The 57,671-nt window shown below is 67.3% G+C and carries 41 protein-coding genes (1 of these 41 only partly in view); 22 read left to right on the plus strand and 19 right to left on the minus strand.

Translation table 11 applies throughout. The annotated features are described in order from the left end of the window. Nucleotides 1-82 precede the first annotated feature (82 nt). Both atpC and DL240_RS17885 read left to right on the plus strand, forming a co-directional pair. The gene (atpC, locus tag DL240_RS17880; protein ID WP_111731269.1) at nucleotides 83-523 is read left to right on the plus strand and encodes an ATP synthase F1 subunit epsilon; all 441 of its coding nucleotides are present in this window, start codon (nucleotides 83-85) and stop codon (nucleotides 521-523) included. Nucleotides 524-1,284: 761 nt separating this feature from the next. After that, nucleotides 1,285-2,097, plus strand: a complete 813-nt coding sequence (locus DL240_RS17885) for a hypothetical protein (protein WP_111731270.1) — start codon at nucleotides 1,285-1,287, stop codon at nucleotides 2,095-2,097. A gap of 60 nt (nucleotides 2,098-2,157) precedes the next feature. On the opposite strand, the gene DL240_RS17890 is transcribed toward DL240_RS17885, so the two are convergent. Together DL240_RS17890 and DL240_RS17895 are read right to left on the minus strand one after the other, a co-directional pair. Continuing rightward, complete coding sequence (locus DL240_RS17890; protein ID WP_111731271.1) at nucleotides 2,158-3,180, minus strand: hypothetical protein; 1,023 nt, start codon at nucleotides 3,178-3,180, stop codon at nucleotides 2,158-2,160. 128 nt (nucleotides 3,181-3,308) lie between these two features. Beyond that, nucleotides 3,309-4,577, minus strand: coding sequence for an endonuclease/exonuclease/phosphatase family protein (locus DL240_RS17895; protein WP_111731272.1), 1,269 nt, complete (start codon nucleotides 4,575-4,577; stop codon nucleotides 3,309-3,311). Nucleotides 4,578-4,854: 277 nt separating this feature from the next. On the opposite strand from DL240_RS17895, the gene DL240_RS17900 reads away from it, so the two are divergent. From DL240_RS17900 to DL240_RS17925, 6 genes are all read left to right on the plus strand, one after another. Beyond that, the gene (locus tag DL240_RS17900) at nucleotides 4,855-5,775 is read left to right on the plus strand and encodes a hypothetical protein (protein ID WP_146618396.1); all 921 of its coding nucleotides are present in this window, start codon (nucleotides 4,855-4,857) and stop codon (nucleotides 5,773-5,775) included. A gap of 88 nt (nucleotides 5,776-5,863) precedes the next feature. Next, entirely contained in the window at nucleotides 5,864-6,235 is a 372-nt protein-coding gene (locus tag DL240_RS17905; RefSeq protein WP_111731274.1) for an MmcQ/YjbR family DNA-binding protein, read from the plus strand. Between the two features lie 46 nt (nucleotides 6,236-6,281). Beyond that, nucleotides 6,282-7,247, plus strand: a complete 966-nt coding sequence (locus DL240_RS17910) for a hypothetical protein (protein WP_146618397.1) — start codon at nucleotides 6,282-6,284, stop codon at nucleotides 7,245-7,247. Between the two features lie 99 nt (nucleotides 7,248-7,346). Next, the gene (locus DL240_RS17915) at nucleotides 7,347-7,772 is read left to right on the plus strand and encodes a hypothetical protein (protein WP_111731276.1); all 426 of its coding nucleotides are present in this window, start codon (nucleotides 7,347-7,349) and stop codon (nucleotides 7,770-7,772) included. Beyond that, nucleotides 7,769-8,809: a hypothetical protein gene (locus DL240_RS17920; protein WP_111731277.1), complete on the plus strand. Its 1,041-nt coding sequence runs from the start codon at nucleotides 7,769-7,771 to the stop codon at nucleotides 8,807-8,809. The genes DL240_RS17915 and DL240_RS17920 overlap by 4 nt, the downstream gene beginning before the upstream one ends. Nucleotides 8,810-9,026: 217 nt before the next feature. Further along, complete coding sequence (locus DL240_RS17925) at nucleotides 9,027-10,013, plus strand: hypothetical protein (protein ID WP_111731278.1); 987 nt, start codon at nucleotides 9,027-9,029, stop codon at nucleotides 10,011-10,013. Nucleotides 10,014-10,087: 74 nt separating this feature from the next. Here DL240_RS17925 and DL240_RS17930 read toward each other — a convergent pair whose 3' ends face one another. Both DL240_RS17930 and DL240_RS17935 read right to left on the minus strand, forming a co-directional pair. Next, on the minus strand, nucleotides 10,088-13,219 hold the full coding sequence (locus DL240_RS17930) for a penicillin acylase family protein (protein ID WP_111731279.1): 3,132 nt from the start codon (nucleotides 13,217-13,219) through the stop codon (nucleotides 10,088-10,090). 233 nt (nucleotides 13,220-13,452) lie between these two features. Beyond that, entirely contained in the window at nucleotides 13,453-14,424 is a 972-nt protein-coding gene (locus tag DL240_RS17935) for a sigma-70 family RNA polymerase sigma factor (protein ID WP_111731280.1), read from the minus strand. A gap of 457 nt (nucleotides 14,425-14,881) precedes the next feature. Here DL240_RS17935 and DL240_RS17940 point away from each other — a divergent pair, with 457 nt between their 5' ends. Beyond that, the gene (locus tag DL240_RS17940) at nucleotides 14,882-15,400 is read left to right on the plus strand and encodes a hypothetical protein (protein WP_111731281.1); all 519 of its coding nucleotides are present in this window, start codon (nucleotides 14,882-14,884) and stop codon (nucleotides 15,398-15,400) included. Nucleotides 15,401-15,410: 10 nt separating this feature from the next. On the opposite strand, the gene DL240_RS17945 is transcribed toward DL240_RS17940, so the two are convergent. The 6 genes from DL240_RS17945 to DL240_RS17970 form a co-directional block, all read right to left on the minus strand. Beyond that, complete coding sequence (locus DL240_RS17945) at nucleotides 15,411-17,702, minus strand: FdhF/YdeP family oxidoreductase (protein ID WP_111731282.1); 2,292 nt, start codon at nucleotides 17,700-17,702, stop codon at nucleotides 15,411-15,413. Next, nucleotides 17,686-18,549 carry a formate dehydrogenase accessory sulfurtransferase FdhD gene (gene fdhD, locus DL240_RS17950; RefSeq protein ID WP_111731283.1) on the minus strand — a complete coding sequence of 288 codons (864 nt, stop codon included), beginning with the start codon at nucleotides 18,547-18,549 and terminating at the stop codon, nucleotides 17,686-17,688. The genes DL240_RS17945 and fdhD overlap by 17 nt, the downstream gene beginning before the upstream one ends. 36 nt (nucleotides 18,550-18,585) lie before the next feature. Continuing rightward, nucleotides 18,586-19,560, minus strand: coding sequence for a hypothetical protein (locus DL240_RS17955; protein WP_111731284.1), 975 nt, complete (start codon nucleotides 19,558-19,560; stop codon nucleotides 18,586-18,588). Between the two features lie 96 nt (nucleotides 19,561-19,656). After that, nucleotides 19,657-20,604: a GGDEF domain-containing protein gene (locus DL240_RS17960; RefSeq protein WP_111731285.1), complete on the minus strand. Its 948-nt coding sequence runs from the start codon at nucleotides 20,602-20,604 to the stop codon at nucleotides 19,657-19,659. Nucleotides 20,605-20,840: 236 nt separating this feature from the next. Continuing rightward, the gene (locus tag DL240_RS17965; RefSeq protein ID WP_158542733.1) at nucleotides 20,841-21,515 is read right to left on the minus strand and encodes a HEAT repeat domain-containing protein; all 675 of its coding nucleotides are present in this window, start codon (nucleotides 21,513-21,515) and stop codon (nucleotides 20,841-20,843) included. Nucleotides 21,516-21,649: 134 nt separating this feature from the next. Further along, nucleotides 21,650-23,662 (minus strand): zinc-dependent metalloprotease family protein, encoded by a 2,013-nt coding sequence (locus DL240_RS17970; protein WP_158542735.1) that lies wholly within the window; start codon nucleotides 23,660-23,662, stop codon nucleotides 21,650-21,652. Nucleotides 23,663-23,923: 261 nt separating this feature from the next. Here DL240_RS17970 and DL240_RS17975 point away from each other — a divergent pair, with 261 nt between their 5' ends. From DL240_RS17975 to DL240_RS17990, 4 genes are all read left to right on the plus strand, one after another. Then, on the plus strand, nucleotides 23,924-28,363 hold the full coding sequence (locus DL240_RS17975; RefSeq protein ID WP_158542737.1) for a hypothetical protein: 4,440 nt from the start codon (nucleotides 23,924-23,926) through the stop codon (nucleotides 28,361-28,363). A gap of 8 nt (nucleotides 28,364-28,371) precedes the next feature. Further along, on the plus strand, nucleotides 28,372-29,046 hold the full coding sequence (locus tag DL240_RS17980) for a hypothetical protein (RefSeq protein WP_158542738.1): 675 nt from the start codon (nucleotides 28,372-28,374) through the stop codon (nucleotides 29,044-29,046). 117 nt (nucleotides 29,047-29,163) lie between these two features. Further along, the gene (locus DL240_RS17985) at nucleotides 29,164-32,847 is read left to right on the plus strand and encodes a transglutaminase family protein (RefSeq protein WP_146618400.1); all 3,684 of its coding nucleotides are present in this window, start codon (nucleotides 29,164-29,166) and stop codon (nucleotides 32,845-32,847) included. Continuing rightward, entirely contained in the window at nucleotides 32,844-36,653 is a 3,810-nt protein-coding gene (locus DL240_RS17990) for a DUF3858 domain-containing protein (RefSeq protein WP_146618401.1), read from the plus strand. The genes DL240_RS17985 and DL240_RS17990 overlap by 4 nt, the downstream gene beginning before the upstream one ends. Nucleotides 36,654-36,865: 212 nt before the next feature. Here the strand turns inward: DL240_RS17990 and DL240_RS17995 are convergent, their stop codons facing one another. Together DL240_RS17995 and DL240_RS18000 are read right to left on the minus strand one after the other, a co-directional pair. After that, the gene (locus DL240_RS17995; protein WP_111731291.1) at nucleotides 36,866-38,044 is read right to left on the minus strand and encodes a vWA domain-containing protein; all 1,179 of its coding nucleotides are present in this window, start codon (nucleotides 38,042-38,044) and stop codon (nucleotides 36,866-36,868) included. A 25-nt stretch (nucleotides 38,045-38,069) separates the two neighbouring features. Continuing rightward, on the minus strand, nucleotides 38,070-38,879 hold the full coding sequence (locus DL240_RS18000) for an AAA family ATPase (protein ID WP_111731292.1): 810 nt from the start codon (nucleotides 38,877-38,879) through the stop codon (nucleotides 38,070-38,072). A gap of 205 nt (nucleotides 38,880-39,084) precedes the next feature. Between DL240_RS18000 and DL240_RS18005 the strand changes: the two genes are divergently transcribed. Next, nucleotides 39,085-40,020: a hypothetical protein gene (locus DL240_RS18005; RefSeq protein WP_146618402.1), complete on the plus strand. Its 936-nt coding sequence runs from the start codon at nucleotides 39,085-39,087 to the stop codon at nucleotides 40,018-40,020. Nucleotides 40,021-40,115: 95 nt separating this feature from the next. Here DL240_RS18005 and DL240_RS18010 read toward each other — a convergent pair whose 3' ends face one another. Next, nucleotides 40,116-41,450 carry an ABC1 kinase family protein gene (locus tag DL240_RS18010; protein ID WP_111731294.1) on the minus strand — a complete coding sequence of 445 codons (1,335 nt, stop codon included), beginning with the start codon at nucleotides 41,448-41,450 and terminating at the stop codon, nucleotides 40,116-40,118. Nucleotides 41,451-41,534: 84 nt separating this feature from the next. Continuing rightward, a complete protein-coding gene (locus DL240_RS18015) occupies nucleotides 41,535-42,092 on the minus strand; it encodes a tetratricopeptide repeat protein (RefSeq protein ID WP_111731295.1) in 558 nt (185 codons plus the stop codon). Nucleotides 42,093-42,282: 190 nt separating this feature from the next. On the opposite strand from DL240_RS18015, the gene DL240_RS18020 reads away from it, so the two are divergent. From DL240_RS18020 to DL240_RS18055, 8 genes are all read left to right on the plus strand, one after another. Continuing rightward, entirely contained in the window at nucleotides 42,283-43,446 is a 1,164-nt protein-coding gene (locus DL240_RS18020; RefSeq protein ID WP_111731296.1) for an ATP-binding cassette domain-containing protein, read from the plus strand. Continuing rightward, the gene (locus DL240_RS18025) at nucleotides 43,439-44,149 is read left to right on the plus strand and encodes an ABC transporter permease (RefSeq protein ID WP_111731297.1); all 711 of its coding nucleotides are present in this window, start codon (nucleotides 43,439-43,441) and stop codon (nucleotides 44,147-44,149) included. Before DL240_RS18020 ends, DL240_RS18025 begins: the two co-directional genes overlap by 8 nt. A gap of 37 nt (nucleotides 44,150-44,186) precedes the next feature. After that, nucleotides 44,187-45,920 carry a GldG family protein gene (locus tag DL240_RS18030; protein WP_111731298.1) on the plus strand — a complete coding sequence of 578 codons (1,734 nt, stop codon included), beginning with the start codon at nucleotides 44,187-44,189 and terminating at the stop codon, nucleotides 45,918-45,920. A 233-nt stretch (nucleotides 45,921-46,153) separates the two neighbouring features. Beyond that, a complete protein-coding gene (gene gshB / locus DL240_RS18035; RefSeq protein ID WP_111731299.1) occupies nucleotides 46,154-47,095 on the plus strand; it encodes a glutathione synthase in 942 nt (313 codons plus the stop codon). A 116-nt stretch (nucleotides 47,096-47,211) separates the two neighbouring features. Beyond that, complete coding sequence (locus tag DL240_RS18040; protein ID WP_158542740.1) at nucleotides 47,212-47,859, plus strand: superoxide dismutase family protein; 648 nt, start codon at nucleotides 47,212-47,214, stop codon at nucleotides 47,857-47,859. Between the two features lie 319 nt (nucleotides 47,860-48,178). Then, nucleotides 48,179-48,592, plus strand: coding sequence for a Bor/Iss family lipoprotein (locus DL240_RS18045; protein WP_158542742.1), 414 nt, complete (start codon nucleotides 48,179-48,181; stop codon nucleotides 48,590-48,592). Between the two features lie 23 nt (nucleotides 48,593-48,615). Continuing rightward, a complete protein-coding gene (locus tag DL240_RS18050) occupies nucleotides 48,616-48,948 on the plus strand; it encodes a hypothetical protein (protein ID WP_111731302.1) in 333 nt (110 codons plus the stop codon). A 104-nt stretch (nucleotides 48,949-49,052) separates the two neighbouring features. Then, complete coding sequence (locus tag DL240_RS18055; protein ID WP_111731303.1) at nucleotides 49,053-49,877, plus strand: DUF3108 domain-containing protein; 825 nt, start codon at nucleotides 49,053-49,055, stop codon at nucleotides 49,875-49,877. A gap of 15 nt (nucleotides 49,878-49,892) precedes the next feature. Here the strand turns inward: DL240_RS18055 and DL240_RS18060 are convergent, their stop codons facing one another. The 5 genes from DL240_RS18060 to DL240_RS18080 form a co-directional block, all read right to left on the minus strand. Then, a complete protein-coding gene (locus DL240_RS18060; protein WP_111731304.1) occupies nucleotides 49,893-51,425 on the minus strand; it encodes a radical SAM protein in 1,533 nt (510 codons plus the stop codon). Further along, nucleotides 51,425-52,243, minus strand: coding sequence for a hypothetical protein (locus tag DL240_RS18065; RefSeq protein ID WP_111731305.1), 819 nt, complete (start codon nucleotides 52,241-52,243; stop codon nucleotides 51,425-51,427). Before DL240_RS18065 ends, DL240_RS18060 begins: the two co-directional genes overlap by 1 nt. A 95-nt stretch (nucleotides 52,244-52,338) precedes the next feature. Continuing rightward, nucleotides 52,339-56,121, minus strand: a complete 3,783-nt coding sequence (locus DL240_RS18070) for a serine/threonine-protein kinase (RefSeq protein WP_111731306.1) — start codon at nucleotides 56,119-56,121, stop codon at nucleotides 52,339-52,341. Nucleotides 56,122-56,291: 170 nt separating this feature from the next. Further along, on the minus strand, nucleotides 56,292-56,636 hold the full coding sequence (locus DL240_RS18075) for a hypothetical protein (RefSeq protein ID WP_111731307.1): 345 nt from the start codon (nucleotides 56,634-56,636) through the stop codon (nucleotides 56,292-56,294). A 59-nt stretch (nucleotides 56,637-56,695) separates the two neighbouring features. After that, on the minus strand, nucleotides 56,696-57,671 hold the end of the coding sequence (locus DL240_RS18080) for a ribonuclease catalytic domain-containing protein (protein ID WP_111731308.1). 1,136 nt of this gene lie beyond the right edge of the window; only the last 976 of its 2,112 coding nucleotides appear in the window; its start codon lies beyond the right edge, outside the window — the gene reads right to left on this strand; the stop codon is at nucleotides 56,696-56,698.

The raw sequence follows: 57,671 nt of genomic DNA on the forward strand, positions 1-57,671 counted from the left end.
AGCTCGCGCGGCGTAGAGTCTGGCGAGATGAAGGGTCGCCGCCTTGAGGCGGCGACCCGCTCGCAATGGAAAGGAAGAAGAGATGGCCGAGACGCTGCATTTGGAAGTTGTGACGCCCGAGAAGGCGGTCTTCAGCGAGCCCGTCGATGACGTGGTTCTGCCCGGATTTTTGGGCCAGATGGACATTCTGCCGGGCCACCTGCCGATGCTCTCGGTGCTGGCGGTCGGCGAGATGATCGTGACCCGGGAAGGAACCTCCCGCCACTTCTTTGTGGAGAAGGGGTATGTGGAGATCTTCGATGATCGGGTGACCGTGCTCACCGAAGGGTGCAGTGGCGTGAACGAGATCGACGTGGAGCATGCCCGTCGGGATCTGGAGCGCTACGAGACCCGGATGGCCGAGCTGGAAGAGCGCTCCAAGACCGAGCTGATCAGCGAAGATGTGTTCGAACAGCATCGCCAGGCGCTCAAGCGTGAGCGCATGAAGCTGGCCTTTGCCAAAGAAGGCAAGATCGTCGAGTAAGGCGAGCTGCACAGCTGTGGTCCCGGGCTTTGATCCGGTTAAGAGAGCCGATTTCCGTGAGGGAGTCGGCTTTTTTGATGCTCGAAGGCTTACAAAGCGGTGCTGAGTGGTGGATCTGGGTGACCAGAGTCGCAGGTAAGGGGTCTGAGCTGTGGATCTGGGAGGCAAAGCAGGGGAGGTAAGGGGTCTGAGCTGTGGATCTGGGTGGCGAGAGTCGCAGGTAAGGGGTCTGAGTCGTGGATCTGGGAGGCAAAGCAGGGGAGGTAAGGGGGCTGAGTGGTGGATCTGGGAGGCAAAGCCGGGGAGGTAAGGGGTCTGAGTGGTGGATCTGGGTGGCGAGAGTCGCAGGTAAGGGGTCTGAGCTGTGGATCTGGGTGGCGAGAGTCGCAGGTAAGGGGTCTGAGTTGTGGATCTGGGTGGCAAAGCCGGGGAGGTAAGGGGTCTGAGTTGTGGATCTGGGTGGCAAAGCAGGGGAGGTAAGGGGCCTGAGTGGCAGAGCTGTTCTGTGAAGCGTGGGAGGTCGTTGGGCGAAATCGTGGATTCTTTAGGTTGAGAAAGGATGCCTGGTGAGCGGAGCTCTTGAGCAAAGGAGACCTGGTCGCTACGGTAGGTCATCCTTTGAGTGTATCTGCGGTTTACCCCGTTGTAGGGATTCGGGGCGAGGCGGTCGAAGGCCCGGGTTGATGATAGGTGCCGGGGTTTTGTCGGCGTTTGGTGGTCTGAGAGGGCGTTGTGGACGCCCGGAGCTTGAGGAGGGTTCAATGGGGTTTGACCTGTGGAAACGTGAATTTTTGCATGTCTGGCGGGCGAGCCGCACGACGGTGATACTGCATCACGCCGTAGCATCGATTCCCATATTTCTGGTGCTAGTGCTCTTGAAGCTGTCGCCGCTGGCGGGGGTCTTGGTGCTGCTTCCCCTGTGTTTTGGGGCGGTGATCTGGTGGGCCCATGTGCAGGTGGCCGCGTACATGCTGGCGGGAGGCGTGGCGGAGGAGTCGGTAGGGGTGCGCGGCCCGCTGGAGCTGATGAAGGGGCGCTGGGGCGCGGTGTTTCTGGGGTACTTGCTCTACGTGGCGCTCTACATGGTGGGCAGCACCTTTGTGTTGCCGGGGCTGGCGATCGCGGTTGTGCTGGCGCCTTACCTGCTCTTTATTGTGCTGGAGAAGCAGGGGCCGGTGGAGGCGCTGGAGACCAATGTGCGTCTGGCCGGTCCTCATCTCGGGGGGCTGGCGCTGTTTTGGCTGGCGCTCTTCGGGGTGATGCTGGTCGGTACGATGGTGGTCGGGTTGCTTGCGGGGGGGCTGATCGTGATGGCCGCCGCGATGGAGAGCGAGATGGTTGTCCCGCTGCTGATCGGCGTCGCGGCGTTTGGTTTGCTGATCATGATGCTTGTCTCGATGTCGGTGCATGTGGCTGCGGCGGTGGCCAGCTACCGGGTGCTTCGTGGCGAGACGTTGGACGCGGCCGCGGGAGCGGGGAGCGGCGGGGAAGCCTGGGCCGCGGGTATTGAGAGCCCGGCGGTGCCGGGCGCCCCCGAGGCCGGCCCCGGTCAGGATACGCCGACGAGTTGGTAAGAGGCGCGTAGGCACAAAAAAAGCCGGCCCCTCAGGGGCCGGCTTTTTTGTGCGCGGGGCTTAGTCGCCGCCGCAGTAGAAGAGCTGCCCCTGGCAGCCTTCGAGGGTGAGGCAGATCGGGTAGCCCGAGCAGCGTTCTTGAGGCATCTCGGTGGTGCCCTCGGGGCATTGAGGTGTCTCGGTGCAACGCTCGGTGAGCTGGCAGGCCAGGATTTCCCCGCAGACGTCGATGTCGTGGCAGTCGGGGATCTCGGGGGTGCAGGCGTCGAGGCGCTCGTAGCCCTCGGGGCAGCTGGCCGGGGTGGTGCAGCCCTGACGCGGGGCGCAGCTTATGGTCTCGTTGCAGAGCTCAAGGGTCTGGCATTCGGGATGCTCGGTGGTGCAGGCGTCGAGCTCTTCGTAGCCTTCGGGGCAGACGAGCTCTTCGTCACAGGGCTCCTCTTCGGGGATGGGGGCGCAGCTGAGGTACCCCTCGCAGGTGAGCACCTGGTCGCAGGGGCGTTCCTCGCCGCAGAGTTCGGGATCGATGGCCTCGTAGTCCGGGGGGCAGGCGGTGGGCAGGCCCTCGCAGCGTCGGCAGCGGAAGGTTTCGTCGCAGTGGCGGACTTCGGCGCAGTCCGGATCGAAGTCGCTGCAGCTGGCGTCGCCGACCTGGCCCTCGGGGCAGGCGGGAGGCGTGTCGCATTGAGCCAGGGGGTCGAGGCAGAGCTGGCTGTGACCACAGACGGTGACCCGGGTGCAGAAACGCTCCTCGGGGCAGGTGCTGATCTCCTCGGAGGAGGGCGGGCAGGAGGGGAGTTCCTCGCAGACGTCGGAGTCGCTGTCGAATTCTCCGGCGTCGGGTTCGCTCAGGATGGGGACGCAGGCCAGGATGCTGCCGTCGCAGCTCTCCACGTACTGGCACTCGGGCTGGTCCTGGCACTCCGTGACCAGGTAGGAGCCCCGTGGGCAGGCGGGCTCACAGACGGTGAAGCCGCCTTGGTAGCTGTCGTCAGCGGAACAGCTCGCCAGCAGTAGCACGCTGAAGAGCGCGCCGAGCAGGGGAAGGAGCAGGCGACGATGTGCGGGGGAGGGGAGGATCATGGTGGGCTCCGGGGAGCGGCGCGCGGAGTTGCGCGGCGAGCACCTTGTATGCCTAGCAAAAGCCAGAGGGGCCTTCAATGAAGGGGGGGCTCGCCAGCGTGTTCGGGGCGCTGGCGAGCCCGGGGGGGTTAGTTGGCGTCGCCCGGGAAGGTGACGTCGACCCAGACCAGGTGGTGATCGCTGACGTGGATCAGATCGGAGTAGTCTTCGGTGGAGGCCGGCCAGAACACGCCGGCGCCTTCGACCTGGAGGGTGGACGAGGGCAGGGCGTAATCCAGGCGCAGGTTGCCCACGTTGGGGTTGAAGCGCGCGGTATCAAAGCGGTGCTCGCCCTGGTGTTCATTGTTGGCGCCCTGGCGGGCTTCGGCCGAGGCGACGGCGCCGGTGCTTTCGGGCTGGGGGTCGTGGGTGAGCTCGTCGGCCAGGAGGAGATCGACGGCGTCGAGGCCGCTTCCGTCGACGGGGTCGTCGTTGAGGTCGCCCACGATCACAAAGTGCGCGCCGGTGGGGAGTCCGCCGGTGGTGCCCTGGTCATCGTAGATGTAGTCGGCGTGCTGCGGGCGGATGTAGTCGTGCCAGAAGCGGATCTCGTCGGCGTTGCGGCGCTTGTTGCGTCCCTCCGGGCCGTCGAAGGCCGGGGGCGTGGGGTGGCTGGCCAGCAGGTGCAGGGTGTGGCCTTCGACCTCGATGGGCAGGTCGATGTGGTTTTTGGAGGAGAGGCGCATCACGGCCAGGGCGTCTTCGCCGTAGAAGTCTTGGGGGATGCGGTTCTCGGGCATGTCGGCCCACAGGAAGGTCTGGAAGGAGCGCATGTTTTCCAGATCCAGGGGGTATTTGGAGAGCACCGCAAAGGCGTACTGGCCGGGGAAGGTGCCAAAGCCAAAGGCGTCGTTGCCCCAGGCCTGGGTGCCCGGGGTGTCGGCGATCTGGCCGTTGCCATCGAGGTCGACGCCGGAGGCCAGGCCGGTGTTGGAGACGACCTGGTAGCGGTAGGGGTAGCTGATGGCCTGGCCGTCGTTGGCCTGGTCGACTTCCAGGAAGTTTTCGACGAAGAGATCGATGGCGCGCTGCTCCTCGTCGTAGTCGAATTCGTTGAGGAGGAGCACGTCGGGGCGCACCAGCTGGATGACGTTGGCGATGTTCTGGGGGTGTTCGTCGTCGGGGTCCTGCAGGGTTTCGATGAGCCCGCCGGCTTGGCTGCGGAAGAGAGAGGTGTTGAAGGTGGCCACGCGCAGGCTCAGGGTGGGCTCGTCGGCGTCGGGCTGAGCGTCGACATCGGCGTTGACGTCGGCGTCGCTGCCGGTGTCGCTGAGGTGGTCGGTGTCCGGGGAGGTCGATGGCGAGCTGCAGGCGCAAAGGGCCATGGCAAGCGCCGGAACAAGGTGGCGAGGGGACATGGAGGGCTCCGATGGGAGGGGGGGGAGGGGATGTGTCGCGACGCTCCTAACACAGCCTGCAGGCAAAGTCAGGCCAGGAGGAACGAGGCCGGTGTTTTGGCGGGCGTGGGGCCAGGGGGGAAGTGTCGTAGAGAGGGGGAGGGGGCGTGGCGAGCCGCCGGATTGAGCCGGGTACGGGCGCGTGCTAGGGTGCGCGGCATGATGTGGAGCCTGCGTCAGGAAGCGCCAGGTGGCGCGCAAATCAGATGATGATGATGGGAAGGGTTTAAGGAGATCTATGCGAGCGATGCGATGGTGTGTGGTGGTGATGTTGGCGCTGGGGACGGTGGCCTGTAAGAAGTCGCAGCCGGAGACGGAGGTCGAAGCCGAGGGTGAAGCCGCTGAAGCGAGCACAGAGACGCCAGCCGAAGCGACGGCGGATGGCGAGGCGAGCCCGGAGGCCTCGGAGGAGAGTGCCGCCCCGGCGGAAGTGGCGCCTCCGGAGAATCTCAAGGCGGCCGGTGAGCGTCTGGAGGGCGGTCATGACCCGGATGTGCCGGTGAGCGCCGAGGAGTTTCAGCCGAAGCTCATCAGCTCGATCTGCCTGGCGTACGACTCCTGCGGGAACATGGAGCTGAAGAGCGCGGTGGCCGGCACCTTCTTTATGGCGGGGATGGGGATGGCGTCTCAGGATCCGGAAGCGCTCCAGCGTTTTCAGGGGTTGATGGCGCGCATTGAGGAGGAGAATCTCGCGATGCCCGCGCGTCGTGACTGCGAGGAGCTATTCGAGATTGTGACGGCGTCGACCGGGGTGGATGGCGAGTCGCTGAGCGCCTCGATCAAGGCCGGGCGGGTGAGCTACGACGCCGAGGTGGCCGGTGTGTGCATGGGGCGGCTGGGGACGCAGTCGGAGATCTGCGGGGAGTACGTCCCGATGGGCGAGGAGCCCGATATGCAGCGGCTTCAGGCGATGATGATGACGGCCGGTCCGGTGCTGCAGACGCTCTACGAGCCTTGCCAGAAGATGTTCACCGGCAAGGTTGAGAACGGGGGCACGTGTGAGCACGATTACGAGTGCGCGGAGGAGCGCATGGTGTGCATGGGTGAACCTGGCAAGCAGACCTGTCAGCCGGTGCCGCAGATGCAGCCGGGGATGATGCCCGGTGGGGCTCCGGCGCCCGGTGGGGCTCCGGCGCCGCAGGCGCCGCAGGCGCCCTGAGCCTGGCCGAGGGCGCCCGTGATGCGGGCGCCCTTTTTAGTGGGGCAAACGACGTGTTGGCAGGCCTGTTTCACCCGAGGAGGATGTGATGGACACCTTTGATGTTCGCGATATGGCGCTCGCGCTGCCCGAAGTCAGCGAGGATTTCCCCTTTGACGCCACGACGCTGGCGATGCGGGTGATGGGCAAGATCTTTTTGCTGATGGACCTGGAGAAGGTGCCGGCCAGCGTCAACCTCAAGTGTGAGCCGGAGCGGGCCCTGGAGTTGCGCGCGCGTTTTGAGGCGGTGACGCCCGGCTACCATATGAATAAGCGTCACTGGAACACGATCATGCTCGCCGGCGACGTGCGCCCGGAGCTGATGCGGGAGCTGGTGGAGCACTCCTATGATCGGGTGGTCGCCGGGCTAAAGAAGGCGGAGCGTGAGCATATTGCCCGGTTGCGCCAGGCGCAGGGGTGAGATGGTGGGGAGTAGGCAAGGCGGCGTCGCGGTGGGCAGGGCGGGCGTGAGGCGAAGCGTCTGGCGAATGGGGTGGGCGCTGGCGGCGCTGCTGGTGCTGAGCGTCGGGATGCCTGAGGCGCAGGCGCAGGGGGCGCCGGCGGTGAGTGTGCCCGGGGAGTTTGGTCGGGTCGACGGGGATCAGCAGGCGGTGATGCGGGGCGGGTTCGAGGTGGCGCCCTACGTGGGGAGCTACGATGCCCGGGGGCATTTTGTGACCCTGGGAGACACCCGGGCGGCGGACCTGGTGTTGCGCCTGGGCGGGGGCCTTAGGGTGGGCGTGGAGGCGCTGCAGGTGCACGCCGAGGCCGCGCTACCGCTGGCGTATCGCGCGTTGGCCGGGGAGCAGGTGGCCCCGTGGGTCGGGCCGATCGAGGGGCTTGTGGGGGTGCGCTGGACCCTGCTCGACGATCTGCGGCTGGGGCTGGACTCCGCGTTGCGCGCCAGCTGGGTGCCCACGGTGGAGCTCTACGCCCGGCTGGGCGTGCCGGTGTGGCGTGGGCAGCGGGGAGTTGCGGTGGGCGGGGGCGCGGCGCTCCTGGAAGCCGGAGCGTGGGAGCCCGGCGGGGGCGCGCGTCTGGCCAAGTACATCAGCTATCGCGATGTGGTCTCGTGGAGCCTGGAGGGGGCGTTTGCGCTGGCGCGCAGCACCGAGGGCGGGGCGGGCGTGCGGGGCGGGGCGTCGCTGAGGAGCGTGGTTACGTGGACCCGGGTACATTCGATGACGCTCTCTTACGGTGCGCTCGGGGAGGTGGCGCTGCGCGGGGCGGTCTACCAGGATGAGCAAACGCAGGCAGCGACAGGCCCGGCCCTGGCGGTGAGGGTGGGGGGCTTTGTGAGCTACGCGTTGGCCTACCCTTACTGGGAGATCTCCGCGCAGCTGAGCAGTGATTGGGTGGGGCCGCGCGGGGCCTACAACCTGCCCTATGTGGGGCCGCGGGTGGGCGTGAGCCTGCAACGCGCCTTTTTTTGAGGGTGGGGGGCCGCGCGGGGGGCTGACGTTGGCGATGTTAGCGTGGGTGATCAGCTTTGCAGCGTAAAGAACTCCGAACCCGACGCGGGAGGTCCTGGGATGCGTTCATCCACCGAACATCTTGTCGGCCAACTTCGCCAGGCGCTGCCGAGCACCTTTGAGCTGCAAGCGCTGGATGATGTGATCGCCGTTGATTACGTGCACGCGCGCGGTAGGTTAGCGGCGGTTGTGGCAAGTGACCTGAAGCTTGAGCTGACGTTGAGCGTGGAGTTCCCCGAGCATCCCGGGCTGGCGGGGGAGGCGCTGCGGGAGGCCGGTCGCGCCGCGCTGCGGGAGGAGTTGGATCGCTACGGTGAGCGCGGCTACCGCCAGGTGGACTCCGAGCAGCTGCCCTCCCGATCGATGCGGCCTGGTACCGAAGAGGTTCCGGTCTACGTGACTAGCGTCGAGCGTGGTGTGGCCTCGGTCGACGCGCTGGTGGAGGAGTTAGAGTGGTTGGCTCAAGAGCGTTCGCAGCGACAATGAAGACGCGCTTTTGCGTGGTGGTTGGGGGGCTGGCGCTCGGGCTGAGTGGCTGTACCGCGCCGGAGCGCGGGGCGCCGGAGGAGGTCGGGTCCATTGCGGATCTGCCCGCGGAGCCGGCCCATCGCGCGTCGAGCGACTTCTGGGCGCACTGGGGTGATGGTCATGGCGAGATCTCGACCTACCGGGGGACCCTGGCGCGCTATGGAGAGCTGCGCGATGCGCGGGCCACGCTGATTTTTGTGACGGAGCCTCACGATAAGCGCACGTGGATCAAAAGTCCGGGAGTGGATGCGCCGCACCGCGTCGAGGTGCTCAAGCTCAACCATCTGGTCACCTTTCAGACCGGAGTCTATCCCTACCACGTGATGAGGAGCGTTTTTGCTCCGGTGGATCGCTGGGACGGGGAGCGGACGGGGTTCTCGCCAGTCAAGATCGCGTTGAGTGTGCAGGAGTGGTGCGGTCAGGTCAGCCACATCCTGTGGCCGGGAGCCGGGGAGTATTTAAGTCGGCTCTCGTCGTATTTTGAGTCCGAGGGGGACGTGGAGGAGCGTGTGGAGGTGGAGGCCGGCACGCTCTACGCCGACGCGTTGCCCATTCAGGTGCGGGAGCTCGATGGCCCCTTTCTGGAGGGGGCCGAGCGCTGGACCGGGCCGCTGATCCCCACGTTGTGGCAGGCGCGGGTGGAGCATCAGCCCCTGCAGGTGGCGTTGGCCACGATCACCCGTTCCACGGTGGAGCGTCAGGGGCTGCCCTACACGCGATTTGATGTCAGCTGGCCCGGGGGGGCGCATTACTTCGAGGTTGAGCAGCACTATCCCCGGCGCATCCAGCGTTTTGGCTCGAGTGAAGGCACGGCGTTTGAGCGGGTGGCCACCGAGCGGCTGCCTTACTGGCAGCTCAACAGCCTGCCGGACAAAGCGCATCGCGAGACGCTGCAACTTCCCCTGGACGTGGTCTCGCCAGTTCGGGTGCCCGCCCCGCCGGCGGTGCCCGCTCCTCCCGAGACGCCGCCTACGGGCACACCTCCGGCTTTTTAGCCCCGACCTGCCTAAAAATGTTGCGTTGGTCCCAATGTTGCAAGACGTTGGGGCCGTCATGGCGAGCTGGACGCCGGCGCCCGGGATCTGGTGCGGGTCGGTGGCGTGCTTGCCGGGATCGAATGCTCGAGTGGAGTGTTTTTTGACCGCGGCCGGAGTAGCCCTGGGGGTTTCTCTCGTAGCTGAGCCGCATGGTCGTTTTGCTGAAGAGGATGTGATGACGACGCTTATCAAACATGGAACCTGGATCTGTGGACTGGCCCTTGCGGGCACGCTTGGCACCGGCTGTGGCGTGACCATCGATGGTGAAGAGGGCAATCTGAGCTTTGAGTACGCCAACAGCGCGCTTTCCGGGGCGTTCAGCAAAGACATCGCCGTGGGGGCGATGGTGGACATTGAGGTGACCGAGCCCGATGGCGAGGCGCTCCTGCCGATTGAGGAGGTGGCGAGCTCGGCCGAAGACGTACTTTCGGTGGCTGAGGTCGGCACCTCGCTCTTCACCCTGCTTGCGGAAAGCGAGGGGGTGGCGCGGATCAGCGTGACGGCCACCGGCCCCGAGGGCAGTCTGAGCGATGCGGTGGAACTCTACGCCGCAGAGCTTGCGCGCCTGGAGATTGATGGCACCTGCGGGGCAGATTCGGTGTATGCGATCAACAGCCCGATCGAGCTCAACTACCGGATGTTGGACGCCAATGGCAAAGGACTCAATGGCTATGGCCTGTACCCGGTGGCGGTGGAGCCGGCCGAGGGCGGTGTGGTCAATGAGGCGTTCACCCGCCTGGGCAAGATTCAGATCCATACCGGCGATGTGGCCGGCAGCTATCAGCTGACCTCCGAGCTTCTCGACGAGCCCTATGCGCTGACGCTGATCGCGCCGGAGGATATTGCCGAGCTTGATGTGAGCCATCAGGTCGATGACGAGAACATCATGGTGGTTCTCGCTGGCGAGCAGCAGGACGTGGCGATCTTCGCCATGGCCGACGGGGCCGGAGCTGTGGTGTGTGGTCCGGCCAACGGAGCCTTTGAGATGGTGTCTCAGACTCCGGAAATCTGTGAGGCGCATTACGGCTATGTGATGGGTTTGCACTATGTGAAGGTGGAGGGCCTTGGCGTCGGGGAGTGTGAGATCAGCCTGAGTGTGCCGGGGACGGAGTTGAGCGAGACGATTCAGGTGCAGATTGCGGAGTCCCACGTGGCTGAGTGAGCGTGTGTGGCGATGTGATGGCTGGTGAATGAAAAAGGCGCCCCTTTTGGGGCGCCTTTTTTTATCGGCCTGGTTCAGGGCTGGAAGAGTTCGCGTCCGAGGGCGCCTGCGACCACGGCGTCGACCTCAAAGCGCAGGGGCAGTGCCTGGTCGCCGAGCCAGAGTCTGGCCTGATCGTCGAAGTACTCGGAGTCTTTCAGGCCGGACTGACCGCCGGGGATGATCGTGCGGCCTTCGACGCGGTCGCCACCCAGGGAGACGACCAGGCGGTTGACCGGTCCGGAGCCGTAGGTGAAGCGGGTGCCGGAGATGCCCGGGTTGGCGGCGTCGACGTTGTACTGATCGCCATCGCGGGGGAACCAGGGCAGGGTGAGACGCACGTCGCCTTCGGGCAGATCGTCGAGGAGGCGGAGGCGTCGCGGGGTGATGGAGAACTGGGCGGCCAGGGGGGCAAAGGCCGGTTGGTCGCGCAAAAAGTCGGCCAGCAGGCTCTCGAATTTCACCTGGTGGCGAAGTCCCCAGAGGTACGCATCAAAGTCTTCGGTGCCGAAGCCGCCGACGCCCGGGGATTCGGGCTCGGAGGCCAGAAAGTCGAGGGCGTCGGCCAGCGAGGCGATCAGGAGTTCGTCGCTGCGCTCCAGTTCGGCGGTGGTGCGCACGTCGAAGAAGATCGATTCCCGGGTCTCGTCGTGGAAGCTGGCCAGGCCGGCGGGGTTGTCCGGCCCCCGGCCCTCCAGCATGCGGGCCAGCAGGCGCAGGCGTCCGCCGGTGCCGCCGCTCTGCCAGAGCCCGGGGAGGTTCTCGTCGTCGAAGACCGCGCGCTGAAAGTGGCCGAACCACACGTTAAAGAGCGTGGTGGCGACCGCGTCGCGGCGGTCGTCGTCGGTGGGGGTGTTGTAGAAGGTTTCCACGCCGCTGCGGGCCCAGAAGCCGCGTTGTGCCCAGGTCTCCTGGCGAGCTTTCAGGTCGAGGGCGCGCTCGCGGATGGGCTCGTAGCGGGAGAGCGCCCGGGTCTCCCAGTCTTCGAGTTCGCCCGGGGGGAGCTCCCGCAGCGTCTCCATCCGCTCAATGGAGGCCAGCATCGCGGGTGAGAAGAGCTCGCCGAGGGGAGACTGGGTGTTGGCCTGGAGTTGGGCCATGGCGTCGATGTCGGCGGCATCCTCGGCGATGAAGCGGGTCAGCTCGCGGCTGATGCGGTCGGCGCGGAACCCCACATCCCAGGGACCGCCGATGTAGCGCGGGCCGTTGAAGAGGTTGGCGTCCAGGGAGACGCCGACCGGATCGTTGTTGGCGGTGTAGACAAAGCCTTCGGGGGGGTTGGCCTGTGCCGGGCTCTCGTCCAGGGGGATCACGCAGCGGTAGGGGTCGTCCTGGTGGGAGCTGTCGATGACGCCATCGAGCAGCGGGATCTGGAAGTTACCGTAGGTCGTGCCATCGAGGAGCATGGCCGGGTGGGCTCCCGGGCCCCACTGGCCATCGGCGGAGCGCGGCAGGTAGTCGCGGCAGGGCACGGCCTGGTGGCCGGAGAAGAGCACGCTGCCCTGGCTGTCGCTGACCACGAAGTTAAGGGAGGTGGCGATCATGCCGCGGGTGGCCTGGCGGAAGTCTTCGATGTCGCCGGCCCGGGCCATGGTGTCGAAGGTGCCGATGATGTCGCCGATTTGGAGGCCGACGTAGGCAAAGCTGATGGCCTGGATGACGCCGTCGTCGTTGGTGTCGCCCGGGATCACCCAGCCGGAGTGGGTGCGCACCAGGGCCTGCCCGGAAGAGACTTCGGTGTCTTCGCCGGCCGGGGTGCCCTCGATGTCCAGGATCCAGCGTCCGTCAAAGGTCTGGTAGCGGGTCAGGGTTTCAGTGCGTCCTTGGCTGCCGAGGGTGGGGACGTTGGCGATCTCGTAGACTTCGTCAAAGCTCTCCACGGGGTGCCATTCTCCCTCAAAGCGGGTTGCTTCGGGGAGGCCTTGCTCGTTGAGGCGAAGTTCTTCGGTGTACCAGTCGGTGATGTCGCCGGAGAGCTGGGTGAAGCTCCAGGCGACGTTGCCGTTGGTGCCCACCGGGACGACGGGCATCCCGGGGATGGCCAGGCCGAACTGGTGGGGGCGGTCGGTGTCACCGAAGACGGCGGTGTCCAGGCCCACGTGATAGAGGATCGAGGGGATGCCCAGCGAGAGGTGGCCATCGGCGGCAAAGAGGCTGGTGCCGGTGGCCGAGGCGTCGGCGCTGACGGCCCAGGCGTTGGAGCCGAAGCCTTTTTCGTGGCTGCGCAGGCCCATGCGTTCCTGGAAGGCGTCCAGGCTCAAGGTGAGGCGTTGCATCAGGCCGGGCTCCACGCGGGGCGTGGTGCCGGGGGAGCCGGGGAGCTCCAGGCCGGTGGATGGCGAGGTGTCGGGCGGGCCCCAGGTGCCCGAGGCCAGGGGTTTGATCGGGGCGGCGTCGCGCCAGATGTCCAGGTGGGCGCCGGCGCGGCGCAGCTCTTGATAGGCGTCGCCTTCAAAGAGGGTTTCCAGGCGGGCGAAGGCCGAGGCACGGCTCATGTCGCCGGTTTCGTAGCTTGATTCGTAGATGAAAGTTGCGAAGAGCCCGGCCACGTCGAGGGCTTCAAAGGGGCGCATCGCGTCGGTGCGGGAGGGGCGTCCGAGGAGCTGCCAGACCATGCTGGTTTCGCTGGGGGCCGGGAGGTTGCCGGCGTCGACTTCGGCGATGTAGGCGTTGACGCCCTGGGCGTAGGCCTCCATGACGGCGCGGATCTCGGGCCTGGCCTGGGCGAGGATGCGCTCGGCAACGTGACGGGAGCCGCTCATGCGCGTTTCGACGTCGATGTCCAGGGCGGCGTCGCCCATCAGTTCGCTGACTTCTCCCAGACCCAGCCGGCGAGTCAGGTCCATCATAAAGTAGCGGTCGCGAGCGGTGATGAAGCCCTGCACGCGGGCGGCGTCGACATCGTTGGCCGCGTAGATGTGCGGGATGTTGCCCTCGGTGCGGATGACGTGCACCGGTTCTAAAAGCCCGGGGAGTTCGAAGCGCTCGCGTTCTTCGACGCTCAGCAGGGCTTGTTGCTCGGGGCTGCGGGCGTCGGCATCGCTATCGTTGGGGACATCGCCGCCGGTGTCGGGCGGAGTGGCGGGGTCGTCATCCTGGCAGGCCAGGGGGCCGGTGAGCGCGAGGCTCAACAGGAGCGCGAGCGCAGGGGGGCGAAAGGTTGGCATAACTACTCCCGAAGAGAGGTCGACAGCTGGAAGTCGCGGTGAGACTCGGGAGCATAGCGTGTTGGCTGGCGAGTTAGAAGCCTCGGTGGGGTGAGGTAGTGAGGCAGCCCCCAGGCCCGGGGCCGCGCCTCCCTGGTTTAGAGGGAGGGCGGCGCGGTCAGGGGGATTAGGGCTGGGGGGAGAACCGCCCCCGAAGACGGGGGGCGGACCGGTGTCGGGCGGGATAGCGGTGGTCAGATGGCTTCGAGGAACTCCAGCTCGACCTGTTCACCGAGGCTTTCGAAGAGGAAATTGCGGAACTCTTCGCGGATCTGGACTTCGACCTGGCGGATGCGTTCCTTGGAGACGTCCCACTCTCCGCCCAGGGTCACCAGAGTTTTGGGGTCTTCGGCGATCATGCGCTCAAACCAGATGGCGCGCTTGCGCTCGGTGCTGATCTGGCGTCCGAAGGCGTCGATGGCTCCGCGCAGGCGCGTGGCCAGGTCGCGGTCGCTGGCGAGTTCTTCGGGGGTGGCGGTGCCCGATTCCATGCGTTCGCCGATGGTGGTCGCTTCAAAGCCGGGGGCTTCGGCGTCCAGGCGTACCGGGGGGGCGTCGAGCTGGGCGGCCACGCGGACGACTTCGCTTTCGTCGACGTCGAGGTACTCGGCGATCAGGGCCGGGGAGGGTTTTTCGTGGCCGTCTTTGATCAGGGCGCGGCGCGCCTTTTTGAGGTTGTAGAAGAGCTTTCGGCCGGCACGGGAGCTGCCGATTTTGACGGGATGGACGTGGTTCATCAGGTAGTTGAGGATCATCGCGCGGATCCAGTACTGGGCGTAGCTGGTGAACTTGACGCCGCGGTAGGGGTCATAACGTTTGAGGGCCTCAGCCAGGCCGACGTTCCCCTCCTGGATCAGGTCGAGGAGGTTGGACCAGCGCCGGGAGTATTCCCGGGCGAGTTTCACGACCAGGCGCAGGTTGGTCAGGATCAGCATGCGGCCGGCTTCGCCGTCGTCCTCGTTGACGTAGCGTTCGGCGAGGAGTTGCTGTTCGTCGGCGGGGAGGGGCTCGATGTAGTTAAGGCGCATCAGATAAGCGCTGGTCGCGTCGGTATCGGCGCTGATGTTGAGCTTGCTCTCCGAGAGCATCGGCAGGCTCAGGTCCCCCGAGAGGTGTGCCAGGTTCGAGGAGTGGTGACGGTCAGTGACGTTTGGTTCGATGCTCATATGCAAGTTCCCTTCGTTCAACAGTGGAGAAGTGGGGTGTTAAAACGTCGTGGTCACTGCGTTTACGTCATCATGGTGGGGTCCGGGGGTGGGGAAGTGCGCGTTTTGAAGTTGTTATGAACAGGGTTTATCAGCGATTGCCTGTTCAGAACATAGGCAAAATGGGCGCATATTCCCAGCGAAGATCAAAAGGATCCCCGGATCCGGAGTCGGTTCTGGAGCGTGGTTCCCCCTTAAGGGCCCGATTTCGGGCGGTTTTTCGATGTGAATTGAAACTTAGACACAGCGCGTCAAACACCAAACAATTTTCCGAACCGGCGATCGTCCCGGGTGTTCAACGACGCCCCGGCGAGCCTCATCAGGGGGTTGAACAGGGCCCGGAAGGTCGATGCTCCGGTTAATTTCGGGGATGAACAGGGGGAAGGGTGTTTGAACAGGTCTTGCACGAGGAGGAGAAATGGAGCGAGCCGCAGCCATGATCGCGCTCCTGTGGATGGCGGGGGGGCTGGGCGGATGTGTGAGCGCGCCGGAGCGTTATGCCCGCGATGTGCGGGATCAGACCTACCGGGCTCGGCTGGAGCATGAGGTGCGTGCCCATGTCTATCCCACCGCCTGCGCCTCGCTCTTGCCCTGGGCGGAGCAGCATTTTTGGGAGCAGGGGTTTGAGCGGGTCTCGATCCAGCTGGATTCGCTGGAGGTGACCACGGGGTGGCGTCCCCGGGGGGACTCGCTGCAGGAGCGCTACGTGGTCTACGGCCGGGCGGCCGGGCCGCAGGCCTGCGCCTGGCAGTTTTTGCGTACCGAGCGCGCGGGGCCGGCTGAGCAGGAGCTTCGCGATGTGGATATGGAGATGGTGCTGCTGGAGCGCATCGCGCCTGCCAAAGCCCGGGAGGTGCGGCTCAAGGCTCAGCGCGACGCCGATCGGGCCTACGATGAGACGCGTCAGCTCATTCGCGAGGCGCAGCAGGCCGAGTAGCCCCCGGAGTTCAGGCGGCGTCGGCGGGCCGGGAGGGGACCAGCGAGATGATCACCGATTTCGAGGCCGGGGTGCGGCTCTTGCGGTCGATCTGCTGGAGGGGCACCAGGGGGTTGGCCTCGGGGAAGTAGGTCGCCGCGCAGCCGGCCGGGATATCGTAGGCCACCACCTCGAAGGCGTCGGCGCGGCGCTCCTGGCCCTCAAAGTGGCTGATCAGGTCGACGAGATCGCCCGGTGCCAGGCCGCGCGCGGCCAGGTCGGCGGGGTTGAGCAGGACGACCCGGCGTTTGTTGTGGATGCCGCGGTAGCGATCGTGGAGGCCGTAGACCGTGGTGTTGTACTGGTCGTGGGAGCGGATGGTCATCATCACCAGCTGGCCTTCGGCGAGGGGCAGGGGCTGGATGGGGCTGACGATGAAGTTGGCGAACCCGGAGGTGGTGTGGAAGTCGCGCTCGCGCGCGCCGTTGGGGAGCACAAAGCCGGTGGGGTTCTGGCGAATCCGCTGATTAAACGCATCAAACCCGGGGATCACCGCCGCGATGGCGTCGCGGATGGGATCGTAGGGGCCCTCAAAGCGGGTCCAGTCGATCGGGGAGTCGGCGGGATCAAAGGTGGCCCGGGCGATTTGCTGCACGATGCGGGGCTCGCTCATCAGCTGGTCGCTAGCCGGGGGGAGGTGGCCGCGGGAGGCCTGCACCACGCTCATGGAGTCTTCGACGGTCACAAACTGGGGGCGTCCGGCCTGCAGGTCGCGCTCGGTGCGGCCCAGGCAGGGCAGGATCAGGGCGTGCTGGCCGGTGACCAGGTGGGAGTGGTTGAGCTTGGTGGAGATCTGCACGGTGAGCTCGCAGCGCTCCAGGGCCTCGGCGGTGCGTTCGGTGTCGGGGGCGGCCATCAGGAAGTTGCCGCCCATGGCGATGAAGACGCGGGCCTTGCCCTGGTGCATGGCTTCGATCGCGCCGACGGTGTCCAGGCCGTGTTCGCGGGGGGGCTCAAAGCCGAAGTGGGCGCCCAGGCGGTCGAGGAAGGCGTCGGTGGGTTTTTCCCAGATGCCCATGGTGCGGTCGCCCTGCACGTTGGAGTGCCCGCGCACCGGGCAGGCACCGGAGCCGGGGCGCCCCATAAAGCCGCGCATCAGCAGGAAGTTGATGACCTGCTGAATGTTGGCCACCCCGTGGCTGTGCTGGGTCAGGCCCATGGCCCAGCAGGCGATCAGGCTGCGGGCGTCGATGGCCACCCGGGCTGCGGCTTCGATCTGCTCGCGGCTCAGGCCGGTCTCCTGGACGATGGTCTCCCAGGAGGTCTGGTGTAGATCTTCGAGATGCGCCTCAACGCCCCGGGTGTGGGTGGCGATGAAGTCGTGATCGAGGACCTGGCCGGGGCGCTCGGCTTCGGCGGCCACGAAACACTTCATCAGGCCCTTGAGCAGCGCGATGTCGCTGCCGATGCGCAGCTGCAGGTAGATGTCGGCCAGGTCGGTGGGGCGGCGGTAGAGCTCTTTGGGGTGCTGAAAGGCCACCAGCCCGGGCTCTTTCAGCGGGTTAATCGCCACAATCGTCGTTCCTCGTCGGCGGGCGGCCTGCAGGGCGCTGAGCATGCGGGGGTGGTTGGTGCCCGGGTTCTGGCCGAAGATGAAGATGGCGTCGGTCTGCTCAAAGTCGTCGAGCGAGACGGTGCCCTTGCCCACGCCGATGGCCTCGTTCATGCCGGTGCCGCTGGATTCGTGGCACATGTTCGAGCAGTCGGGCAGGTTGTTGGTGCCGAGCTGGCGGGCCAGCAGCTGGTAGAGAAACGCGGCCTCGTTGGAGGTGCGTCCCGAGGTGTAAAAGAGGGCTTGATCGGGGTGATCGAGGGCGTTGAGATGCTGGCCGATCAGGGAAAAGGCCTCCTCCCAGCTCAGGGGCTCGTAGTGGTCGGAGCCGGGGCGACGCCGCATGGGGTGGGTGAGTCGGCCTTGTTTGTTGAGCCAGTGGCCGGAGCGCTCTCGGAGCTCGCTGATGGGGTGGTTTTCAAAAAAGGCCGGGTCGACCTTAAAGCGGGTGGCCTCGTCGGCCACGGCCTTGGCGCCGTTTTCGCAGAATTCAAAGGCGGAGCGGTGGTCGGGGTCGGGCCAGGCGCAGCCCGGGCAGTCAAAGCCCTCGGTCTGGTTGACGTTGGCCAGCGCGCGCACCCCCCGAATCAGTCCGGGTTGCTCCAGAACGTTGCGGGCCGTGGAGATCAGCGCGTCGAGGCCGCCGGCCGCCTTGTCGTAGGAGGTGGGCTCGGGGAGTTTGACCGGGAGGTTTTTACCGTTGTCGCTCATCGGGGCACCGAAGTCGCTGAGGGTGGGTGTAGAGGTTGAGGCGTTGATCGCGCAGAAAGCCGACCAGGGTCTGAGCGTAGGTCTGGGAGAGATCCAGGGCAAGCGAGGATGGGGCGCCCACCGCGGCGACGATCGGGATGCCGGCGACCAGCGACTTCTGGATGAGCTCAAAGCTGGCGCGGCCGCTCAAGAGGAGGATGTGTTCGGAGAGGGGCAAGAGCCCCTGGCGCAGGGCCCGGCCCAGGAGCTTGTCGAGGGCGTTGTGGCGACCGACGTCTTCGGCCAGATCGAGCAGTTGGCCCCCTGGCGAGAAGAGGGCGCAGGCGTGCAACCCGCCGGTGCGATCGAAGGTGGCCTGCGCGGCGCGCAGGCGATCGGGGAGTTCAAAGAGAAGATCGGCGTTGATCACCGGTCCCGCGGTCACGGGCATCACCCCCTGGTGGTGGAGCGCGTCGAGGGAGGCCTTTCCGCAGACGCCGCAGCTGGAGGTGCTGTAGAAGTGGCGCTGGAGGCGTCCCGGATCGAAGTTGCAGCCCGGGGCCAGGGTGGCGCGCCAGATGTTGGGGCTGGCTTCGTCGCCGCCGTCGCTGCAGCGTTGCAGATCGAGGAGGTCGGCTTCCTTTGAGATGATGCCTTCGGTGAGCAGAAAGCCCCGGGCCAGGTGGGGGTCGTCGCCCGGGGTGCGCATGGTGATGGCGAGGCTGCGCTGGGCGCGGTGGCCGGCCAGTTCAAAGTCGATGCGCAGCTCCATGGGCTCCTCGATCACGAGTTCGTCGTCGAGGGAGTCCTGGTGGTCGCGGTACACGCGGGTGATGGCGTAGGCGCGGGTGGAGGCATCCGAGGACATGGGCGTTGCTCCCGGAGAGAGGTTGGCCGGGGGGGCTCAGAGGGGGCCGACGTTGACGCCGGGCAGGCAGAGCATAAAGGCGATGATCAGCCCGGCGAAGAGGGGGCGTTCCACGGCGCGATCGTCGGTGGCCAGGGCCAGGTGCACGGCGGTGGGCAGGGCCCAGGCGAAGGTTACCGCGGCAAAGGAGGCCGGGACCTGGAAAAAGGGCCAGACCAGCGCGGGCAGCGCCGCTACCAGATACCAGGTGGCATGGCGCGAGGCGTAGCGCAGGGCCAGGAGCGCGGCGCCGACCGCGGCGGTTAACAGGAGGAGTTCGGGAGCCGGGGGCAGGGTGAGCGCGCTGAAGTCACGCCAGGCCGCGTCGCCGTGCAGGTGGCGCAGCTGTCCGCTATGCCAGGCCACCATCATCCAGCCGGCAAAGGCCACCGGCGGCACCACCGCGCCGAGCCAGGGGGTGTCCTTCGGGTCTTTGCCCGGGCGCCAGGCCCGGTAGCCGGCGAGCATCATGGCCGGCCACATCACAATGAACTCCAGGCGCAGGCCCATGGCGACCAGGGCGGCCAGCGCGCCGGTGCGTGGTCGGTAGGTCACCAGCGAGGCCAGCGCGCCGGCTCCCAGCGCGGCGGCCATCGAGGTGGTCCAGTCGGTGGCGTTGAGGGCCAGCAGGGGGTTGAAGCACCAGAGCCAGGCGGCGCGCTCGGCGACCTGGGGCAGCTCGGTGTTGCGGGCGAAGCGGTACACGTTGAGCGTGGCCCAGAGGGTGGCCAGCTCCACCAGCACCCAGGGGGCGAGCGTGAGCGCGGCGGTCATGGGGCCGGCCGGCGCGGTCTGCAACGCCACCTGGAAGACGTGGCTCAACACCCCGGAGAGGGGCGCCGACTCCGAGATGCGCAGCGACTCCCAGGTGCCGGTGTGCAGGAGCGCGGCCCACAGGGCCGCGCGGCTGGTCAGCCAGGCCAGAAGCGCGGTGCGCAGGGCGGGGTGAATATGTGCGAGGAGAGGATGCATGGCCGGGCCAGCCTACGCGCTGGTGGGAGAAGCGCAAAAAAAAGCCCGGACATCATCGTCCGGGCTTCTCTTTAAAGATCGCGTAGGAGAGGCGCTTTAAAAAGGCGCCACGCCCACCCGGTTTCTCCCGCCGTGTTTGGCGTCGTAGAGCGCCTGGTCGGCCAGTCCGATGAGCTCCTCCGGGGTGCGCGCGCTGTGGTGGGGCAGGCCGGCCACGCCCAGGCTGATCGTGATCGGGATGGGCGTGCCCTCGTACACGAAGCTGGTGCGTTCAATGACCATGCGCACCCGGTCGGCCAGGGCCTGGGCCTGATCGATGGGGGTGCCCCGGCAGACGATGGTGAATTCTTCGCCGCCGTAGCGCGCGAAGACGTCTTCGTTGCGCAGCGTGGCGCTGGTGACTTCTGCCAGGCGGCGCAGGATCATATCGCCGGCCAGGTGTCCGTAGGTGTCGTTGACCGGTTTGAAGTGGTCGACGTCGAACATCACCACGCTCAAATAGGTGCCGTGGCGCAGGGCAAAGGCCAGCTCGGTGGAGAGGTGGTTGAGCAGGTAATTCTTGTTGTAGATGCCGGTGAGCCCGTCGTTGAGGGCGGCGTCGAGCATCTGCTTCTGGAAGTTTTCCTCGAGTTCATCGTGGTAGGTGAACTTGAGGATGGTGGTCGAGCCCAGGGTGATCTTGTCGCCGTCTTTGAGCTGTTGGCGACGCAGCAGGCGGTCCCCGTTGAGGTAGGTGCCGTTGGCGCTCTCCAGGTCTTCGACAAAGACGTCGTCGCCGTAGGCGATGACGCGGGCGTGGTTGCGAGAGATGCCCACGTCGTTGACGCGGATGTCGGCGCGGGAGGAGCGCCCCAGGGTGGCCTGAGCCTTGTCGACCTTAAACATCTTCCCGGTGTGCGGGCCGGAGATGACGATGAGGTAGGCCTGGTCGCGCTCCTGCTTATGCTGAGCGCGGGCCTGGCGCAGGGTGTTCGCGTCGACGATCAGGGTGGCCTCGGAGCTCTCCGAGAGATCGTCGTGGTCGAAGGGATGATCGTCGGTCATCTTAACGCCGTCAGCAGCGGGTTGGGGGATGAAGTGCGAGTGGCCGGGGAGCCGGTCGGCCGGGTCAGCGCGCGGGCCTGACCATCAAAGGTGTGGGGGGTGTAGACGGGGGTGAGGATACTGAACTTAACCTTTGCAGGCAACCCGGAGGGAAGGGTGGTCCCCGGGGAGGGTTTTTGAAGGGTCGGTCTTTAAAAAGCGCGTGAGAACAGGGGGTTGCGTGGGGTGCGCGGGCGTCAGGGGATGGGGCGTGAGGGGGCGTTGTCGGCTCCCCCGATCGGGCGAAGCAGGGCGCGCTGGACGGCGGGGCGAGTGTCGGTGGCGGCGAGTTTTTCGAGGTGGGGCCGGGCGCGCTCGGGGGCGTGGCGGCGCAGCAGGGTGATGGCGGTGAGGCGAACCTGGAGGTCGTCTTGGCCCAGGGCGTCGCGCCAGATCTCGAAGGCTTCGGGGTGGTCGGCGCGGGCCAGCGCGGTGAGCGCGCGATGGCGAGCCTGTTGGCGCGTGCGGGCCGGGGCGTCCAGGGGGAAGTCGTCGCGGCGGTGATCGGCGGCAGCCAGGCGTCCCAGGGGGAGATGGGCGTCGGGATGCGCGTAGAGGCTGAGGGCGTCGATGGCGCGCAGGCGCAGGAGGGGGCGTTGGTCGGGATCAAAGAGCAGGTTCTGGAGCCCGGCGATCATCTCGGCGGGGGGCGCCAGACGGTCGAGTTCTTTGCGATCGGGGAAGTGCTCAAAGCCCGCGAGCACGAAGGGCAGGCGCGCGACCCCCTGCGGCTCTCCGGCATCTGTCGAGCTGTCCCCGGCGTCGGGATCGGGGCGCCCCGGCGTGCCCGGCACCTCGGGGGCGCTTGTCAGGGGGGCGGACTGGGCCCGGGCCGGCGCGGCCGCCAGCATCGGCGCAGATAACAGGAGCATGGCGAGGGTCAGGGAGCGAAGGCGCATGGTCGGGCCTTTTAAAGGTCAGGGAGCAGCGTGAGCAAGAGCGCGGGCTTTGGGGGCGCGCACCAGGGTCAGACGTCGGGCGCGTGCCCGGGATTCACAGGCGGCTTTCAGGGGCGCACCAGGGGGTTGCGCCGCAGCACAAAGGATTGCCCCGCGGTGGTCTGGCGCTGATCGGGGCCCAGGGAGAAGGGGAACATGAAGTTTTTGGCGTCGCTGCAGAAGTAACCCAGGTCGGGGAAGAGGCAGCTCGGGGTGTCGGTGATCGGGTCCTGGGCGCTGCCCAGGTGCTCGGTGGTGTGGCGCAGCCCCAAATAGTGGCCGATCTCGTGGGCCATGATCTGGCCCACGGTGGCGTTGTCCTGTCCGAGCCCGGCGGTCGAGAAGACCAGGCCGGAGGAGGGGCTGCCGTGGAGCCCGGCCGCCCCCGGGAGCCCCGCGGAGATGCCCAGCAGGCCCGGGGCGTCTTCTACTGCGAAGTCGTCGATCAGAAAGACGTTGACCACCAGGTTCTCGTCGAGTGAGGCCCCCGGGGCCTGGGAGAGGCTCACCAGCTCGAAGGCGTCATCGAGGTCGCGGATGATGCTGTAGGAGTCGCTCAACTCCAGGGAGAGTTCGGTGTAGTGGGCGACCTCCACGGCGATGTTCATCGTGCTGTAGATCGCGCGCATGGTGGAGATGGCCGCCTGCAGGTCGGAGTGGGCGGCGGCGGTCGCCGCGCTCAGGCCCGGCACGCCGATCAGGTAGAAGCGCAGGTGCAGGGTGGTGCCCGGCGCGGGTTGCGCGATGACGTAGTGGCAGGTCTCGGCGGCGTCGGAGGCCACGTTGAGGGTGTAGGTGCCCGCGCCAAAGGTGCGGGCTAACGAGGTGTCATCGGAGGCCGGGAAGAGCATCGGGGCCATCGAGGTCAAGATCGCCGGGTTGATGGCGTGGAAGGCGTAGTCGCGCGGGATGTTGAGCGTGGAGCCGTCGGGGCGTTGCAACGAGCGGGGCTCCAGGGCGGTGCCGCCCGGGTTAAAGGGGGTGAGCAGGAAGCTCTGCGCGCCGGTGGCCACCTCCACCGGGTAGGTGGTGCGGGAGCCGCAGGAGATCTCCAGGGCCTGGGCGCCGGTGACGTCGATGGCCGGCGGGGCGGCGATGGAGTCGCAGAAGGCGCGCCCCTCCCGTCCGCTGCGGCAGGTGTAGCCCTGGCGGCAGTCATCGTCGGTGGTGCAGGCGGCCATGCAGCCGGGGGTGGTGTTCTGGACCACGCAGATGCCGCCGTTGCAGTCGCCATCGTCGGCGCAGTAGCGCGTGGTGCAGTAGCCGTTGGGGAAGGAGCGTTGGCCATCGTCTTTTTCGAGCTCCCGGATGCAGGCCGCGCCCTTGCAGCTCAGGTTCGAGGCGCAGCGCTCCCCGTCGTCGGCCCCCTGGGGGTTGCGGGGGCCCTCCTGGGCTTCTGTTTCCTGGCAGTAGGCCGGCTCCTCGGCGCTGCCGGGGCGGCATTCATACCCGAAGCGGCAGTCCTGGTCCTGCTGGCAGGCGGCCATGCAGGCCAGGACCTGGTCTTCGGCTGGCGCCTGTGGGTTCAGGGTGACGCAGCGGGCTCCGTCCTGACAGCCGTCGTCCGAATCGCAGTTCAGGCGCGTGCAGTAGCCGCCGTAGAGGTTGGTCAGGCAGGTCAGGCCCTCCTGGCAGGCCACGTCGCTGGTGCAGGGGGCGCCGGGTTTGCCGGGCTCCTGCCCCACGTTGAGCCCCTCGGGCAGGCAGATGGCGGTGTCGTCGACCAGCGTACAGACGTAGCCCTCCCCCATCCGGTCACAGGAGTTGTCGAGGGCGCAGCGCTCAAAGCAGGCGGACTCTCCGGTGAGGCCGGCCACCGGCAGGATCAGGCACTCCGAGGAGAAGCCCAGGCAGCCCTCCTGCTCACAGCCGAGCTCCGAGCAGTAGCCGCCGCCAAAGCCCTGGTCTTCGCCAAAGCAGGTGCCGCCCAGGCAGTCAAAGCCGCTCTCGCAGGGGGCGCCGGTGCTGATGGAGTCGACAAACTCCGCGACCTGTTGGAGCTGCTCGCAGGCGCTCAGGCCCAGGAGGGCGATCAGGGCCAAAAGAAGGGGAAGCAGCGCGCGGGGAGGGGAGCAGAGCATGGTCGATCTCAAGCAGAAGGCGGTCAGGGGAGACTTAAGGGTGCACGAGCCCGGGATAAGGTGGCAGGTGAGCGGAGTCATTGAACCCCGGTGCGGCCGGCGTGTCCAGCGATGCCGGTAAGTCCCTTCAGTGGCGCCGCTCTTTTCAGCGTGGGGGCGATGGCGTAGTGTTTCGAGGTTCCCACGGCCGCATCGCGCGGCGCGTCGCCCCCCCGGCCGGGCTGGCGGTCGAATCTTCGCAGCAGAGGGTAGAGGGATATGGTGCAGCGCCCGTTGTTCGCCCATGACGCAGGGTCGCGTCTCTTCGCCATGGCGGTGGGGAGCGCGCCGATAGAGATCTGGAAGCTCGATGAGGGGACCCTGGCTGGCGCCGGGGAGCCGGAGGCGCTTGCTCCTGTGGGAGAGCTGCGTCTGGAGGGGGTCGGTCAGGTGGTGGGGCTGGCGATCGACAAGACGGTGCTCATCACCGCGCTGAGCAGCGGTCAGGTGGTGGGCTGGGATCTGACGTCGGTGGTGGAGTCCGGGGAGCAAGGCGTCGGGCTGCGCACCCTGTGGAAGGTGGTGCTGGATCTGCGCCTGGTCACCGCGACGAGTCATCGGGAGGCGGAGGGAGGGCGTCACCGGCTGGCGGCCGGAGCTGAGACTGGCGAGGTGGTCCTGCTGGAGCTCCTCGGGGCGGACGCTCCGCGGGTGGCCCGGGCCCGGGCCCACGGGGATACGATCGAGGTGCTCTGCTTCTCGCCAGATGGCGCGCGTCTGGCCAGTTCGGGGCGAGATCGCCTGATCGCGATCTGGTCCACGGTGCTCAATGAGGCTGAGCCCCTGGAGGTGGTCCGGGAGCTGCGCGGTTCGGGGGGCTGGCCGCTGGCGCTGGCGTTTAGCGACGATCAACGCCGCCTGGCCTCCGGGTGCATGGATAACGGCGTGTACCTCTGGGACCTGGAGGCAGAGGAACCCTTAGATGCGGTGCGCTTTGATCATGCCGGCTGGGTCGATGATGTGTGCTGGGCCGGGGGCGACGCGGTGGTCGTGAGCGCGTCCTGGGATAACAGCGTGGGGATGTTTGGGGCCTTGCCGTTGAAGCCGCGTTATATCTGCGGGTTTCACCAGGACTACGTGGTGCGGCTGATGGCGGTGCCGCGCACCACGCTGGTGGTGGCGGCGTCGTACGACGGCAGGCTCAGCGTGTGGGATTGGGCGCGCGGCCAGCTCGAGGGGGTGTTGAGCGGTCACGCCGACTGGGTCACCGACATGATGTGGCTGAAGCCGGGGCTTCTGGCCAGCCTCTCGCGTGATGGCACCGCCCGGGTGTGGTCGCTGGAGACGATGGCCTGCGTCCGGGTGCTGGGCCAGGCTCCGGTGGCGCGTTTTGAGCTCGGGGGGCATTTTGACCTGGCCAGCTTCGCCGGGGGGCCGAGCGAGGCGCCTGGTGAGGAGCCCGGGCGCGCGCCGGCGGAGGCAAGTGCCAGCGTGCGGCGTTTTGAGGAGCGCGGCCGGCCTGGCGAGCGCGCCGAACATCGCAGCGCGCTGGCGGTGATGGACGAGGCGATGGTCAGCGCCGAGCGCGTCTTCGCCCCTGAGGAGCGCACGTCGCAGCAAGGCCCAGGCGCCTCGACGGAGGACGAGCCGCCGGTGGCGGATGAGACGCCGGCAAACCTGGCGCGCCCCGTCCCGGATCCGGCTCCGAGCGGCGACGCGGATATCGACGCGGATCTCGACGCGCTGGAAGAAGCTCTGGAGGCGCTGAGCGAGGCCGATGTCAAAGACTCCTCCGAGGCCTGGTTCAACGCCTGGAGCCACGAGCATCCCGAGAGCGCGGTAAGCCCGCGCCTCGCCGAGCTGCCGCTGGCCGACGAGGTCGAGACTCCGGAAAGCGCCTCCCAAGCCACACAGGGCCCGTCGCGGGAGCCCGAGGGGCACTTGCCGCCGGTTCTGCCGGAGAGCGATCGCACCCTGGAAGGCTTGCCTCTGGCCGGGGGGCGCGCGGAGCAGGGGCTGAGCGACCTTGTCCGCAGTGCGATCTCCGAGGTCGCCGAGGGAGAGCTGTCCGAACGAGGGGCAACGAGCGCTGTGACGCCCGAAAAGGCTCCGACGGAGGTACAGGAGGGTTTCCTGGCCAAGAAAGGGACTCTCCCGGAGGTACAGGAGGGTTTCCTGGCCAAGAAAGGGACTCTCCCGGCGGTACAGGAGGGTTTCCTGGCCAAGAAAGGGACTCTCCCGGCGGTACAGGAGGGTTTCCTGGCCAAGAAAGGGTCTCTCCCGGCGGTACAGGAGGGTTTCCTGGCCAAGAAAGGGTCTCTCCCGGCGGTACAGGAGGGTTTCTCGACGGAAGCGCCGGGCCGGAAGGGGCTGAAGAAGGGGGTTTCGATTGAGAAGAAGGGGCTGGCGGGGCTGAAAGAGGGAGGGCTGCCCCGGCCGGGGCGCGTGTCGGCACCGTCAAAGGAGAAGCCCTCGCTTCTGGCGCGCCTGCGGGCGGCCTCGCAGCGGCTCAAGCAGGAAGGGGACGAGGCCCCGCAGGAGACTCGGGTCGAGGCCTCCGAGGTGGTGGAGCGCGCGGAGGTCTCGGAGGTCGACCCGTTGGAGATCATGGGCCCGGGCTTTGATCTGCCCTCGGAGGTGATCCGCGAGGTGTCGGCGGCGGCTGTGCGGGCCGGGGCGCCCGAGCAGGCCCGCAAGGCGCCGGGCCGGGACCCTCTCTACAATCCGGTGCCGCTGAAGCCCGGCGATGCGAGCATCGCGCTGGTGCCCGATGCGCTGGACTTTGAGCAGGTGTTTGTGGCGAGCGTGGCCGGGGAGCCGCGGGAGTCGACGCCGACGCCGGCGGAGGACGCGGCGGCTCTTCCCGACGCGGCCGCTCTTCCCGATGCAGACGTCGCGATCACCAGTGTGCCCTCCGGGGTGGATTCCACCCACGAGCTAAAAGTCTCCCGGGTGGAGGCGCTGGCGCGGGCATCGGAGATGGAGGGCGACGCGGAGTCTGTTGTGCAGGAGCCCGTCGCGCTGGAGTCCGTCGTGCGGGAGGCCGAGGCACCGCGTCACGCCGAGGCGTCGGGGGCCCACACGCTGACCTCTTTTCTGGATGCAAACGAGAGGGCGCAGGATGCGCCCCGGGGGCCCTTCGGGGTGGGCAGCGGGGGCGCGGAGCCGGAGCCGGAGGCGGCTCGTGGCGAGGCGTTGACCGAGGTGCTGGACCCGGCCGAGGTTTTGGGCGCGCCGGTGTTGCCGACGACGCCGGCGCGGGGCCACGCGGAAGATACCCCCTTGCCCGTTGCCGAAGAGCGCCCGGCCGCGGTGCGCGACGAGAACGACGAGGTGGATGAGAGCTACGGCAACGCCACGCATATGTGGGGCGGGCTCTTTCATGCGCCCGGCGGCACGCGCTCGCCAGTGGACCCTGGGGAGCCGGGGGAGTCGGGGGAGGGCTCAGAGCGCTCCCGCGATTTGAGTCGCTTTGCCTGGCGAGAGAAGACCCTGGGGGGGCGCGCCCCGGTGGACGAGGACGCTGGCGAGGGGCTCAAACATCTGCGGCACGTGTTGCGCGCCGATGCCGAGCTGGCCGATATGACGCTGGGCGATGAGTCCACCGGGGCCATCGGGGGGCTCAGCGGGGCGATGGGGCCTGCCGCGGCAGAAGCCTCGGCGCGGCTGACGCCCGGGAACCAGGGGGGCGACGAGGAGCTCGGGGTGCCCGAGCCCGAGCCGGACTCCTCGGAGCAGGAGGTGGCACAGCGGGTGGGGCTGGCGATCGTGGAGTTTTGGGATCGGGCGGTGACCGGCGCGCCGCCGATGGGAATTTTGAAGCGTCGTTCGGCGGCGTTGAGCGATTATGAGCCGACGCATCAGGTGCGCGTGAACGAGCGCGGCGCGCTGGTATTGGCCAGCGCCGAGACGGGACGGCGGCTGGGGATCTGCGGCGGCAGCGGGCAGGTCAGCCTCTGGAACCCCTCCGGCGGGCTGGAGACGCAGTTTGGCGTGAGCAGCGCGCTGATCGCGCTCGATTTTCTGGTGGATGAGGCCTCGTTATGCGGGGTGGGCAGCGATGGGCGGATCGGGCTGTGGATGCTGCCGCGCGCCGCGCTGGGCAAGACTACCCGGGTGGCCGAGGCGGTGATCTCCACCGGCGACGACACTCTGCGCTGTGCCGCAATCGATCCTCACACTCGCCGCGTGATCACCGGCAACGCCCGGGGGCGCGTGCGGATCTGGGATCTGCAGCGGGGGGTCTGCGTGGGCAAGCTGGCCACGCATCCGGCGGCGATCAGCGCGGTGGCCCTGGGGGCTCGGGGGCCGATCAGCGCCAGCGTCGACGGGCAGGTGCGTTTCTGGAATGCGCAGGGATTCTTGATCGACCAGATCGAGGGCCGGGGCCGCGTGATGGCGCTGGCCACCCGCGAGGGAGAGGTGGCCTGGGTGGAGGCCAGCGGGGCGGTGCGGGTGATGCGCCAGGGCGACGGCCGCCCGCGTACGCTGTGGGGACACCATGGCGAGGGGCGCGCGGTGGCCTATCGCGAAGATGGCTACCTGGTCACCGCCGGGGAGGACGGACGGATGCTGATTTACGCCCCGGGGGAGAGCGACCCGGCGCAGGAAGTGCAGGTGCCGGCGCCGATTCACCAGGTCAGGATGTCGATGCGCATGCTGATCTGCGCCTGTGAGGGCGGCGCGGTCTATGTGTTTTCGCGATCAAGGAGCAGGCAGTGAGTGGGATGATGATGAGATGGATGGGTCGGGGGCTGGCGGCGGCGGTGCTGGTGCTGGTGCTGGGGATGGGCCGGGCCTCGGTGGCCGGGGCGCACCAGAGCGACGAGAGCATGCACGTGGTCGAGATCGACCAGGCCACCGGGCAGGTCGAGCAGCTGGTGAGCGTGTCGGGGGCGGATTTGGCCCATCATCTGGGGTGGTTGGACCATGGCGAGTCGGTGCGGCTGGCGATGCTGGAGCCCCACCAGGAGGAGATGGCCTCGTACATGGTACGCCGGGTGCGGGTGTGGGCCGATGGTCAGGCGTGTCGCCTGGAGGACTGGCAGTTTGTGAACTTGCTCGGTCAGGACGGTCGGGTGCATCTGCATGTGAGTTCAACCTGCGCCGAGCGCCCCGAGGCGGTCACGCTGGAGAACCGCATCATGATGGAGGGCGCCGGGGGCTATCGGCATATGGGGCGAGCGCAGGTGGGAGAGCGGGTCTGGCCGATGGTTTTCGATGTGAGTTTTCCTACCTTTGTGGTCGATCTGCCGGTGGTGGAAGGGGGCGCGCCGGATGCGGAGGCGGCTGAGGCGTCGGCGTCCGCGGAGCCCGGGCACGCGCTGGTGCTGGGGGGCGTGACTCTGGTGGTGGCCCTGGGAGCGGTGCTCCTGGCGGTGGGAGCCGGGCGGCGCTCCGGCTGAGCGGGCTGTGTGCCAGGGGGGCACGTCGGAAGATTCCGGAGGGGACGAGGGGTTGTGAGCGGGCGCGTCGATCGAGGGCGCGTGCACCCAACGGTGAGTTCTATTGAGAGAGCGCGGATGAGGATCGGCAGAGGGATCGGGGCGGTGATGGGCGCGACGCTGGTGTGGGCGGGGGCCTCGGTGGCCGTCGCTCAGGAGAGTGTTGCGAGCGATGCGGAGCGCGTGGTGCAGGCGCTGGCCGAGGCCAGCCAGGAGGGCGAAGCGCTGGGGCTGGCCGCCGAGCTGGTGGAGCTGCGCAGGCTGCTCCCGGGGGAGCTCTTTGAGGGGTATGTGGAGCGGGCGCGGGCCGGGGCTGTGCGCGGGTCGACGGTGGACTTTATGCTGGCCCGGGAGCAGGCCCGCTCCCGGCTTGACCGCGGGGCGGCCGACGCGCCCGATCGCCAGGCCTTTGGCCAGGAGCAGGGCTGCCTCAACGCGTGGTCGGTGGTCGGGCCGCTGGAGAACCCCTCGATGCAGGGGTTTTATGAGGCGGTGGGGCCCGAGCTCCGCGTGAGCGGGCCCTACCCCGGGCGTTCGGGGTCGGTGGACTGGCGAGCGTTGCCGGCGGCCGATGATTTATGCGTGTGGTCGGTGGGCAGCTTTGTGACGCCGGCGACCTCGGCGGTGGTGTTTTTGTCGACGCGGGTGAGCGTGAACGAGGCGGTGCGGGCCGAGCTGAAGGTGGGGGCGGCCGGGGCGTACCGCGTCTGGGTGGATGGCGAGCCGCTCGGCGCTACGGAGGGAGAGCCCGGACTGGGGCTCGATGCCCAGAGCTGGCCGCTGAGGTTGAGCAAGGGGGAGCACGAGATCGTGATCAAGCTGGGCTCCAGCGCCGGGGGGCGCCTGGGCCTGGTGGCGCGTCTGGTCGACGGGGAGCAGAGAGCGCTTGAGGTGCGCGCCGGGGCGCCGACCCGGGCGTTGGCGCCGGGCGAAGCGCCGGCGGCCAAAGCGGGCGCGCTCCAGGCAGTGCGCCGGGTGGCCACCCGGCCCCGGGCTGGCGCGCGGGCGCGGGCGCGGGCCGCCCGGGCCTGGCAGTACCTCCAGCCCGAGGATGGGGCTACGCCCTGGCGCGATGTCGCCCGCGAGGTGCTCGGCGCCCCGCAGGCCCCGGGCCCGGAGGTGCTCGTCGAGCTGGCCCCGCTCTTTGAGGAGCGCTGGCAGCGGGTCGCCCTGCTGGAGCGGGCCCGCGAGCTTCAGACGCCCGAGAGTGCGCGGTGGGCCCAGAGCGCGCTGCTCCTGGCCGAGGCCTACGGAGAGGGCAGCGCGCGCCAGGAGTGGCAGCGGCAGCGGGAGATTCTCGAGGAGGTCGTGGCCGTGCGGCCCGGCTACCTGCCGGCGCGTCTGGCGCTGGCCCGGGTGTATCAGGCCCGGGATCTGGGGCCGCTGGCCCTGCAGGTGCTGGAGCGCTGGCCGGGCCCCGCTGGCCCGGACCGCCAGCGGGTGCCGGCCTGGGTGCGGGCCACCGCCGACGCCCACCAGAGCTACGGAGATCGGGCGCAGGCTGCCCGCTTGCGGGAGCTGGCCAACGGGGTGTTGCGCCGCTCCGGGGCCTACCAGTGGCAGGCCATGAAAGAGGCGCTGGCCGCCGGCAAGAGCGAGGAGGCCCTGGCGGTGGCGCGTCGGCAGTGGGAGCTCAACCCCTGGTCGATGGCCTGGGGGCAGCAGGTCGTCCGGGTGTTTCAGGCCCGCAACGAGCTGGCGCAGGCCCGGGAGGTGCTCGAGAAGCTGATCGCCTGGAACCCGGGCGACGCCGGGCTGCATGAGCGCCAGGCCGAACTCTACCTCCAGGAGGGGCAGGGCGGGTTGAGCGCCGAGGCGATGCAGGCCGCCCTGGCGCTGCGCCCCCAGGATGCCGGGCTGCGCGCCCGGGCCGAGTTGATGCAGCCGCCCCGGGCCCATTTCTACGAGCCCTGGATCGAGGAGGACCTGCGGGGGCTGGCTCAGGCGCATCCGCCCGGGCCTTACGATCGCGATTATCTGGTGGATCAGGCCGTGGTGGAGGTCGGGGCCACCGGGCTGGCCCGGCGCTTTGAGCAGCGGGTGGTGCGCGTGATCGAGGCCCGGGGCATTGGCGCCGCCCGGCAGATGGGCGTGAGCTTTCAGGGGGGCGATGAGCGCGTGGAGGTGCTGGCCGTGCGGGTGCACAAGGCCGATGGCACGGTGAGCGAAGATTTTGATGAATGGCGCAGCGGGCAGTCCCGCAAGGGCTCGACGACCTACAACGACTCCGAGCAGCTGAACCTGCGGGCCAACAACGTGGGCGTGGGCGATCTGGTGGAGTTTCAGTACGTGGTCCACCAGGTGGCCAACGAGAACTTCCGCGGCGACTACTTCGGAGCGGTGCACTACGTGCAGCAGAGCCGCCCGGCGGCGCTGGTGCGCTACGCGGTGGCCTACCCGCAGAGCTGGGAGCTTTACTTTCGGCCGCCCCGGCTGCCGCATCAGGTGCTGGTCGACACCACGCCGGCTGGCGAGACGGTGGCGGGCCGGCGCCTGCAGGGCTTTGAGCTGCGGGAGGTTCCCCGGGTCTACACCGACCATGAGCAGCCCGGCTACACCGAGGTCTACGACTACGTGATGGTCTCCAATAAGGCCGACTACGACGCGATCGGGCGCTGGTGGTGGGAGTTGATCGAGGAGCAGCTGGTGGTCGACGACGCGATCCGCCAGCAGGTCACCGCGCTGACAGCCGGGCTCACCGAGGAGCGCGCAAAGGTCGAGGCGATCTACGATTACGTGGCCCGCAACACCCGCTACCTGCACGTGGGGCTGGGGATTCACGGCTGGAAGCCCTACCGCACCTCCACCGTGTTGCGGAACCGCTACGGCGACTGCAAAGACAAGGCCGCGCTGCTCAAGGTGATGCTGGAGGAGGCCGGGGTCGAGGCCGAGATGGTGCTGGTGCGCACCCGTCGCCTGGGGGCGGTGGAGAGCTCGGTGGCCAGCATGCACATCTTCAATCACGCGGTGACCTACGTGCCCGGGCTCGATCTCTTCCTGGATGCGACCGCCGAGTACAACGGGCCCTTTGAGCTGACCTCGATGGACCAGGGCGCCCAGGCGCTGGTCGTGGAAGACGGCGGGAGCACCCGCTGGGTGACCATGCCGGTGGATGAGCCCGGGGCTAACCGCCTGGTGCAGAGCCTGGAGATCGACTTAAGCGGGGAGCAGCCGGTGATGCGCGGGGAGCTGGAGGCCCACGGCGCGCGGGCGGTGCGCTATCGGCAGCTCTTCGAAGATCCGGAGCGCCGCGATGAAGCGCTGGAGCGGGAGCTGGCCGGTATCTACGGCGCCCTCACGCTGCGGCAGGCCGAGTACGAAGGGATCGACGCCCTGGGGGCGCCCACCCGCGTGCGCTTTGAGGCCGAGCATGGCGAGGTGATCCGGGGGCAGGGCGCGGGCTACCTCTACCCGCTGGCGGTGCCCCGCGATGTGCTCGGGGCCTACGCCGGGGAGACGACCCGCCACCAGGACCGGATGTTCCGCGTGCCCTTTGCCGAGGAGACCCGCGTGCGCTACGTGCTCGGCCCGCAGCGCGCCGTGGAGCGGGTGCCCGAGGATCGGCAGATCCGCTCCAAATTTGGTGAGATGCAGGTGAGCTACCATGCCACGGCCGAGGACCTGGTGGTGGATGTGGCCTTTGAGATCGCGGTGCAGCGCGTGCCGGTTGAGGAGTACGAGGCGTTTCGCGCCTTTGTGAGTCAGGTGCATGAAACGCTCAACCAGACCCTGAGGCTGGTGGGTGAGGGAGGTGGCCGATGAGTCGATGGCGAGCAACGCGGATGGGGATGGTGTGGGCGCTGGCCGGGGCGCTGCTGGTGACGGGGTGTGCCGGTGGCCCTCCGACGGTTGAGACCCGCTGGGAGTTTGAGGCCGAGTCGCCCGGGGCCCGGGCGATGGAGGCCTGGCTGCGCGGTCAGGAGGTGCCCCCCGCGGAGGTGGCCGGCCAGGGGGGCGTGGAGGCCCTGCTCGTCGCCGGGGAGATGGCCCTGTGGGAGGGCGACCGGGAGGCGGCCTTTGAACTCTTTGGCGCTCAGCTGGCCGGGCACCCGGGAGAGGCGCTCAACCGCTACGCGGCGTTGCGCCTGAGCGAGCTGGTCGGCCAGGTGGTCGAGGGGCCGCAGCGCCTGGCGGCGCTGCTGGCCGAGGTGCGCTACGATCGCGAGCACCCGCTCACCCGCGTGGCGCTGACGGAGCTGGCCTGGGAGGTGGCCCGCGATCGCTGGGAGCGCTCGCAGGTGGCCGAGCCCTTTGTGTTTGAGGGCGCCGGGGTGCCCACGCACTTCCGGGTCAGCCCGCTGATGTCGCCCTGGCGCCTGCTCGACGCCCCGACCCCTTTTGCTCCGGAGCGCTCCGCCTGGCTCGCCGACCAATACCGCAGCCCGGAGATCGCGCGGCCCTCGCCGGCCAACTGGCAGCCCACGCAGGTGCTGGAGCTGGAGCGCCCCGATCAGGCGCTGCGCCTGGGCAGCGGTGGGGTTTACTACCTGGAGGCGGCGCTCCAGGTCGCCGGAGATAAGGCGCAGGAGGTGACCCTCTACGGTGATTTTCAGGGGGCAGCCCGGGTCTGGGTGGGAGACAGCGAGGTGCTGGCCTTTGAGGAGCAGGATTACGAGAGCGGGCGGATGATGCGCCGGCTGCGCCTGGAGCCGGGCACCCACCGGGTGCTCATGAAAGTGGCCTACGCCGGCGGGTACCGCGATCGCTTTGAGCTGCGCGTGGTGCCCTCCCGGGGCCCGGTGCTGGGGCCGGGACCGGTGCACTTTGTGGCCGCGGCGAACCCGGACCAGACGCGCGCAAAGGCGGAGGTCCGCTCCCCGACGCAGTCGATCTGGGAGCTGGAGCCGGCCGCCGGGGTGCTGAGCGCGCCGGCCACCGCGTCGGCCTCGGCGCTGTGGTGGGCGGCCAACAGCGCCCTGCAGGCCGGGCAGGTCCCGGCCTTTGAGGCGGCGATGGAGGCGCTGCGCGGGCGTCTGGACGGGGAACTCTCCTGGGCGGCCGAGCTGCTCTGGGCCCGTCAGGCACGCACGCGCTGGGATGTGCCCGGGCAGCTTCGCGATGCCGAGGCCCTGATGCGCACGCGGGCGGCTTACCAGCGCGCGCCAGAGAGTCCCGGGGTGCTCAGTGCGTTGGCAGAGCGCCTGCGCCAGGGCGGCAGCGAGAGCGAACGCCGCGGCCTGCTCGAAGCCGCACGCGACGCGGCGGTGGTCGGGGAGCGCCTGCGCGATATCGAGGCGCTCAAGGCCTGGGCCTCCTTTCTGGCCGCCCAGGGCGTGCGCCCGGCCGCCGAGCAGGCCTGGAAGGAGGTGCTTAAGTGGGCGCCGGCCGATTGCACGGCCGCCAGCCGCCTGCAGAGCCTGTACGCGGGGCGCTCCTATGTGCCTCACCCCCGGGAGTTGACCGAGAGCTGGGAGCGCTGCCCGCAGCTCGAAGAGGTCTGGCTCGACGCCCGGGGCCCGAGCCCTCAGGCCGTGGCGTTCGCCGCGCGTCAGGCCGCTCGCCAGCCCTACCGGATCAGCGCGCAGCTCGATCATGCCGACGCGCTGCGCGGCGCCGGGCAGGCCGAGGCCGCCCTGGCGGCGGTGCGTCAGGCCCGGGCTCGGATGCCCTCGGTGGCCAGCCTCTGGCTCAAAGAGGCCGAGCTCCTGGTCGGGGCCGGTCAACCCGAGCAGGCCCTCCAGACCCTGGAACAGGCTCAGGCCCGCTACGGGCACAGCGCCCGGGTCGACGAGCGGATCGCCAGCCTTCAGGGGCGCCTCCCCCTGGCCGGGGCGATGCCCGACGGGCTGAAGGCCGCCCGCGCCGAGATCGCCCGCGCCGGCGGTGAACCCGGCGCCGAGCTGGCGCTGGACGAGGCCTATTACGTGCTCGATTACGCAGCGAGGCGCTACTTCGAGGATGGCTCATCCTGGACGCTCACCCACACCGTGGTGCGCCTGATGACCCGCGGGGCCATCGATCGCTACGCCGAGGTCGAGCTCCCCCGCGGCGCGCAACCGGTGCTGGTACGCACGATCAAGGCCTCCGGCGCGGTGCGCGTGCCCGAGGAGGTGGCCGGCAAAGACACCCTGAGCATGCCCGGCCTGGAGCCCGGGGACATGATCGAGGTGGCCTACCTGCAATTTGCCGGCCCCGGTGCGGTGCGCAGCCACGTGGAGGGCATGCGCTTCTTCTTCAGGATGGGCGACGTCTCCACGCGCCATAGCGAGTACGTGGTGCTGGGCGATGAGGGCCTGAACTTCATCCGCGCCAACGGCGCCCCCCGCGCCGAGCCCGTGGAGATCGACGGGGTGCGCGGGGTGCGTTTTGTGGCCACCGATCAGCGCCGCCCCACGCCGGAGCCCCTGCCGGTGACCAGCGAAGAGGTCTTCCCCTGGGTGCAGGAGTACCGCGTGGGCGTGGAGGGCGGCGCCATTGAGGCCGACCGCCGCTACGTGGCCGATGCCCTCCTGGCCAGCCGGCGAGTGGGCCCGGCGCTGCGCGCCCGGACCGCAGAGTGGCTGGGGAGACCCGTCGGGCATGGTGAGCTCAGCGACCCGGAGGTGCGCCGCCTCTTCTACGCCGTCTCGGAGCATTTTGCTCAGCCCAGCCCCCTGGCCCTGACCACCGACGCCAACCACGCGCTCCTGCTCGGTCGGGGCAGCCCCCTGGTGGTGCTGCAGGCGGTGTACGAGCTGGTGGGTGTGGAGGCCCAGATGTACCTGGCGCGCGCCCGGGAGCAGCCGGAGGCGCGTCACCCGGTGGGCGATTTCGGTCGCTACGGGCGCCCGCTCTTGCGGGTGGTGCTGCCGGAGTCTGGCGAAGAGGCCTGGCTGGAGGCCGCCGGCCCCGACGCGATGTGGGGCGCGGTCGATGGCGATGTCCAGGGGCAGGGGGCCCTCTGCGTGAGCTGCCCCTCCTACCAGGAGACCACGGTGCAGGGCGACCGGGCGCGCCGCCCCACCCGAGAGGTGGACGTGGAAGGGCGCGTGGACGAGGAGGGCACGCTGCACGCCCGGGCCCGCTACACCTTTGGCGGGATGCGCGCGGTGCGGGTGCGCTCGGCGCTGCGCGCCAGGCAGGATGAGCAGGATCGGGCCCGCTACATCGATCAGGTCGTGCAGGAGCTCATCAAGGGCGCGCGGGTCGCAGGCTTTGAGGTGCTTAATGCCGGGGAGGTCGATGCGCCCCTGGTCTTTGAGGCGGAGCTGGTGCGCGAGGGCTTCGCTCGCCAGGTCGACCAACGCCACCAGATTGATACCACCCTCTTTACCGAAGAACTCGCCGGGATCTACGCCTCGCTGGCCTCCCGGGAGCTGCCCCTGCGGGTGGGCTATGAGCGTGAACAATCCTATGCGCTGCGTCTGCAGCTGCCGCCGGGCGCCGAGCCCGAGCTCTTTGCCACCGACCTGGCGCTGGAGACGCCCTTTGGGAGCTACTCCCGCAACACCCGACTGGAGGATGGCGAGTTGCGCCTCGATGCCGCGGTGAACCTGCCGCGCCAGCGCGTGATGCCCCCGGAGTATCCGGCGTTTCGAAACTTTGCCACCCGGGTCGAGCAGAGCGCCGGGCTGGTGGTGCGCTACTAAGGACTCAGCGGCGTAAGTGGGGGGGGAGCCGGGCGTTCTGCACGCGCAGGAGGGGACGATCGAAGGCTCAAGTGGGGGATCTGCACGTGCAGCAGGGGCAGTTGGGTGCCCAGGTGGGGGATCTGCACGCGCAGCAGGGGCGGTCGAGGGCTCAAGTGGGGGATCTGCACGCGCAGAAGGGGCGGTCGGAGGCTTAAGTAAAAATTCTGAGGTCAGCGGATCTCGGCGATGGCCCGGTCCAGGCCTTCGAGGGTGAGGGGGAACATGGGGAAGAGGCGGCCAATCTGGCGGGTGGTGTAGCTGCCCCACCAGCGGGGATCGTCGGGGTTGATCCAGGCGGTACGCGGCACGCGGTGGGCCAGGCGCTGCAGCCAGACGGAGCCCGGCTCCTCGTTGAAGTGGTAGTAGTCGATCGCGCCGCCCGGGGCGCTGAGTTCGGTGGGGGCCATGGCGGCATCGCCCACCACGATGCAGCGCCAGGACTCGTCGACCCCGGCCAGGACCTCGGCGGTGGCGCGGCCCTGGCGGCGCTCCATGTCGGTGTAGAGGGTCTCGTAGAAGCAGTTATGAAAGTAGTACGACTCAAAAGCCTGGAAGTGGTGGGCGCGGTTGGCCGCCGAGAAGAGCAGGCTGGTGAGGTGGGTGTGCGGGGTCATTGAGCCGCCCACGTCCATGAGCAGGAGCAGTTTGAGGCGATTGTGACGCGGGGGGCGAAAGACCATCTCGATGTCGCCGGCGTTTTTGCCGGTGGCCTCGATGGTGGCCTCGATGTCGAGCTCGTCGGCGCGGCCCTGGCGGGCCAGGTCGCGGAGTTTGCGCAGCGCCAGGCTGATCTGGCGGGTGTCGAGCACCAGATCGGTGCGCAGATTTCGGAAGCGGCGCTCGGTGGCCACCTGCACCGCGGAGCGGCGCTGACCGGTGCCCCCCACGCGCACCCCGGCCGGGTTGTGGCCGGAGTGGCCAAAGGGGCTGGTGCCCCCGGTGCCGATCCAGCGGTTGCCCCCGTCGTGGCGCGCGTCCTGCTCGGCCAGGCGCTCTTCGAATTGCTGGCGCAGTTCGTCCAGATCCAGGCCCTCCAGCCGGGCGATCTCCTCGGGGCTGAGCGCCGGCAGGGGGCCGGCCTCCTTAAGCCACTCCAGGAGATCGTCCTGCAGCTCACTGGACTGATGCTCGAGCTTTAAGGGGCGATCCTTAAAGTAGGCCGCAAAGACCTGGTCGTAGCGATCGAAGTGTTCGGCGCGTTTGATCAACGTGGCCCGCGCCAACACGTAGAAGCCCTGCAGGCTGGTATGGGCCAGCCCCAGCTTCAGCGCCTGGCACAGGGCCAGGTACTCGGTGGTCGAGACCGGGATGCCCGCCTGGCGCAGGAGGTAGAGAAAGTCGATGAACATCGCAACACTCCGCCCACAGAGGGGATCAGCGGCGCTTTGCCAGACGCATCAGATCGGCTTCTTTTTTGAGGAGCACGCCCAGGAAGGGGAAGTCATCCTGGAGGGCCTCGGCCGGGAGGCCGGCGCGCAGCAGCGCGCCGATCCAGTCGACGAGCTCGCTGGTGGAGGGGCGCTTGCGCAGGCCGGCCTGCTCGCGCAGCCAGTAGAAGCGCTGAAGGCAGGTCTCCATCAGCTGGCGATCCAGGTCGGGGTGATGAACTTCCACAATTGAGCGCATCAGCTCCGGATCGGGGAACTCGATGTAGTGGAAGATGCAGCGGCGCAGAAACGCGTCGGGCAGCTCTTTTTCGGCGTTGGAGGTGATGATGATCAGCGGCCGCTGGCGAGCCACGACCTCGCGCCCGGTCTCGCTGATGGTGAAGCGCATCTGGTCGAGCTCGTGGAGCAAATCGTTGGGGAACTCGACGTCGGCCTTATCGATCTCGTCGATGAGCACCACGGTGCGGGTCGGGCTCTCAAAGGCCTGGCCCAGGGCTCCCAGGCGGATGTAGTTCTCGATGGTGTTGACCTGGCCATCGCCAAAGCGCGAGTCGTTGAGTCGCTGGACGGTATCGTAGTGGTAGAGGCCGTCCTGGGCGCGGGTGGTCGATTTGACATGCCAGCGCACCAGGGGCATCCCCAGCGCTTCGGCCACCGCGTAGGCCAGAAGGGTCTTGCCGGTGCCCGGCTCCCCGCGGATGAGCAGGGGCTTTTGCAGGGCCGCGGCAATGTCGACGACCTGACGAAGTTCGGGACTGGCGATGTAGGTGTGGGTACCTTTAAAGGAGGTGCTCATAAGGCTGGTATCGGGGAAAGAAGGAGGGTGAGCGCCGCGGCCGGGGAGAGCCGGCTTGAATGGCGGGCCGGTGGGCGACGTTGGCACATTAGCGCAGCCGGCGCGCCGGGCGCCAGTAGCGCTGTGCAGAGGGCAAGTCTTGACCTCGTCATTGCTCATGTTAGGGTTGGCCTCCATGCGTGAAGTTGCACCAAAGAGGATTCATTTGGGTACGCAAAAGCTAAGACATCTGGCGGTGAGCGCGCTGGCGCTCACGCTCGCAGTAGGCTGCTCCGAAGAGGAGCCCGGCCAGGAGCTGGGCGCTCCGGTGGACGACTCCCTGACGCACGAGGTGCGCTACGGGGCGTTGACCGCCGAGTTTCTCTACCCGCGGGCCTGGGAGAGCGAAGGCGTGGCGGTGCAGGCGCACTTTATCCACGCCCGCGGTGTGGCCGTGGGGCCGGCGCTCGATGCCCTGGAGATGTGGACGCCGACCCGCGGGCTGGCCACCGGAACCTGCGAGGCGATCGACGGTCAGCGTTCGGCAATGAGCAGTGAGCAGGCCTCGCTGCACCTGCTGGATGTGGGCGACATCGCCGTGGAGGCTCCCACCGCCGATGCCCTGCTGGCGCCGAGGCGCCTGCCCGACCTGCTCAACGCGTTCTACGGGGTGGTCTACGGCAGTGAGTGGGCCTGGGAGAGCCAGGGCGCGGTGCTCGACTACTTCCCCGGAGCCCTCTACCGCTTTGCCGCGCCGGGAGGCCCCCACATCGGTGGCTTCGACCAGGCGCTGGCGGCCCCCGACCCGATGGTGCTGGTGGGCATCAACGGCGCCGAGCTGCGCGGCCAGGAGGCCGCCCTCATCTCGGATTCCCGGCCGGTGGATCTGGTCTGGGAGCTCGGGGTGGCGCAGCCGGCCACCGAGGTTTATATCGACGTCAGCGCCGGGTTTGGTCCCGAGCGCCGCCGCGTGCAGTGCCGCACCACCGATGACGGCGCCTTCTCGGTGCCCGGAGCCCTGCTGCGGCCGCTCTGGGAAGAGGCCGAGACCCTGGAGCTGGTCGTGCGCCGGGTGCGTCATGAAGAGGTTGGGCTGGAGGGGCTGGATGAGGCCGATTTCTTCTTCACCGCCGCCGATCGTCTGGAGCTGAACCGGCGCTGAGCCGGGCGTTGAAAAGTACATGCAACCCACAAAAGCGCCGGCCCCTTTAAGGGGCCGGCGCTTTTGTGGGTGGGAGTGCCCGGTGATACGCGGATTCACCAGGCTGTGTTGCGCTCCAGCGAGGAGGCCTCGAACACGTAGCTTGCCACCAGGTCGCGCCAGGGCACCCGCGGGGTGAAGGTGCGCAGGTGGTCGTAATAGCCGCCGACCACGCGGTTGAGATAGGCGATCTGCACCGGGAGCTGAAAGCTGTTGATGTACTTGATCGACGCGCGCAGACGTTTTGGGGCGCGCTCGTGCAGATCGGCGTTGGCGAAGTCGTAGATCGGCTCGCTCACGCAGGGCGTCATCATGTCCTCGCGCCAGGCCACGTAGAACGATTCGGGGACCGGCGGCCCATCGACCAGGCGCGCGCCGATCTTGACCATCGCTTCTTCCATCGCCTGATAGTCCTCGTTCATGCCCGAGGCGATGATGTCGGCAAAGAGTTTGACCACCTCTTCGGAGACGTGTTTTACGCAGCCAAAGTCGTAGAGCACGATCGTGCCGTCGGGCCGAAACGCGTAGTTCCCCGGGTTGGGATCGGCGTGAACCGCGCGGTGCACAAAGATCTGGGAGAGCGACATGCGGTAGAGGCGCTCGCCAATCAGATCGCGGGTCTCTTGAGGGTACGTGGCGAGTTCTTCGAGGCGGTCGCCCCCCTCAAAGGTCAGGGTGAGCACGCGCTGAGAGCTGCGCTCACCCACGACTTTGGGCACCACGATGTAGTCGTCGTCTTTGTGCAGCTCGCCAAAGAGGCGCACGTTGTCGGCTTCATTGCAGTAGTCGAGCTCTTCGTGGAGCCGGTCGCGAATCTCCTCGAAGAGGGCGTCGAAGGATCGGCGGTGGTTGCGACTGACGCCGCTCATTTTCAAGACGAACTTCAGCTGCTTGAGATCCGAATCACAGGCCTGATCCACCCCCGGGTACTGCACCTTCACTACGACCTCGCGACCGTCGTCGGTGATAGCGCGATGCACCTGGCCGATGGAGGCCGAGGCGAAGGGCTCTTTCTCAAAGCTCTTAAAGAGGAGCTCGGGGGGCTGGCCCAGCTCGCGCTCGATCTGCTCGGCGATCACCTCGTAGGGCATCGGCGGCGCGTCTTTCTGGAGTGCTTTCAGCGGCTCGGAGAGCTCACTGGGGAGGAGGTCGGCGCCGGCCGAGGCCATTTGGCCGATTTTCATCACCGCGCCCTTAAGCTCGCCGAGGGTTTTGGCGATCAGCTCCCCGTTGGCCAGATGGACGGCCTGTCGGGCCTCTTCGGTGGCCTCTTCGCCGCGAAAGACTGAGGTGACGCGTTCACGGGTGTAGTTGGTCGCCACCTTCGCGGTCATGCTGGCCAGGCGCGTGAAGCGGCGAGTGCGGGAGATAGGGCCTTTGTGCTCAGACATGGTGGAGATCGCTCGGCAGGGGAGGGCAGCGTGGTCACAGGAGCCGGGGGCAGCTCGGCAGGGTAACGGCCTGGCGGCGCGCTTTCATCCGGCCTCGGTGATGATTGTGCGCAGGGCCAGCGTCGCTTCGATATGGCGTGGGTTGCCGCGCTGCTGACGCACCTGGAGCGCGCGCGCGATCTGGGCCAGGGCGTCGCTACGGCGTCCCAGGGCGTGGTAGCAGCGCGCGCGGGCCTCGGCCAGCTGGTCGGTGTACACGGCACAACCCGCGTCGAGTTCGGCTTCCAACGCCTCCAGGGTCTCGGCGGCGCGTGCATAGGCCCCCTGCTGGTGGTCGATCAGCGCGCGTTGCAGGCGGCAGAGGAAGGTGGCCTTGGCCCGGCCCAGCTCGCGCCAGATGGCGATGGCCTCATCCTTGTTCTGACGAGCCTCGTCGTAGCGCTCCTGCAGACGCAGCGCCAGAGAGCGTTGCTGGAGTGCCCGGCCCAGGTGCGAGGCGTTGAGGGGGCCGGGCTCCTTGGCGTAGAGCTGGCGCAGCGCCGCGACCGTGGTGGTGAGTTCCAGGAGGCGCGCCTGCAGGGCGTCGTCGTCCAGGGGGAGTTCGCGCAGGGTTTTCGGCTCAAATTTCGTGGGGATCGACATGGCTGTGTTATGGATTCAGGGTAGGTATGAGCGACCGGAATAAAAATCGCGTCGGGTGAGCTTAGGGCGCCTACATCGCTTTAGCGCGCGGCGAATCGTCGCGCCCCACCGGGCAGGGGAGCCACTCTCCTGGCCTGCAACCACGCATGCGACGCGATCGTTTCATTGACCTGTGTGTTGAGGATGAATCATGGAGACGAACTCGACGAGCGGCGCCTCCGGCGCCGAGAGTATCGTGGTGGAGAACCTCCAGAAGCGCTACGGCGACTTCGAGGCGCTCCGCGGCATCAGTTTTAGCATCAAACCCGGGGAAATCGTGGGATTTCTGGGGCCCAACGGCGCCGGAAAGACCACCACGATGAAGATTCTGACCTGCTTTATGGCGGCGACCGAGGGCCGCGCCCGGGTGGCCGGGTATGACGTGCATCAGGCCTCGCGTCAGGTGCGAGAGCGGATCGGTTATCTGCCCGAGAACGTGCCTCTTTACGACGAGATGCTCGTCTACGACTACCTTAAGTTTATGGCCGATCTTCGCGGGGTGGCGAAGGCGCGTCGCCAGGAGCGCATTCAGGCCGTGGCCGAACTCACCGGCCTGGGGCAGGTGATGGGCCGCCCGATTGGCGAACTCTCCCGGGGTTATCGTCAGCGCGTGGGGTTGGCTCAGGCCATCATTCATGAGCCCGAGGTCATCGTGCTCGACGAGCCGACCACCGGGCTCGATCCCAACCAGATCATTGAGATCCGCGACGTCATCAAGACCATTGGCCGGCACAAGACGATCATCTTCTCCACGCATATCCTCCAGGAGGTCACCGCGGTCTGCGATCGGATCATCATCATCAACCGTGGTCAGATCGTGGCCGATGGCTCGCTCCATGAGTTGGAGGCGCGAGTGGCGCAGGCCGAACCCGGGCTACGGGTGAGCTTTGCCGGCGAGCCCACCGCGGCATTGCAAACCTGGCTGGCGGAGCTGCCCGGGGTAGAGGGGGTCTACGCGGTCAGTGGGGCTCCGACCATGGCGAGCTTTCGGCTGAAGACCCGGGATAAAGCTCAGACGCGCCGGGCGCTGCTGGCCGCGGAGCCGCCGGCGGAGCACGAACTCTTAAGCCTGACCGAGGAGGAGCCCACGCTGGAGTCGATCTTTCGCCTCTTTACCGGCGGGTCCACCGAAGAAGGGGAGGTGTCGGAGGCTGGTGAGTCCGGGGCGCAGGGGGCCTCGGAGACTGAAGCCGCCGCGCCGTCGCCGGTGGAACAGGACGAGGAGGAGGAGGCGTTGAGCGACGCCGCATCCAACGTCCCCAGCGCAGGGGAGGGCGCCGCTGACGCCCGCCAAGAGGAGGTCTCACGTGGGTAATATTCTGCTGATCACTCGCCGCGAGCTGGGCACCTACTTCAATTCGGTGGTGGCCTACATCGTGGTGATCTTGTTTCTCGTCATCACCGGGGCGCTCTTCTGGCTGAACTTCTTTCAGGAGATCAGCGTGGTGTCCCTGCGGGCCTTTTTCAGTCAGGCGCCCCTCTTCCTGGCGTTTTTTGCGCCGGCGATCACCATGGGGCTTCTGGCCAGCGAGAAACGCTCGGGCACCCTGGAGCTTTTGATGACCATGCCGGTGAGCGATCTGCAGATCGTGGTCGGCAAGTTCCTGGCGGCGGTGGTGCTCCTGGGCGTGGTCTTCTTGATGACGCTTCCTTATCCGCTGACCCTCTCGATGCTCGGCGAGCTGGACTGGGGCGCGGTGGGCGCGGGCTACATCGGGTTGATGCTCCTGGGCGCGACCTACGCGGCGGTGGGGGTGATGGCGTCGAGTTTTACCCGCGACCAGGTGGTGGCCATCCTGGTGGCGTTCTCGATCTGCTTTTTCCTCTACCTGGTCGATCAGCTTGTGGGGCCGGCCTCCGGCGCGGCGGTACGCGCGGCGGAGTACCTCTCTACGAGCTACCACTTTGAGAACATCGCCCGCGGGGTCGTCGATGCGCGAGACGTCTTCTACTACCTCTCGGTGATGGGAGTGAGCCTGGGCGTGGCCACGCTGAGCGTGGGCGCGCGCCGCTGGTGATCGAGGCATTGAGGACGAACCGAACGAGGAGCAAACCATGAGTCAAACCAACACCCACTCGGGAGCCCGTCGTCGCCTGATCAGCCGTGCTCATACCCTGGTGATGGGCGTGCTGCTGGTAGCGATCGCCGTGGCCGCCAACGCCGCGATGAGCCAGGTCTTCTGGCGCCTGGATCTGACCGAGAACCAGATTTACACCCTGAGCGAGCCCAGCCGAGCGGCCGTCCGGGAGTTGGAGGAGCCGGTGGAGGTGCACGCGTTTATCTCTCCCGATCTTCCGGCGCCCTTTCACTCCTTAAGTCAGGATGTGGCCGATCTGCTCTCGGAGTATCAGGCCGCCAGCGGCGGAAAACTCACCTTTAAAATCATCGCCCCCGAAGAGAGCCCTGAGCAGGAGGAAGCCGCGGCCGGCTTTGGCATCGAGCAGGTGGCCATCGGGCAGCAGAGTGAATCAGAAGTCTCGCTGCGGGCGATCTATAAAGGGGTGGCCTTCATCCAGGGCGAGCAGAGCGAGGTGATTCGCGATCTTCAGGTCACCGGCCAGGTGGGGCTCGATAACTTCGAGTACGAGTTTACCCGGGCCCTGCTCAACCTGCGTCGGCCCGAGCCTCGACGCATCGCCTTTGCCAGCGGAGCCGGAGGGCCGGTGGCTCAGCCGGACTTTGTGCAGAGCCTGGAGCAGGTGTTTTCGCAGCTTTACGGCAACCTCATCGAAGCCACCACCTATGATCTGAGCCAGGCCGAGCCCATCCCCGACGATGTGCACGCGCTGGTGCTGCTCAACGTGGATGCGTCGGTCAGTGAGGAGGCGCTTTTTGCCATCGATCAGTTCCTCCAGCGCGGCGGCAGCGTGGGGTGGTTCCAGAGCGCCACGGTGATCGATGAGGCGATGCAGCGCCAGCTTATGGAGCAGATCCAGCAGATGCCCGAGTTGGCCTCGCGTTTGCCCACGATGCGCAAGCGCCTGGACTCCAACCTCATCGATCTCTTCGGTCATTATGGCATCACCTACCGGGCCGATACGGTCATCGATCGCGATCGCGCGCTCTCCTTCAGCCTGGTGGCCACGCCGCAGGGGCTGGCCCGGGTGAGCCACCCGGGGAGTTTCTCGATCACCGACATCGATCCGGAGCTGCCCTTTGTGCGCGACTTCTCCACGATGGCGCTGCCGGTGCCCTCGAGTCTGAGCATTGATGAGGCCCTGCGTGGTCGCGATACCCTGGAGTTTCACGAGGTGCTGCGCACCTCCGCCGGCTCCACGCGACTGCCCTCGCCGCCGGCCGACATGAGCTATCAGACCTTTGTGGAGCCCGCCCCCGAGGAGGAGCCCGGGCCCTTTGTGGTGGCGGCAACGGTTCAGGGGATGCTCCCGAGCTACTATTCGGAGCACCCGCTGCCGGCGGGCAAGAGCGAGGCCGAACTGGAGCGCGAGCCGCAGCCCGGGCGCCTGCTGGTGGTGGGCAGCGGCGACTTTATGGGGCCGCAGCGTGAGACCGGCTTCGATGAGCGCCTGGCCGGGCTGGGAGCGCAGTTCTTTTTGAACTCGGTGGAGTGGCTGGTTCAGGACAGTGCGCTCTCGCAGATTCGTGGCAAGTCGCTGCCGCGTCTCATTGGCGAGGTGAGCCCGGAGCAGAAGCGCGCGATTCAGTTTGCCAACATCGTGATGGTGCCCTCGTTCTTTGCGCTGCTGGGCGTGATGATGATGTCGCGCCGGCGCCGCCGCAGAGAGGCGCTGAGCCAGTGGACCCAAACCCCGGGATCCCGCAAGTAGAGGCGTCGGAGAGTCGGGCGGGCCGGGAGCTGCGCGCGCGGATGCCCGAGTTCAGGGGCCGAGAACGCGCGTCTGGCTTCGAGCTCGGAGATCTTTGTGTTACCTGAGAGCGCGGTGCGACGTCTTACCCGGGACGCGAGCGCGGATGCCGCGTCTTCCGGAGGATAAGCGCGCGGGCCTGGCGGCCCGCGTTTACCTGATGCGTCCGGCCTGCCGGCGCCCGACGAGGACCTATGAAGATCGCCTATGTGATGGACCCCTTAACCCGGGTCAACGTGTTTGCTGATACGACCTTTGCGCTGATGCTCGGTGCTCAGCAGCGCGGCCACGACATCTTTTACGTGCGGCCGGAGTCGCTGGAGGCCCGGGGCGATGAGGCCTTTGCCATGCTCCAGCCCGTGACGCTGCGCCAGGACCCGGTGGACCCGGTCAGCTATGGTGAGGCACGCCAGGCCTCGCTCGACGAGATGGACGTGGTCTGGATGCGCAAGGACCCGCCCTTTGACGACACCTACATGTACGAGGTGATGTTGCTGGAGCTGGCCGAGGAGCGGGGCACCCTGGTGCTCAACCGGCCCCGCGGATTGCGCGATGCCAATGAGAAGCTCTACGCCCTGCATTTCAGCGATCACACCCCCCGCACGCTGGTGTCGAGCCAGGCCGAATCGATCAAGGCCTTTGCCGAGGAGGTCGGTGGCAAAGCGGTGCTCAAGCCCCTGGATGGTCACGGCGGCGCGGGAATCTTTGTGATCGGCAGCGAGGATCGCAACCTCAACGCCATGATCGAAGTCTCCACCCACGGGGGCACTCGCCGGGTGATGGTTCAGCAGTACTTGCCGGAGGCCCGCCAGGGTGACAAACGCGTGCTCATGCTCGATGGCAAGCCCATGGGCGCGATCCTGCGCGTGCCCCTGGAGCAGGAACATCGCAGCAACATTCACGTGGGCGGGCGCGTCGAAAAGACCGAACTCACCGAGCGCGAGCAGGCCATCTGCGAGGCCGTCGGACCTCGTCTCAAGGCCGATGGGCTGACCTTTGTGGGGCTCGACATGATTGGTGAGCGGCTCACCGAGGTCAACGTCACCAGCCCCACCGGCATCCAGGAGATGAGCCGTCTCAACGGCGTGGACGGCCCCGCTGAAGTGATGGCATGGATTGAAAACGAGCTGGGGTGATGTTGCCTCGTTGGCACAGATGCGGGCTTGCCATTGCGCCGCCGGCGTATAATTACGGGAGAGCCCGCAGTGATGCGTATGTTTTGCCGTTTCAACACACTGAGAAGGAGCACCACATGAAGATGATGCGATTGCTGATGATGGGTCTGTTGAGCGTGGGCTTCTTTGCCGCGGGCTGCAGCTCGTCGCAACCCACCGAAGACAAGCCGATGACCGAAGAGCAGGCCACCGAGGAAGAGGTCACCGAGGAGGAAGGCGCTGAAGGCCACGGCGAGATGCACGAAGGGATGATGGAAGAAGGCGCCGAGCTCGCCGAAGCCGTCGCCCGCGTCATCAACCCCGAAGGCGAAGAGATCGGCACGGTGACCTTCAAAGAACTCGCCGACGGTGGGGTGCAGGTCAGCGGTTCGGTCAGCGGTCTGACCCCGGGCAACCACGGTTTCCACGTGCATGAGAACACGGTGTGCGAAGCCCCCGACTTTAAGTCGGCCGGTGGCCACTTCAACCCGGAGGCGCATGAGCACGGTGGCCCGGCCAACGAACATAACGCCCGTCATGCCGGTGACTTTGGCAACATCACCGCCAACGAAGAGGGCGTGGCGGAGTTCGATTTCGTGGACACGATGATTTCGCTGCGCGAAGGCCTCAACAACGTGGCCGGTCAGGCGATGATCGTGCACGCCGATGAAGATGACCTGGTCAGCCAGCCCACCGGCAACGCCGGTGGTCGCGTGGGCTGCGCGGTGATCACGGTGGTCGAATAAGACCTCGATCTTGAAGACCGGTCACTCAGGGTGACCGGTTGAAGCTATTTAGACGCCCCCTCGCATCCGCGACGGGGCGTTTTTTAATGAGGCGCGCCCGCACCCGAGAGCGGCGTGTGGCCTGAAGCTCTGGCACCTCGCGTGGGTCGCTGGTTTGACACTCCGCGAAGGGGCGTGCTATCTCCTCGGCCACGTAACAATGCGGGTTCTTTGGGAGTTGGAGTTTCAAGCGACGTCTTCTGAATTCAGGTACGTATCGCTGGCTCCTCATGTTGGGTCGAGGCTACTCGACAGGTCGTCCACTTTTGATGAGGGCAACATGATTCGAAATGGTTTGATGATGTTGGCGCTGGCGCTTTTGGTCGCCGGTGCTACCGGGTGTTATAGCAACACCTTCACCTACCCCGATCGCCAGTCGGATGGCCGGGTGATGGAGGAGTCGCGCAGCTTCTTGCTCTTTGGTCTGGTCGACAACAACGATCGCCCGGTGGTGGCGCACGAGCTGTGCAACGGGCCGGTCAAGAGTGTGGAGACGGTGCAAACCTTTGGGAATATGTGCATCAGCTGCTTGACGCTGAACATCTACACCCCGAGCACGGTGCGAGTGACCTGTGCGTCGGGCATGGCACATAACTTCTACCTCGATGAAGACGATGCCGTCGTCGGACATGAGGTTGTCGATGGCGACACCGGCGAAGTCGTGCAGAGCGAGTTCAAGTCGGACTTCATCTAACCCACCATCGAGGAGGTAGTATCATGGCACGTTTTGTTATGCTTGCGCTTGTCGCTGCACTCGCCTTCCCCTCCACGGGGTGTTTCCACAACCGCATCGTGACCTCGCCGGATTACAATCCGTCGAAGTCGACGCCGGATGCCGAAGAGCTTCGCCTGCATATTCTGGAGCTCATTCCGCTCAATAGCCCGGTGAACCTGGAGGCGACCTGCCCCAATGGCGCCGGTGTGGTGGAGAGTCGAATTTTCTTCCGAGTCTATTTCCTGGGCTTCTCCCAGACCCGCGTCTACTGCAACACGGTGGCGGCGGATGCCGGTGCTGACTCGGCCGATACGCTGGCGGCGTTGAAGAACTGAGCGACGTCTGCGTCGAAGTACAAGCGGGCAAGCGGCGAGTTTCTCGCGGGCTTGCCCGCTTTTTTTTTGGAGTAGTGAGGCTGAAGTTGCGCTCGATAACGTGGATGAGAGCAAGGCGGGGGGCGGTGATCGCGGCGTTGGCGCTGGTGGCATTCTGGGCGTTGCCCGGGGGCCTGGCCGAGGCCGGCGAGCCGGAGACTGGCGAGCAGGCCCGCTACCGGGTGAGCTACGGCCCGGCGCATCTGGCTGATCTTTCGCTGGAGGTGCGCTGTCTGGAGGGCGCCCGCGCCCAGGGGAGGCTCTTTGCTAAGAGTCGCGGGATGGCCAGTCAGGTGCACCCGTTTCGGGTGCAGCTCGACACGCTGCGCGAAGAGGGCGGGGCGGCGCTGCGCGCGCAGACCTTCATTGAAGAGCGTGGCGAGCCCCGACGCTACCGCAGTCGCTTTGTGCGCGAGCCCCGGGTGCGCACGGAGTGGGAGTTTCGCGGCGTGACCCGGCGCGAGCAGGCTCGCCTGCCGGGACATGGTCACGACCTGCTCTCCTGGATGCTTCGTCTGCGCGAAGAGGTGGCCGGTCAGGGGGAGCTTCAGGGGCGTCGGCGCTTTGTGGTCTGGGATGGCTGGAAGCTCGTCTACCTGGACGTGACTCCCGGACGGGTGGAAGAGCGCTGGACCGAGGTGGGAGCGCTGCGCGCGCAGCGCTTTGCGCTGAGCCGGACCTTTTTGAACCACGAGGCCGAGCAGGCTCCGCGGCCTGCCGGTCAGAGCGTGCAGGCGTTGGGCGCGATCTGGATTGAGCTCGCTCCCCGCGCGCTCCCGGTGGAGATGGCCTTTGAGGCGCCGATCGGCGAGGTCCGCATTGAGGTGCAGGCCCACCAGGGGCAGGGGTGCCATCCGGCGGGCGACTCCCGGCGCGCCGGGCGCGACTAACGCGCGGTGCTCGCTTCAGGCGCGGGCGAACTCATCGGGCAGCAAGGCGCCGGGCATCAGCCGCTCGCTCTCGGGCTTGCGCAGGGGGGTGAGGCCCTTTTTGTGGTCGCGGATCGCGCGCTTCCAGGCGCTGTAGGAGGCGCCCTGGCGGTAGGCGGCTTCGGCGGCGTCGGCCATATCAAACCCGCCCTGCGAGATCTCGGACTCGATCCAGGCCCAGCGCACCGAGGTGGCCCGGATGTCGACCTTGCGCCCGAGCTTCTTGTGCACGTGTTTGATCTTCTGCTCCAGGCTCTTGTGCTCCTCAAAGCCCACCCCGTCGAGGGGCGTGTTCTTCTTGGCGACCAGCGGGCTCATGCCCAGCGCGACCTTGCAGATCTTGGAGAGCTCCAGCAGAAACGCGATCATTTCATCCATATCTTCGAGCGTCTCGCCGGGGTATCCGATGACCATATAGAGCTTGAGCAGCTTCATGTTGGTCTCGCGCACCAGCTCCGCGCAGCGGAGCAGGTGTTTTTCTTTGATGCCCTTTTTGGCGAAGTTGCGCATGCGCTGGCTCGACCCGTCGCTGGCCACGGTCAGCGTGCGCGCGCCGCCTCTGGCGAGCAGCCCCACAAACTCGGAGTTGAGGCGATCGGCACGCAGGCTGGAGAGACCGACCTCCCGTCCGGATGATACAAGTGCATGTAAAATATCAAGAATCTGGGGGTGATCACTGGTGGCCGCCCCCACCAGACCCACGCGCCGGGCGTAGTCGGGCACCGTGGCCAGCACCCGCTCCGGGGCGACCGGGCGCATGCCGGCGTTGGTGGTGCGGCGCATCACGCAGAAGGAGCAACCCCGGTGGCAGCCGCGCCCGTTTTCGACAAGATGCATCGAGCTGAGCTCGGTGTTGGGCGTGATGATCGGGCTGTAGGCCGGCAGGCAGGTGTCCCGGGCCTGGGCCACCGTGCGGAAGGTTTCGCCGTGGATCGAGGGCACGTAGACCCCCGGGAGCATCGCGACGTCTTTGAGATACTGCTCGCGGTCGCTGTAGTCCTTCCACCAGTCGATCAGCAGGTGAATCAGCTCTTCGCCCTCTCCCATGACGATGACATCGGCGAAGGGACCGGCCGGCAGCGGGTTGGAGAAGGTGATCGGGCCACCGATGATGACCAGGGGCCAGTTGTCGCCGCGGTCGGCCGCGCGCACCGGCAGCGAGGCCAACTCCAGGCAGGTCATGATGCCGATCAGCTCCAGCTCATAGGAGAGCGAGAACGCGATGACATCGCAGTCGCCCACCGGCGTCTCCGACTCAAAGGTAAAGAGCGGCGTGTTGGACTGGCGATAGCGATCGGGGTCGTCGGGCAGAAAGCTGCGCTCGCAGACCACGTCATCGCGCTCGTTGAGCACGCGGTAGATCGTCTGAAACCCCAGCGAGCTCATGCCCACGCGGTAGGGCGAGGGGTAGACCAGCGCCACGCGGTGGGGGGCTTCTTTGTAGATCGTGCCCCGCTCCTGATCGAGCAGGGTCTCCACCTCTTGCTTTAGCTCGTAGCTGGTGGCCATCAGGAGTCCAGGACCATGTGCAGCTCGCAGCCATCTTCGCTGGCGCGCCAGCCCGGCGGGATCAGCCAGACACGGCCGCCCTCCATCAGGTGGCGACGCAGACGGCCCTGCATCACTTCGTTATTGGGGTCGAACTCCCAGCGCACGCCCTCGGGGACCTGGCTCTGGCCGAAGACATCGTCCCCGCGCGCCATATTCACCAGGACCTCTCGCGAGGGAAGCTCCAGGCGGTAGGCAAAGCTGTCTTCGGGGTAGGTATGCACGCTGGGGCGGTGAATGGTCATCTCCATGGCCCCAAAGCGCACATGCACCCGGATGGCCGGGTTGTAGAACTGGGTCACCCCTACCTGGAAGCGCGCCTTGTAGATGGCCAGGGCCAGCGCCTTGGTGCGCGTGGCGATGCCCTGACCCATCAGGTGGCTGTGCAACGAGAACCCGCTGACGCAGTCGGCCTCCACGGTGGGACAGGCGCAGTACTCGGAGATGGGCACGTAGCCTTCGTAGTCATCCTCGATGTCGAGCTTCTCAAGGATCGAGGGCGGGGTGTCGGCGCGGGGCAGCATAAAGCCGATCACCGCCGAGGGAAGAATCGCGCAGTCGAGCATCACCCACAGGGGCATGCCCATGGAGTCCGGACCGCCGAAGGCTTCCTGGTTGGAGCGATTGAGGATCGAGCAGAACTCGCCATTTTCGTCATCCTCCACACGCAGCACCTGGAGGGGACGACCGATGTCGACCTCCAGATCGAGGAAGGGCAGGTTGCGTGCAGTGGTGAGCACGTAGGGCACGAGCTTGTGTTCGAGCTGATCCTGGTTCATCGGGTGCTCTCAGGCCAAAACAAAGGGACGCCACCGGCACAGACTTCGGTCGAGACGGGGCTTGGAGGGGGGACACATCATCAGGGGGGCAGGGATCAGACCGGCGTGGCCACCGCGCGGCCCAGACGCTGGGTGCTCTCGGTCGCCAACTCGCGCAGGCGCGTGGCCAGTTCAGGGCGCTCATCTTCGAGGAGGCTGGCGAGTTTGTCAAAAGCGTCGGAGAGGCTCTCTTCGGCCAGGGCCAGTTCGGGGACATCGCTTAAGAGCTGGTCGATAACGAGCATGGCCTCGCCAGCGGCACCGGTTTGAAGCAGCGCCAGCGCGTAGAACGCTCGCGCGCAGTTGACCAGGCGGCGTTCGCCGATGCGATCGAAGTGCTGCACGCTGTCCGCGAGCGTTTTCAGGGCGCGCTGAGGCTTGTCGATCGCCAACTCCAGGCGCCCCAGAAGCTGGCGAGCACAGGTCAGGCCGTGGCGATCGCCCAGGGCGCGGTAGCCCTCCATGGCTTCGGAGATGAGCGTGTGGGTTTCGCGGTGGCGGTCGACGGCAAAGGCCAGCATCGCCAGGGCGCGGTTGCAGTGGGCGATGCCGTGGCGGTCGCGCAGCGATTCAAAGGTGTGATGGGCCTGGCGCAGGTACTTGGCCGCGGCTTTGAAGTCGCCCCGCGAGAAGGCCAGCCGGCCCAGGGTGAGCTGGCAGTGGGCCATATCGTGGCGTTGGCCCAGGCTCTCGGCGTGTTCCAGCGCGCGGGTGGCCTGGTCGAGGGCCTTTTTAGGCTGACCCACCTCGCGCAGGAAATCGGCGGAGAGACGCTGGCCAAAGGCCAGGGCCTCGGTGTCGGCCAGGCTCTCTTCTAAGATGGAGGCCCGGCGGAAGAAGACCTCGGCGCGCCGGGCTTCGCCCTGGCGCCAGAACACGTCGGTGAGCAGGCGCAAGATCGCCGCTTCCAGCACGCGGTGTTGGATCTTCTGCGCGCGCTCCAGACCGTCTTCCAGGAGCTTACGGGCATCCGTGAGCAGGCCCTGCGCGTAGGCCAGCCGGCCCTGCCCAAAGAGGGCATAGGTGTCGACAAGCTGCAGGGTCTGGCGGATGTCCCGGGTGCGCAGAGTCTGCCAGATCTCTTTGACTTCGCGGCGCGCCGCGTCGAACCAGGAGCGGGCCTCTTCGAGGTCGCCCTGCAGTCTGGCGAGTTCGCCCAGCCCCCAGCGCGCCCACAGCGCGACGGCGGGGCTGCGGTTGCCAAGCAGGCGGCGGTAGTGCTCGCGCGCTGAGTCGTACTCGCCGACGCGTCGCTCCAGGTGGGCCACCTCCAGGGCGACCTCCTCGGAGCTGAGCACCCCGGAGACGTCCTGGATCAGCGGGCTCTCGATGGACACCTGGTCGGAGTCCGCCAAAAGTTTGGCGTCACGGTAGAGGGCCATGGCGCGCTTGAGGTCGGCGCCCTCGGCGGCGGCCCGGGCGGCCTTGACCGTGAAGGCGTACACGCCGGAGGGCTCCCGGGCGTGGCGGTAGTGGTCGACCAGCTCCATGGCGCGCTCGCGGGCGCGCTTGCCGTAGTAGGTCTTTTTGGCGGCGGCCGCCAGGCGGTGGAGGTGGCGCAGGCTGCGGCGGCCTTCCATCTCCTGGAGGAGCACATCGCGCATGACCACGTGGGCAAACTCCAACACGTCGCGCCCGCCCTTACCCGTCTCGCGCAGAAAGCCCTGCTGGACCAGCGCCTCGAGGACTTCATCGAGCTGGCTCAGCCAGGGGGCGTTGTCCTCGGCGCCCAGAAACGCGCGCAAAAGCTGGTAGTCGAAACCGGCACCCAGGATGGCGGCCCGATCCAGAATGGCGCGCGTGGCCTCGGCGTCTTCGCTACGCGCGGCCAGGCGATTAAGCCGATAGCGCATCAGCTCGGCGAGCTCCTCGGGGAGTTCGCTGGCGATGTCCACGCCGGGGGCCAGCTTCCACTCGCCACTCTCCCATTGCAGCTTGGAGCTCTCCTGGAGGTAGCCCAGGATCTGGGTGATGTGCAGCGGGTTGCCGCTGGCCCGGGCGGCGATCTGGTGCGCCAGTCGGTCGTCGACCGGGGCGATCTTGAGCACCAGCGAGCTGGCGTCGGCGCCTTCGAGGTGTTTGAGCGGGATGCGCAACACGTTTTCGGGCCCCAGACGCTCCAGGCGCTCCAGCGCCGAGCGCATCTCGGGGGCCTGGTCGACCTCTTCGGTGCGCAGGGTGGCGACGATGAGCACCGGCATCGGGTCCAAGTGCATGCCCACGGCCAGGTGCTGCAAAAAGGCAAAGGTCTCATCGCCACTGAAATGCAGATCTTCGAGCACAATCAGCCAGGGCTTCTCTTTGCCGGCCTCCCGCAAGACGCGCTCGATCATGGCGAAGACCCGCTCCTGGACCGAGAGGCGCCGCTCGCCAGAGTCGGGCTCCTCAAAGATGGCGCGGTCGCCACCGGGCGACATCAGCTGCAGGCAGAGGTCGGCTTCTTCGGCCGAGAAGCCCCAGGGGCCCAGGCGCGCGGCCAGGTGCTCGGGAAGGCTCTCTGAGGCGACGTCGGTGGTCTGGAGAAGGGTTTGCAGCACCTGGCGCATGCCACAGAAGCTGGCGTTACCCCGGGCGTGGGAGCCGCCGGCCACGCGCATCACGCCGGCCTCCTCAATGCGCACCCGAGCCCAGTCCAGGAGGCGGCTTTTGCCGATGCCGGCCTCGCCCTCCAAAAAGAGCACACCGCCCTGACCCACGCTGACGGTCTGGCGGACCTGACGCTCGATCAGGCGCCGTTCCCGCTCCCGACCCACCAGCGGGGCCTGGGGCACGCCACCGGGGCCGTGGCGAGAGGTGTCGCCGGCAAAGAGGTGGGAGGGGGGGATGGTCTGACCGCCATAGCCACTTAAGAAGCCGGTATGGGAGAGGTTGCCCGGGTGGGCTCCCAGGCCCGGATCGCCCAGGCGAGGGCCGGTGACCATCCAGGGCACGTAGCTAAACTCGTTGATGACTCCCTGGAGCGCCTCGCGGACCTCGGCGGCGTTCTGGAAGCGCTCGGCCGGGTTCTTGGCCAGGAGTTTGTAAATGGTGCGCTCGAGTTCGGCGGGGAGGTCGCCATCGCGGGAGCGCAGCCGCGGGATGGGCGCGCGCAGGTGCCCGCGCATCACCTCGCGGGGATCGTCGCCGGGGTAGGGCGGAACGCCGGCGAAGATCTCAAAGAGCAACACACCCAGCGCGTAGAGATCGACGCGGGGCTCCACCGGCTGGCGCCGAAAGAGCTCGGGCGCCATGTAGCGGGGCGTGCCCAGGATCACCCGCTTGCCGCTGGCACCGGCCTCGGAGTCGTCCTCGTCGAGGCCTCCGGGCGCCCCGGCCAGGCCGAGGCCGCTCTCATCGCCGGAGCGCGTGGCGGCCAGGCCAAAGTCGACCAGCTTGATGATCTCGCGGCCCGCGTCGTCGCGGGTGATCAGGATGTTGGAGGGCTTTAAGTCGCGGTGGATGATGCCGCGGGCGTGCGCCGCACTCAGCGCGCTCAAAATCTGGTCGCTCAGCGAGACGATGCGCAGGATGTCGATGCTCTCACGCTTGAGCGGTGACATGCCCTGGCCATCGACCAGCTCCATGGCCAACCAGAGCGTCTGATCGTCGTTATCGGTGCCAAAATCAAACACGCTGGCGATATGCGGATGGTTCAGGCGCGCGACCGCCCGGGCCTCGCGCCCAAAACGACGCCGCGCCCGCGGGGTAAAGGCCGCGTCGGAGTGCAGGACTTTTAGCGCCACCTCACGATCCAACGAGGTCTGCAGCGCGCGGTACACCGCGCCCATGCCGCCCTCGCCGATCCTCTCGGCGACGACAAAACGTCCGGCGACTTCAGTTCCTTCGGTGAGAATGGCCATGAACGTCGTGCGTGCCGCGTAGGTTGGGGCCCCGGCGGCAAGGTGCGCGGGCGGGAGCCGGAGGCAGGAAAGTGGTCCGCCCGACCCTAGCGCATCTCGGGAGATTTGACACCCCCAAAGAGAGCTTGAGCGCCGGGCTCTCCGGCGCTCAAGTGGGCTCGTAGGCCGACTTACGAGAGGGTGGCGGAGTCGCCATCGGCCAGGATGTAGACCTTGCCGCGGCGCTCATCGTAGACCCAACCCCCGAAGAGGCTGTCGAGCTCCTCGCTTAAGACCGCCTTGAGGTCGTCGTCGAGCTCCTCGATGTCTTCGGGGAGTACGATGTTATAGATCCAGAACTCCTGGGCGCCGTCCGGGTCGATGTTGCCGCCGTACACCCCGGTGAGCATCAGCGAGGTAAAGGCGTCCTGGTCGGGCCCCGAGCGGTAGCGCGCCGCGCCTTGGGGGCCTTCGAGTTGTTCCAGGAGCGCAAAACCCACATCGAGCTCCAGCTCATAGCTGTTCTGATACGTCATGGTCGAACCTCCGTTAAGGACGATGGTAGGACGCGATGACTGCTAGACCTCGCGCAGGGTCAAGACTCAGGCTCGGCGGCGGGCTCCTTCTGGCGAAGCGACAGACGATCACCGCGGGGATCCACCCGCTCGGCGACCACTTCGATGCGCTCGCCAACCGAGGCCTTCTGCCTCAGGCTACAATTGGATCTGTAAGCACACTCCTCCACAAAGACAGAGGCCCGTCCGGCCCGTTCGTCTTTTATTTCCAACACGATAGCGTGCATCACCTGCCCGCGGGTGCGGCGCAGATGTTCGAAGATCCAGTAGCGGTTGGTCTCCCGCTCGGCCCGCGAGGCGTCCCGACTCGACGACTCCACAGCCGCCAACACCTGGAGCATTTCCTCGGCGTTGTAGGGCAGCGACTCGCCGGCCAGAAAGGCTTTGACCTGGCGCTGGCAGATCAGGTCGGAGTAGCGGCGAATCGGGCTGGAGGCCTGCACGTAGGTATGCAATCCCAGCCCGAAGTGGCTGTCGGGGCGCGTGGAGAGGTCGCCGCGCTTCATCCGCCGCAGGGTGGCGAAGGTGCGGGGCAGGCCCTCGGGTACGGCCATGATCTCGTCGTCGTCCAGGGGCAGGTCGGGCGACTCCTGGATGCGGTAAATGGTGGGAATCTCGTTGAGTTCGCAGAAGCGCCCGATGCGCTCGTTGCCCAGGACCATCAGCTCCGAGACCAGCAGCCGGGATGGCGAGGCCGAGGGCAGCGGGTGGACCTCCACCTCGGGGGCATCGCCCTCGGTGTCCACCCAGACCTTGACCTCGGGGATCTCAAAGGTGGCCGCGCCCTGCTCGGCGCGCCAGGCGTAGCGCTCGCTGGCGATATGCTCCAGCTGCCGCAGCATCTGCGTGACGTGGTCGTTGCCCTCGCCAGCCAGCAGCGCATCGGCCTCCTCGTAGGTCAGGCGCTTTTTGACGCAGACCATCGAGGGGATGACCGTGGTGTCGACGATCGCCAGGTCCGCGTCAAAGCGCACCCGCGTGGTGATCGCCGGGCGC

It is taken from the genome of Lujinxingia litoralis (assembly GCF_003260125.1).
Classification (GTDB): Bacteria; Myxococcota_A; Bradymonadia; order Bradymonadales; family Bradymonadaceae; genus Lujinxingia; species Lujinxingia litoralis.

What these genes read in the sequence shown, in the direction of transcription:
- fdhD (WP_111731283.1), bottom strand. Translation starts at nt 18,549, where the DNA reads ATGTCCTCGGATGCCTCCACCCGCGCCTACGCCATCACCCGCGTGTAC.
- DL240_RS17920 (WP_111731277.1), top strand. Translation starts at nt 7,769, where the DNA reads ATGAAGACGCGCTTTTGCGTGGTGGTTGGGGGGCTGGCGCTCGGGCTG.
- DL240_RS17955 (WP_111731284.1), bottom strand. Translation starts at nt 19,560, where the DNA reads ATGCATCCTCTCCTCGCACATATTCACCCCGCCCTGCGCACCGCGCTT.
- DL240_RS17965 (WP_158542733.1), bottom strand. Translation starts at nt 21,515, where the DNA reads ATGCTCCTGTTATCTGCGCCGATGCTGGCGGCCGCGCCGGCCCGGGCC.
- DL240_RS18070 (WP_111731306.1), bottom strand. Translation starts at nt 56,121, where the DNA reads ATGGCCATTCTCACCGAAGGAACTGAAGTCGCCGGACGTTTTGTCGTC.
- DL240_RS17905 (WP_111731274.1), top strand. Translation starts at nt 5,864, where the DNA reads ATGGACACCTTTGATGTTCGCGATATGGCGCTCGCGCTGCCCGAAGTC.
- DL240_RS17970 (WP_158542735.1), bottom strand. Translation starts at nt 23,662, where the DNA reads ATGCTCTGCTCCCCTCCCCGCGCGCTGCTTCCCCTTCTTTTGGCCCTG.
- DL240_RS17990 (WP_146618401.1), top strand. Translation starts at nt 32,844, where the DNA reads ATGAGTCGATGGCGAGCAACGCGGATGGGGATGGTGTGGGCGCTGGCC.
- DL240_RS18055 (WP_111731303.1), top strand. Translation starts at nt 49,053, where the DNA reads ATGAGAGCAAGGCGGGGGGCGGTGATCGCGGCGTTGGCGCTGGTGGCA.
- DL240_RS17890 (WP_111731271.1), bottom strand. Translation starts at nt 3,180, where the DNA reads ATGATCCTCCCCTCCCCCGCACATCGTCGCCTGCTCCTTCCCCTGCTC.
- DL240_RS18020 (WP_111731296.1), top strand. Translation starts at nt 42,283, where the DNA reads ATGGAGACGAACTCGACGAGCGGCGCCTCCGGCGCCGAGAGTATCGTG.
- DL240_RS18045 (WP_158542742.1), top strand. Translation starts at nt 48,179, where the DNA reads ATGATTCGAAATGGTTTGATGATGTTGGCGCTGGCGCTTTTGGTCGCC.
- DL240_RS18010 (WP_111731294.1), bottom strand. Translation starts at nt 41,450, where the DNA reads ATGTCTGAGCACAAAGGCCCTATCTCCCGCACTCGCCGCTTCACGCGC.
- DL240_RS18065 (WP_111731305.1), bottom strand. Translation starts at nt 52,243, where the DNA reads ATGAACCAGGATCAGCTCGAACACAAGCTCGTGCCCTACGTGCTCACC.
- gshB (WP_111731299.1), top strand. Translation starts at nt 46,154, where the DNA reads ATGAAGATCGCCTATGTGATGGACCCCTTAACCCGGGTCAACGTGTTT.
- DL240_RS17940 (WP_111731281.1), top strand. Translation starts at nt 14,882, where the DNA reads ATGGAGCGAGCCGCAGCCATGATCGCGCTCCTGTGGATGGCGGGGGGG.
- DL240_RS17885 (WP_111731270.1), top strand. Translation starts at nt 1,285, where the DNA reads ATGGGGTTTGACCTGTGGAAACGTGAATTTTTGCATGTCTGGCGGGCG.
- atpC (WP_111731269.1), top strand. Translation starts at nt 83, where the DNA reads ATGGCCGAGACGCTGCATTTGGAAGTTGTGACGCCCGAGAAGGCGGTC.
- DL240_RS17900 (WP_146618396.1), top strand. Translation starts at nt 4,855, where the DNA reads ATGCGAGCGATGCGATGGTGTGTGGTGGTGATGTTGGCGCTGGGGACG.
- DL240_RS17960 (WP_111731285.1), bottom strand. Translation starts at nt 20,604, where the DNA reads ATGACCGACGATCATCCCTTCGACCACGACGATCTCTCGGAGAGCTCC.
- DL240_RS17925 (WP_111731278.1), top strand. Translation starts at nt 9,027, where the DNA reads ATGACGACGCTTATCAAACATGGAACCTGGATCTGTGGACTGGCCCTT.
- DL240_RS17895 (WP_111731272.1), bottom strand. Translation starts at nt 4,577, where the DNA reads ATGTCCCCTCGCCACCTTGTTCCGGCGCTTGCCATGGCCCTTTGCGCC.
- DL240_RS17985 (WP_146618400.1), top strand. Translation starts at nt 29,164, where the DNA reads ATGAGGATCGGCAGAGGGATCGGGGCGGTGATGGGCGCGACGCTGGTG.
- DL240_RS18040 (WP_158542740.1), top strand. Translation starts at nt 47,212, where the DNA reads ATGAAGATGATGCGATTGCTGATGATGGGTCTGTTGAGCGTGGGCTTC.
- DL240_RS17945 (WP_111731282.1), bottom strand. Translation starts at nt 17,702, where the DNA reads ATGAGCGACAACGGTAAAAACCTCCCGGTCAAACTCCCCGAGCCCACC.
- DL240_RS17935 (WP_111731280.1), bottom strand. Translation starts at nt 14,424, where the DNA reads ATGAGCATCGAACCAAACGTCACTGACCGTCACCACTCCTCGAACCTG.
- DL240_RS17915 (WP_111731276.1), top strand. Translation starts at nt 7,347, where the DNA reads ATGCGTTCATCCACCGAACATCTTGTCGGCCAACTTCGCCAGGCGCTG.
- DL240_RS17930 (WP_111731279.1), bottom strand. Translation starts at nt 13,219, where the DNA reads ATGCCAACCTTTCGCCCCCCTGCGCTCGCGCTCCTGTTGAGCCTCGCG.
- DL240_RS17980 (WP_158542738.1), top strand. Translation starts at nt 28,372, where the DNA reads ATGATGAGATGGATGGGTCGGGGGCTGGCGGCGGCGGTGCTGGTGCTG.
- DL240_RS18015 (WP_111731295.1), bottom strand. Translation starts at nt 42,092, where the DNA reads ATGTCGATCCCCACGAAATTTGAGCCGAAAACCCTGCGCGAACTCCCC.
- DL240_RS18030 (WP_111731298.1), top strand. Translation starts at nt 44,187, where the DNA reads ATGAGTCAAACCAACACCCACTCGGGAGCCCGTCGTCGCCTGATCAGC.
- DL240_RS18000 (WP_111731292.1), bottom strand. Translation starts at nt 38,879, where the DNA reads ATGAGCACCTCCTTTAAAGGTACCCACACCTACATCGCCAGTCCCGAA.
- DL240_RS18050 (WP_111731302.1), top strand. Translation starts at nt 48,616, where the DNA reads ATGGCACGTTTTGTTATGCTTGCGCTTGTCGCTGCACTCGCCTTCCCC.
- DL240_RS18060 (WP_111731304.1), bottom strand. Translation starts at nt 51,425, where the DNA reads ATGGCCACCAGCTACGAGCTAAAGCAAGAGGTGGAGACCCTGCTCGAT.
- DL240_RS18075 (WP_111731307.1), bottom strand. Translation starts at nt 56,636, where the DNA reads ATGACGTATCAGAACAGCTATGAGCTGGAGCTCGATGTGGGTTTTGCG.
- DL240_RS17995 (WP_111731291.1), bottom strand. Translation starts at nt 38,044, where the DNA reads ATGTTCATCGACTTTCTCTACCTCCTGCGCCAGGCGGGCATCCCGGTC.